67 protein-coding genes are annotated in these 57,037 nt (G+C 38.6%); 6 read left to right on the forward strand and 61 right to left on the reverse strand.

All coding sequences use genetic code 11. The annotated features are described in order from the left end of the window. Window positions 1-18: 18 nt before the first annotated feature. The 13 genes from ACYX4O_RS10905 to ACYX4O_RS10965 all read right to left on the reverse strand — a co-directional run bounded on the left by ACYX4O_RS10905 (window position 19) and on the right by ACYX4O_RS10965 (window position 11,736). Window positions 19-546, reverse strand: a complete 528-nt coding sequence (locus ACYX4O_RS10905) for a cell wall elongation regulator TseB-like domain-containing protein (RefSeq protein ID WP_476350816.1) — start codon at window positions 544-546, stop codon at window positions 19-21. Beyond that, window positions 506-679: a YpmA family protein gene (locus ACYX4O_RS10910; RefSeq protein ID WP_084599266.1), complete on the reverse strand. Its 174-nt coding sequence runs from the start codon at window positions 677-679 to the stop codon at window positions 506-508. Before ACYX4O_RS10910 ends, ACYX4O_RS10905 begins: the two co-directional genes overlap by 41 nt. A gap of 259 nt (window positions 680-938) precedes the next feature. Continuing rightward, the gene (locus ACYX4O_RS10915; RefSeq protein ID WP_476350819.1) at window positions 939-1,724 is read right to left on the reverse strand and encodes a ComEC/Rec2 family competence protein; all 786 of its coding nucleotides are present in this window, start codon (window positions 1,722-1,724) and stop codon (window positions 939-941) included. Window positions 1,725-1,782: 58 nt separating this feature from the next. Continuing rightward, a complete protein-coding gene (gene dinG / locus ACYX4O_RS10920) occupies window positions 1,783-4,683 on the reverse strand; it encodes an ATP-dependent DNA helicase DinG (RefSeq protein ID WP_476357089.1) in 2,901 nt (966 codons plus the stop codon). A gap of 63 nt (window positions 4,684-4,746) precedes the next feature. Continuing rightward, window positions 4,747-5,130 carry an aspartate 1-decarboxylase gene (panD, locus tag ACYX4O_RS10925; RefSeq protein ID WP_188650239.1) on the reverse strand — a complete coding sequence of 128 codons (384 nt, stop codon included), beginning with the start codon at window positions 5,128-5,130 and terminating at the stop codon, window positions 4,747-4,749. A gap of 22 nt (window positions 5,131-5,152) precedes the next feature. Next, on the reverse strand, window positions 5,153-6,001 hold the full coding sequence (gene panC / locus ACYX4O_RS10930; protein ID WP_476350821.1) for a pantoate--beta-alanine ligase: 849 nt from the start codon (window positions 5,999-6,001) through the stop codon (window positions 5,153-5,155). Next, window positions 5,998-6,837: a 3-methyl-2-oxobutanoate hydroxymethyltransferase gene (gene panB / locus ACYX4O_RS10935; RefSeq protein WP_476350823.1), complete on the reverse strand. Its 840-nt coding sequence runs from the start codon at window positions 6,835-6,837 to the stop codon at window positions 5,998-6,000. The genes panC and panB overlap by 4 nt, the downstream gene beginning before the upstream one ends. Beyond that, window positions 6,837-7,826, reverse strand: coding sequence for a biotin--[acetyl-CoA-carboxylase] ligase (locus tag ACYX4O_RS10940; RefSeq protein WP_476350825.1), 990 nt, complete (start codon window positions 7,824-7,826; stop codon window positions 6,837-6,839). Before ACYX4O_RS10940 ends, panB begins: the two co-directional genes overlap by 1 nt. After that, a complete protein-coding gene (locus ACYX4O_RS10945) occupies window positions 7,802-9,013 on the reverse strand; it encodes a CCA tRNA nucleotidyltransferase (RefSeq protein ID WP_476350827.1) in 1,212 nt (403 codons plus the stop codon). The genes ACYX4O_RS10940 and ACYX4O_RS10945 overlap by 25 nt, the downstream gene beginning before the upstream one ends. Further along, window positions 9,010-10,146 (reverse strand): N-acetyl-alpha-D-glucosaminyl L-malate synthase BshA, encoded by a 1,137-nt coding sequence (gene bshA / locus ACYX4O_RS10950; protein WP_476350829.1) that lies wholly within the window; start codon window positions 10,144-10,146, stop codon window positions 9,010-9,012. The genes ACYX4O_RS10945 and bshA overlap by 4 nt, the downstream gene beginning before the upstream one ends. 7 nt (window positions 10,147-10,153) lie before the next feature. Beyond that, window positions 10,154-10,567, reverse strand: coding sequence for a methylglyoxal synthase (mgsA, locus tag ACYX4O_RS10955; protein WP_476350831.1), 414 nt, complete (start codon window positions 10,565-10,567; stop codon window positions 10,154-10,156). Window positions 10,568-10,580: 13 nt separating this feature from the next. Then, window positions 10,581-11,381 carry a 4-hydroxy-tetrahydrodipicolinate reductase gene (gene dapB / locus ACYX4O_RS10960; protein WP_476350833.1) on the reverse strand — a complete coding sequence of 267 codons (801 nt, stop codon included), beginning with the start codon at window positions 11,379-11,381 and terminating at the stop codon, window positions 10,581-10,583. Beyond that, window positions 11,374-11,736, reverse strand: coding sequence for a nucleotide pyrophosphohydrolase (locus ACYX4O_RS10965; RefSeq protein WP_476350835.1), 363 nt, complete (start codon window positions 11,734-11,736; stop codon window positions 11,374-11,376). The genes dapB and ACYX4O_RS10965 overlap by 8 nt, the downstream gene beginning before the upstream one ends. A gap of 148 nt (window positions 11,737-11,884) precedes the next feature. Between ACYX4O_RS10965 and ACYX4O_RS10970 the strand changes: the two genes are divergently transcribed. Next, window positions 11,885-12,766, forward strand: a complete 882-nt coding sequence (locus ACYX4O_RS10970) for a YitT family protein (protein WP_476350837.1) — start codon at window positions 11,885-11,887, stop codon at window positions 12,764-12,766. A gap of 124 nt (window positions 12,767-12,890) precedes the next feature. Here ACYX4O_RS10970 and ACYX4O_RS10975 read toward each other — a convergent pair whose 3' ends face one another. From ACYX4O_RS10975 to ACYX4O_RS11130, 32 genes are all read right to left on the reverse strand, one after another. Beyond that, window positions 12,891-13,565 (reverse strand): zinc metallopeptidase, encoded by a 675-nt coding sequence (locus tag ACYX4O_RS10975; protein WP_476350839.1) that lies wholly within the window; start codon window positions 13,563-13,565, stop codon window positions 12,891-12,893. 82 nt (window positions 13,566-13,647) lie between these two features. Beyond that, window positions 13,648-14,409 (reverse strand): sporulation protein YpjB, encoded by a 762-nt coding sequence (locus ACYX4O_RS10980; protein WP_476350841.1) that lies wholly within the window; start codon window positions 14,407-14,409, stop codon window positions 13,648-13,650. Between the two features lie 66 nt (window positions 14,410-14,475). Then, a complete protein-coding gene (gene lhaT / locus ACYX4O_RS10985) occupies window positions 14,476-15,063 on the reverse strand; it encodes a lipoprotein heptaprenylglyceryl N-acetyltransferase LhaT (protein WP_476350843.1) in 588 nt (195 codons plus the stop codon). A 70-nt stretch (window positions 15,064-15,133) separates the two neighbouring features. Beyond that, a complete protein-coding gene (locus ACYX4O_RS10990) occupies window positions 15,134-15,904 on the reverse strand; it encodes a menaquinol-cytochrome c reductase cytochrome b/c subunit (RefSeq protein WP_188650265.1) in 771 nt (256 codons plus the stop codon). 29 nt (window positions 15,905-15,933) lie between these two features. Next, the gene (gene qcrB, locus ACYX4O_RS10995) at window positions 15,934-16,608 is read right to left on the reverse strand and encodes a menaquinol-cytochrome c reductase cytochrome b subunit (protein WP_036779379.1); all 675 of its coding nucleotides are present in this window, start codon (window positions 16,606-16,608) and stop codon (window positions 15,934-15,936) included. Between the two features lie 3 nt (window positions 16,609-16,611). Beyond that, the gene (locus ACYX4O_RS11000) at window positions 16,612-17,124 is read right to left on the reverse strand and encodes a Rieske (2Fe-2S) protein (RefSeq protein WP_476350846.1); all 513 of its coding nucleotides are present in this window, start codon (window positions 17,122-17,124) and stop codon (window positions 16,612-16,614) included. A gap of 127 nt (window positions 17,125-17,251) precedes the next feature. Beyond that, window positions 17,252-17,719, reverse strand: coding sequence for a DUF2487 family protein (locus tag ACYX4O_RS11005; protein WP_476350848.1), 468 nt, complete (start codon window positions 17,717-17,719; stop codon window positions 17,252-17,254). A 135-nt stretch (window positions 17,720-17,854) separates the two neighbouring features. Then, window positions 17,855-18,409, reverse strand: coding sequence for a ReoY family proteolytic degradation factor (locus ACYX4O_RS11010; protein ID WP_476350850.1), 555 nt, complete (start codon window positions 18,407-18,409; stop codon window positions 17,855-17,857). A 31-nt stretch (window positions 18,410-18,440) separates the two neighbouring features. Next, window positions 18,441-19,703, reverse strand: coding sequence for a tetratricopeptide repeat protein (locus tag ACYX4O_RS11015; RefSeq protein WP_476350852.1), 1,263 nt, complete (start codon window positions 19,701-19,703; stop codon window positions 18,441-18,443). A 15-nt stretch (window positions 19,704-19,718) separates the two neighbouring features. Further along, window positions 19,719-20,591 carry a hypothetical protein gene (locus tag ACYX4O_RS11020; protein ID WP_476350854.1) on the reverse strand — a complete coding sequence of 291 codons (873 nt, stop codon included), beginning with the start codon at window positions 20,589-20,591 and terminating at the stop codon, window positions 19,719-19,721. Window positions 20,592-20,685: 94 nt separating this feature from the next. Continuing rightward, entirely contained in the window at window positions 20,686-21,975 is a 1,290-nt protein-coding gene (aroA, locus tag ACYX4O_RS11025) for a 3-phosphoshikimate 1-carboxyvinyltransferase (RefSeq protein WP_476357091.1), read from the reverse strand. A 25-nt stretch (window positions 21,976-22,000) separates the two neighbouring features. Next, window positions 22,001-23,101, reverse strand: coding sequence for a prephenate dehydrogenase (locus ACYX4O_RS11030; RefSeq protein ID WP_476350856.1), 1,101 nt, complete (start codon window positions 23,099-23,101; stop codon window positions 22,001-22,003). A 3-nt stretch (window positions 23,102-23,104) separates the two neighbouring features. Next, complete coding sequence (hisC, locus tag ACYX4O_RS11035; protein ID WP_476350858.1) at window positions 23,105-24,202, reverse strand: histidinol-phosphate transaminase; 1,098 nt, start codon at window positions 24,200-24,202, stop codon at window positions 23,105-23,107. Next, the gene (gene aroH, locus ACYX4O_RS11040) at window positions 24,199-24,582 is read right to left on the reverse strand and encodes a chorismate mutase (RefSeq protein ID WP_476350860.1); all 384 of its coding nucleotides are present in this window, start codon (window positions 24,580-24,582) and stop codon (window positions 24,199-24,201) included. Before aroH ends, hisC begins: the two co-directional genes overlap by 4 nt. Before the next feature lie 2 nt (window positions 24,583-24,584). Beyond that, the gene (gene aroB / locus ACYX4O_RS11045) at window positions 24,585-25,664 is read right to left on the reverse strand and encodes a 3-dehydroquinate synthase (RefSeq protein ID WP_476350862.1); all 1,080 of its coding nucleotides are present in this window, start codon (window positions 25,662-25,664) and stop codon (window positions 24,585-24,587) included. Continuing rightward, a complete protein-coding gene (gene aroC, locus ACYX4O_RS11050; protein ID WP_476350864.1) occupies window positions 25,664-26,830 on the reverse strand; it encodes a chorismate synthase in 1,167 nt (388 codons plus the stop codon). Before aroC ends, aroB begins: the two co-directional genes overlap by 1 nt. A 155-nt stretch (window positions 26,831-26,985) precedes the next feature. After that, entirely contained in the window at window positions 26,986-27,762 is a 777-nt protein-coding gene (locus ACYX4O_RS11055) for a CheR family methyltransferase (protein WP_476350866.1), read from the reverse strand. A 265-nt stretch (window positions 27,763-28,027) separates the two neighbouring features. After that, complete coding sequence (gene ndk, locus ACYX4O_RS11060) at window positions 28,028-28,474, reverse strand: nucleoside-diphosphate kinase (RefSeq protein ID WP_476350868.1); 447 nt, start codon at window positions 28,472-28,474, stop codon at window positions 28,028-28,030. Between the two features lie 96 nt (window positions 28,475-28,570). Further along, complete coding sequence (gene hepT / locus ACYX4O_RS11065) at window positions 28,571-29,542, reverse strand: heptaprenyl diphosphate synthase component II (protein ID WP_476350870.1); 972 nt, start codon at window positions 29,540-29,542, stop codon at window positions 28,571-28,573. A 24-nt stretch (window positions 29,543-29,566) separates the two neighbouring features. Next, window positions 29,567-30,280 carry a demethylmenaquinone methyltransferase gene (gene menG / locus ACYX4O_RS11070; RefSeq protein WP_476350872.1) on the reverse strand — a complete coding sequence of 238 codons (714 nt, stop codon included), beginning with the start codon at window positions 30,278-30,280 and terminating at the stop codon, window positions 29,567-29,569. Window positions 30,281-30,283: 3 nt separating this feature from the next. Further along, window positions 30,284-31,087 carry a heptaprenyl diphosphate synthase component 1 gene (locus tag ACYX4O_RS11075; protein ID WP_476350874.1) on the reverse strand — a complete coding sequence of 268 codons (804 nt, stop codon included), beginning with the start codon at window positions 31,085-31,087 and terminating at the stop codon, window positions 30,284-30,286. 144 nt (window positions 31,088-31,231) lie between these two features. Then, entirely contained in the window at window positions 31,232-31,462 is a 231-nt protein-coding gene (gene mtrB, locus ACYX4O_RS11080) for a trp RNA-binding attenuation protein MtrB (RefSeq protein WP_036779413.1), read from the reverse strand. A gap of 147 nt (window positions 31,463-31,609) precedes the next feature. Further along, entirely contained in the window at window positions 31,610-31,882 is a 273-nt protein-coding gene (locus tag ACYX4O_RS11085) for an HU family DNA-binding protein (protein WP_231416656.1), read from the reverse strand. Between the two features lie 387 nt (window positions 31,883-32,269). After that, on the reverse strand, window positions 32,270-33,748 hold the full coding sequence (gene spoIVA, locus ACYX4O_RS11090; protein ID WP_476350877.1) for a stage IV sporulation protein A: 1,479 nt from the start codon (window positions 33,746-33,748) through the stop codon (window positions 32,270-32,272). 926 nt (window positions 33,749-34,674) lie between these two features. Continuing rightward, window positions 34,675-35,409, reverse strand: a complete 735-nt coding sequence (locus ACYX4O_RS11095) for a hypothetical protein (RefSeq protein ID WP_476350878.1) — start codon at window positions 35,407-35,409, stop codon at window positions 34,675-34,677. 18 nt (window positions 35,410-35,427) lie between these two features. After that, the gene (locus ACYX4O_RS11100; protein WP_476350880.1) at window positions 35,428-35,625 is read right to left on the reverse strand and encodes a DUF2768 domain-containing protein; all 198 of its coding nucleotides are present in this window, start codon (window positions 35,623-35,625) and stop codon (window positions 35,428-35,430) included. 247 nt (window positions 35,626-35,872) lie between these two features. Beyond that, window positions 35,873-36,127: a stage VI sporulation protein F gene (locus ACYX4O_RS11105; protein WP_036779430.1), complete on the reverse strand. Its 255-nt coding sequence runs from the start codon at window positions 36,125-36,127 to the stop codon at window positions 35,873-35,875. Window positions 36,128-36,202: 75 nt separating this feature from the next. Beyond that, entirely contained in the window at window positions 36,203-37,231 is a 1,029-nt protein-coding gene (locus tag ACYX4O_RS11110; protein ID WP_476350882.1) for an NAD(P)H-dependent glycerol-3-phosphate dehydrogenase, read from the reverse strand. A gap of 15 nt (window positions 37,232-37,246) precedes the next feature. Further along, window positions 37,247-38,557 carry a ribosome biogenesis GTPase Der gene (der, locus tag ACYX4O_RS11115; RefSeq protein ID WP_476350884.1) on the reverse strand — a complete coding sequence of 437 codons (1,311 nt, stop codon included), beginning with the start codon at window positions 38,555-38,557 and terminating at the stop codon, window positions 37,247-37,249. A gap of 215 nt (window positions 38,558-38,772) precedes the next feature. Then, window positions 38,773-38,958, reverse strand: a complete 186-nt coding sequence (locus ACYX4O_RS11120; protein WP_476350886.1) for a capping complex subunit for YIEGIA — start codon at window positions 38,956-38,958, stop codon at window positions 38,773-38,775. Continuing rightward, window positions 38,955-39,851, reverse strand: a complete 897-nt coding sequence (locus tag ACYX4O_RS11125) for a YIEGIA family protein (RefSeq protein WP_476350888.1) — start codon at window positions 39,849-39,851, stop codon at window positions 38,955-38,957. Before ACYX4O_RS11125 ends, ACYX4O_RS11120 begins: the two co-directional genes overlap by 4 nt. Next, the gene (locus ACYX4O_RS11130; RefSeq protein ID WP_476350890.1) at window positions 39,848-40,453 is read right to left on the reverse strand and encodes a YphA family membrane protein; all 606 of its coding nucleotides are present in this window, start codon (window positions 40,451-40,453) and stop codon (window positions 39,848-39,850) included. The genes ACYX4O_RS11125 and ACYX4O_RS11130 overlap by 4 nt, the downstream gene beginning before the upstream one ends. Window positions 40,454-40,555: 102 nt before the next feature. Here ACYX4O_RS11130 and ACYX4O_RS11135 point away from each other — a divergent pair, with 102 nt between their 5' ends. Then, the gene (locus tag ACYX4O_RS11135; RefSeq protein ID WP_084599270.1) at window positions 40,556-40,690 is read left to right on the forward strand and encodes a YpzI family protein; all 135 of its coding nucleotides are present in this window, start codon (window positions 40,556-40,558) and stop codon (window positions 40,688-40,690) included. A 42-nt stretch (window positions 40,691-40,732) separates the two neighbouring features. On the opposite strand, the gene fni is transcribed toward ACYX4O_RS11135, so the two are convergent. From fni to prsW, 9 genes are all read right to left on the reverse strand, one after another. Beyond that, entirely contained in the window at window positions 40,733-41,773 is a 1,041-nt protein-coding gene (fni, locus tag ACYX4O_RS11140) for a type 2 isopentenyl-diphosphate Delta-isomerase (RefSeq protein WP_476350893.1), read from the reverse strand. A gap of 13 nt (window positions 41,774-41,786) precedes the next feature. Beyond that, window positions 41,787-42,923, reverse strand: a complete 1,137-nt coding sequence (gene rpsA, locus ACYX4O_RS11145) for a 30S ribosomal protein S1 (protein ID WP_476350895.1) — start codon at window positions 42,921-42,923, stop codon at window positions 41,787-41,789. Window positions 42,924-43,015: 92 nt separating this feature from the next. After that, window positions 43,016-43,597, reverse strand: a complete 582-nt coding sequence (locus ACYX4O_RS11150; RefSeq protein ID WP_476350897.1) for a lysophospholipid acyltransferase family protein — start codon at window positions 43,595-43,597, stop codon at window positions 43,016-43,018. 2 nt (window positions 43,598-43,599) lie between these two features. Next, window positions 43,600-44,283 carry a (d)CMP kinase gene (gene cmk, locus ACYX4O_RS11155; protein WP_476350899.1) on the reverse strand — a complete coding sequence of 228 codons (684 nt, stop codon included), beginning with the start codon at window positions 44,281-44,283 and terminating at the stop codon, window positions 43,600-43,602. 119 nt (window positions 44,284-44,402) lie between these two features. Next, complete coding sequence (locus ACYX4O_RS11160; RefSeq protein ID WP_188650322.1) at window positions 44,403-44,603, reverse strand: DUF5359 family protein; 201 nt, start codon at window positions 44,601-44,603, stop codon at window positions 44,403-44,405. 54 nt (window positions 44,604-44,657) lie between these two features. Continuing rightward, window positions 44,658-45,308 (reverse strand): flagellar brake protein, encoded by a 651-nt coding sequence (locus ACYX4O_RS11165; protein ID WP_476350902.1) that lies wholly within the window; start codon window positions 45,306-45,308, stop codon window positions 44,658-44,660. Window positions 45,309-45,427: 119 nt separating this feature from the next. Next, window positions 45,428-46,759 carry a germination protein YpeB gene (ypeB, locus tag ACYX4O_RS11170; protein ID WP_476350904.1) on the reverse strand — a complete coding sequence of 444 codons (1,332 nt, stop codon included), beginning with the start codon at window positions 46,757-46,759 and terminating at the stop codon, window positions 45,428-45,430. Window positions 46,760-46,777: 18 nt separating this feature from the next. Next, on the reverse strand, window positions 46,778-47,602 hold the full coding sequence (gene sleB, locus ACYX4O_RS11175; RefSeq protein ID WP_476350906.1) for a spore cortex-lytic enzyme: 825 nt from the start codon (window positions 47,600-47,602) through the stop codon (window positions 46,778-46,780). A 447-nt stretch (window positions 47,603-48,049) separates the two neighbouring features. Beyond that, entirely contained in the window at window positions 48,050-48,736 is a 687-nt protein-coding gene (prsW, locus tag ACYX4O_RS11180; RefSeq protein ID WP_476350908.1) for a glutamic-type intramembrane protease PrsW, read from the reverse strand. Window positions 48,737-48,823: 87 nt separating this feature from the next. Between prsW and ACYX4O_RS11185 the strand changes: the two genes are divergently transcribed. Further along, entirely contained in the window at window positions 48,824-49,792 is a 969-nt protein-coding gene (locus ACYX4O_RS11185; protein ID WP_476350910.1) for an asparaginase, read from the forward strand. Window positions 49,793-49,873: 81 nt separating this feature from the next. Here ACYX4O_RS11185 and ACYX4O_RS11190 read toward each other — a convergent pair whose 3' ends face one another. The 7 genes from ACYX4O_RS11190 to ACYX4O_RS11220 form a co-directional block, all read right to left on the reverse strand. Further along, the gene (locus tag ACYX4O_RS11190) at window positions 49,874-50,851 is read right to left on the reverse strand and encodes a YpdA family putative bacillithiol disulfide reductase (RefSeq protein WP_476350912.1); all 978 of its coding nucleotides are present in this window, start codon (window positions 50,849-50,851) and stop codon (window positions 49,874-49,876) included. A 293-nt stretch (window positions 50,852-51,144) separates the two neighbouring features. Next, window positions 51,145-52,425: a Glu/Leu/Phe/Val family dehydrogenase gene (locus ACYX4O_RS11195; protein ID WP_188650337.1), complete on the reverse strand. Its 1,281-nt coding sequence runs from the start codon at window positions 52,423-52,425 to the stop codon at window positions 51,145-51,147. A gap of 347 nt (window positions 52,426-52,772) precedes the next feature. Next, window positions 52,773-53,351, reverse strand: coding sequence for a genetic competence negative regulator (locus ACYX4O_RS11200; RefSeq protein WP_476350915.1), 579 nt, complete (start codon window positions 53,349-53,351; stop codon window positions 52,773-52,775). Window positions 53,352-53,517: 166 nt separating this feature from the next. Continuing rightward, window positions 53,518-54,429 carry a MerR family transcriptional regulator gene (locus tag ACYX4O_RS11205; protein WP_476350917.1) on the reverse strand — a complete coding sequence of 304 codons (912 nt, stop codon included), beginning with the start codon at window positions 54,427-54,429 and terminating at the stop codon, window positions 53,518-53,520. 102 nt (window positions 54,430-54,531) lie between these two features. Continuing rightward, window positions 54,532-54,909, reverse strand: coding sequence for a hypothetical protein (locus ACYX4O_RS11210; protein ID WP_476350919.1), 378 nt, complete (start codon window positions 54,907-54,909; stop codon window positions 54,532-54,534). A 53-nt stretch (window positions 54,910-54,962) separates the two neighbouring features. Then, window positions 54,963-55,577, reverse strand: coding sequence for a CBS domain-containing protein (locus ACYX4O_RS11215; RefSeq protein ID WP_476350921.1), 615 nt, complete (start codon window positions 55,575-55,577; stop codon window positions 54,963-54,965). A gap of 110 nt (window positions 55,578-55,687) precedes the next feature. Continuing rightward, on the reverse strand, window positions 55,688-55,819 hold the full coding sequence (locus tag ACYX4O_RS11220; protein WP_476357222.1) for a hypothetical protein: 132 nt from the start codon (window positions 55,817-55,819) through the stop codon (window positions 55,688-55,690). Between ACYX4O_RS11220 and ACYX4O_RS11225 the strand changes: the two genes are divergently transcribed. The 3 genes from ACYX4O_RS11225 to ACYX4O_RS11235 are packed head-to-tail and all read left to right on the forward strand — an operon-like array spanning window position 55,775 to window position 56,837. Next, complete coding sequence (locus ACYX4O_RS11225) at window positions 55,775-55,993, forward strand: spore coat associated protein CotJA (RefSeq protein WP_345239083.1); 219 nt, start codon at window positions 55,775-55,777, stop codon at window positions 55,991-55,993. The genes ACYX4O_RS11220 and ACYX4O_RS11225 overlap by 45 nt on opposite strands. Beyond that, window positions 55,990-56,253: a spore coat protein CotJB gene (locus ACYX4O_RS11230; RefSeq protein ID WP_476350924.1), complete on the forward strand. Its 264-nt coding sequence runs from the start codon at window positions 55,990-55,992 to the stop codon at window positions 56,251-56,253. Before ACYX4O_RS11225 ends, ACYX4O_RS11230 begins: the two co-directional genes overlap by 4 nt. A 14-nt stretch (window positions 56,254-56,267) precedes the next feature. Next, window positions 56,268-56,837 carry a manganese catalase family protein gene (locus ACYX4O_RS11235; protein WP_476350926.1) on the forward strand — a complete coding sequence of 190 codons (570 nt, stop codon included), beginning with the start codon at window positions 56,268-56,270 and terminating at the stop codon, window positions 56,835-56,837. Window positions 56,838-57,037: the final 200 nt, after the last annotated feature.

The raw sequence follows: 57,037 nt of genomic DNA on the forward strand, positions 1-57,037 counted from the left end.
TGCCCTCCTCTTATACGTCTATTGTTGTAAACGAAAAACTTCAAATCGCTTTCCGTTCTCCATTTTATAATAGTCAAATACATAACGGTTGTTATCATCTTGATATGTGATCTCCCATAATGGCACACCCTGGTGTAGTGCAGGAGTAATCTCGATGAAAGTGCAATCAGCACATTGGTCTTCCCAAATACTAATCATTTCTTCTTCAACAACCATATCCGTATTCGCAACATATGTTACAGATTCTTCTTTTTCATCTGTGACAGGAATAAAGGCAAATCCTTTTACTCCATTGTCGTCCACGCCTGCTACTATATCATATTGATGCATTCCATGGTAGCGAGAAACTGAAATTGCGGACGTTAAGGGTGTTTCTTTTTGAGCTACTTGTGTAGATGATGTGTAAGTGTCTGTTTTATCATTCTGAACAGAATAATATAGATATCCCATATACCCAAACATCAAAACAACAGCAATAATAACGATTATAAAAATTTTACCCGACTTATGTTCTATAGATGGTAAATACGGCCGTATTCTCATCATTCTCATCCAATGCTAATCCAAACATTAAATTTTGATCTTTCAGTGTACGATTTAAAGAATCCACGATCTTGTATAGGTCATTGGATTTCTCAACCCGAGTTGTAGACATCACTTCAACCTTTTGTCCTTCCATAATAACCCTCCGTCTGTCTTGTCGATATTTGCATGTGCTTATCAAAATCTGGATCACATAAAACCCTCATGCAGTGCACATCATAAAAGTACACCAATGGAAAGCACCTTTTTATTATAACAATGATCCATTGACAATTTGATGATAAGCTACACTTTTTTCAAAAATTTCTTCCTAACCCATTCTTGCTGCACGAAGTTATATCGTGCAGTTTTTTTTATAGAAAAGGGAAAAAAGCCCACAAGAAGTGAGCGTTTTTTTAAGATAATACTTCATAATCCTCTAAATTACAAAGAATTGTAGTCGTTCCTGTCTTCTTGAGCTGGTATACTTCAATCCACGATTCATGCAAACGTTCCAAAAGTCCTTCATTAGGACGAGATCCTTGTAATGGAAATACCATTGCTACATGAGGATCAACTTCCTCTAAAAAATGAAGCGTAGGCGACTGTGTACGTGCATAATCGGCAATTTTAATGATTTCAGCTTTTAATGGATAACTGTCTGCTATTTTTTGCTCTAATTCTAACTCTCCGCTAGCTAAATACATAAGCGACGTCTTCCCATACATAAAGAATAAACTCATATCACTTTCTCCCATTGAAGGCAGAACTCGAACAGACAAACTAGGGTTTAACTCATGAAGTTCTCCTTCTTTCCAAATAACTTCCTTAGCATGATTGTTTGATTTAGAACAAATTTCTTCTAAGTTAGCTCCATGAATAACAGACTCGACGTGGTACCTTTCGACAATTCTTGAAGTATTTCCACAGGTTGATTTCTCTTGATTAGTAAGGATGATCGAATCTAATTGATCTACCCCTATATTTGTAAGCTGTGCTAACAGATCATCTTCACTTTCTTTAGAAGCTGTGTTCACAAGAAAATCTTTGCCTCTCCCAGTTTGAATGAGCATGGCTTCTCCATCTGGAAGTGAGAAAAAAACAAATATCGCTTCATTTTTATCTAATAACATTCTCTTTGCCTCTATTTGGTCACTAGGAAAAGAGGTAACGATGAGAAACATGATAAGCAATATTCTCATACCATTCACACCCTTACTTAAACTATGCCATTAGGATGTGCGTTTTCTAATCACTCTATTATAGCCACTCTTTCGCTTGCTTGATTAATTTAGTGGTGCTGTCAAAATGTACAGGCATATCAGGGATTGAATCCAAGAAATACTTTCCGTATTTAGCTCTCATAATCCTGTCGTCACAAACAAATACAATACCTCGATCAGAACTAGAACGTATTAATCGGCCAAACCCTTGTTTGAATCTAAGGACTGCGTTTGGCAATGAAAGTTCCATGAAAGCATTTTTCCCTGACTCTTTTAGGCTTTGAGACTTTGCCTCATAAACTGGATGATCTGGAGGCTGAAATGGAAGACGAACAATAACAAGAGAAGTAAGGTCTTCTCCTGGAATATCTACACCTTCCCAAAAAGAACTCGTACCAAAAAGTATAGCTTTATCAAATGCTTGGAAGTTCTTCTTAAGACGTGTGCGGCTTCCACTTGATATCCCTTGAGCAATCAGCATAAATTCTTCTTGATCCATAAAATCTTTCATGACATAATACGTTTTCTTTAACATATCGTAGGATGTGAATAACACAAGCATACGCCCTTCTGTTACATTTGCTAAAGAATATATCGCTTCACATGTCGCATGAACAAATGCTTCTTGTTCTCCATATTTCACACTTGGAAAATCATTAGGAATGAGCAACTGAACTTGTTCATCATACTGAAATGGTGAAGGGATTTTATATTGAATCGTGTCTTCATTTGGTAATCCTAAACGCTTTAACATAAACGAAAAAGAATCCTTCATGGTTAGAGTAGCACTTGTGAGTATGACACTTTCTTTTTTATCAAAAAAGTGCTCAGAAAGCATAGAAGCCACTTCAATGGGCTCGCTGTAAAGGAAAACTGCATTCTTTGCCCCATAAGCCTCTAGTTCAATCCATTTTACAAGATGTTTTTGATCTTCAATCAGCAGCTCTTGAAGGCCATTTATAATGGTTTCTAAGCGCTCCATGTACATCGTAATATCCTCTGTCCACCTTGTAGCTTCATTGCTTGTTTCCGCCATGGTAATATACTGCTTACATTGATGTAGAAACTGAATGGCGTCGCGTATATAGAACGATACACGATGAGTCATTTCTTCAATCGTATTCCAAGTTGTAACATCCTCTTGACCCTTTTGATAGCGATACTGAAAACGGCCTACATCATTTAAAGTGATTTCAGCATTATGTTTTTTTACAACGTAAGAAAAGATAAATCGAAACAATTCATCCGCTTCTTCCCTTATACGCTGCATATACTGATCCCACTTACGTATATCTAAACGCATGGATAGCTCAGGGTACGCTGATAAAACGTTATACATCCAATCACCGTTTTGATTTCCACCCATCTCATTAACTAAATATTGGATAGTTACGTAATCAAGTCTTAATCCAAAGTGTTTAGCAGCTGAAGATTCTAAGTGATGAGCTTCATCAACAATAATTTTCTTATAGGAAGCTATAAGACCATTCTGGCGAATAATATCTGTGCATAGTAAGGAATGATTCGTAATGATAATGTCCGCCTTCTGCGCGCGTTTCTTAGCCTGTTGATAAAAGGACATACGATACCAAAGCGACTTAGGATCTGCATACCCTTCAGCTTCAGCAGATACTTTTCTCCAAAAGATTTGACCACTTGAAGGCAACTGAATCTCATCTCGATCTCCGGTAGTCGTTTCAGTTAACCACACTAAAATCATCGCTTTCGTTAAAGCGACATCATAATTATCAGACGTAGGTGAAAAGAGTTCATGTTCGAACTTTTTCAAACTTAAATAATGTTGCTTCCCTTTCAATAATGCAGATGAAAAAGAAAAGGGTAAGGCTTTTTGTAAAAAAGGTAGTTCTTTTTCTATAAGTTGGGATTGCAATTGAGTAGTATGTGTACTCACCACCACTCTTTCCCCTGTTTCCATTGCTTCATATAGGGCAGGGATAAGATAACCAAGTGATTTCCCTGTTCCAGTTTCGGCTTCAATCATCGCATGTGTTTGTGACTGAAAAGCGTCATAGATTGTTGTAGCCATTTCCCTTTGCCCTTTTCGGTCCTCATACTTATCCATATGCTTGTGAAGGTAGCCGTCTTGTTGAAAGGTGTTCTCTAAGAAAGGAGCAAAACTTTCTTGAGATGTATGGGAAACCTCTTCATATTCCTCTTGTTTACGAACGGCAATGCCTCTGAATAGGTCCATTTCTGTATGATCTAAACTAAAGGCTTTTTCATTGACAATTCCTTGCAATAGCTCGCTTACATCACTTTTCAATTTTGCTTCAAGCTGAAGTAAGTGTGATAACGTTTCATAAGGAAGTCCTTTAGCTTTATGTAATAACTTCAAGAGGATTTCTCCCGTCACATAGGCATCCGCAAGCGCACGATGTGGATCTTTATGGGAAACGTTAAAAAACTCCGCTAGCTGCCCTAATTTGTATCCAGGAGCTTGTGGCATAAGAATACGCGCTAATTCTACAGTATCTATAACAGGCATAGATAGTTTATGACCTGTAACTTCTCTAATAGCATAATCTAGGAAACCAAGATCAAATTCTACGTGATGGGCCACAAAATAAGCGCCATCTAAACGAGATACGACATCTTCTACAATTTCATCAAATAACGGGGCACCTTGAACATCTGCATCTTGAATTCCTGTTAATTGACTAATAAAGGACGGAATGGGTTGTTCGGGGTGGACGAACGACTTATATTGATCAGTTATGACTCCATCTACAATCGTGACCATACCAATCTCTATAATCTTGTCACCTTTTTTCGGACTATGACCTGTTGTTTCCAGATCAACAACTACAAACTTCGCCATTTGTTCACCTTCTTTGCTGCATGCTAAATAGTATCTATATCCAAAAAATAAAGAGGCTGTACCACTCAAATGAAGATGCCCCCAATACTTTACCCACATAATCAAAAAACTTATGAATGGGCTACTTGTATAGGGGAGCGATCCTCTTGAAAGGGACACCCTCTACATGATCGTTAATGGTGTTTCTTGTTCGATCATTTCTTCGATTTGGTTCTGATCATTCATAATGGCTACTTTAGGTTGGAAGGTTTCTAATTCTTCTTCACTTAAAAGTCCATAGGATACAATTATGACTATATCACCAGGTTGCACGAGTCGAGCAGCAGCGCCATTCAAACAGATCACTCCACTATGCCTTTCACCTGGAATTACGTATGTTTCTAAACGTGCTCCATTATTATTATTCACAATTTGCACTTGTTCATGAGGCAATATACCAACTTTCTCTAGAATATGCTGGTCTATCGTAATGCTGCCCACATAATTTAAATTTGCCTCTGTCACGCGGGCACGATGAATTTTTGATTTCATCATGGTGCGTAGCATCTCTTCTCCCCCTATATTCCTGTTACAGGTTTACTCTAATATTATCGATCAACCTTGCCTTTTCAAAATGAACAGCCAAAGCGATAATCATATCTCCACCACAAACTTCTAATGACTCAAGTTGAGGATATGACAAGATATCAACATAGTCTATTTTACCATGGGTATGCGTTTTAATGAAGTGTGAAACAGCTTCAATAACAGCTTGTGGGGACTTCTCATCATTGTTTTCAATCAGTGATTTACCATGTAAGAGCGCTTGATATAAATAGGGAGCTTCTTCTCTCTCATGCACATTCAAGTATACATTTCTGCTACTTTTAGCTAAAAGATCCTCTTCTCTTACTGTGGGTACAGGAACTAACTTCACAGGAATATTATAATCTTCTATAAGTGCATCTACAACAGCTACTTGTTGGGCATCCTTCATTCCCATGTACACTTTGTCGGGCATCACGATGTTAAAGAGCTTCGCCAAGACGGTTACAACTCCATCAAAATGACCTATTCGAGACTTGCCACAAAGAGCGTTTACTCTTTTATGTACGGTCATTTTAACAGATTGTTCTAAAGGGTACATCTCGTCCACATGAGGGAAAAATAAAATATCATTTCCTTCCTGCTCTGCTATCTGTTTGTCATGAGTTTCATCTCGAGGATATTGATCGAAATCTTCATTCGGCCCAAATTGTAGCGGATTAACAAAGATACTCGTTACAACAAAATCACATTCTTTCCTCGCTTCTCTCATAAGTTGTTGATGCCCTTCATGCAAATAACCCATAGTAGGGATAAAACCAATTACTTTCCCTTCTTTAACCTTCCCTCTCATATAGGCTTGCATCTCTGAGATGCTTTTAATTACTCTCATTTATGTGTTCCTCCGTATAGAGAGGGAATAAGTTCATCTTTCATATTAAAGCTATGGTCATTCGTCGGAAACGACTTATCTTTCACATCTTGAACATAGGCTGATAAAGCATTTGTGATCGTTCCATTAAGGTCAGCATATGACTTAACAAACTTAGGCAACCGCTCCACACCAAACTCTACCACATCATGAAAGACAAGTACTTGACCATCTGCTCCATCACCTGCACCAATTCCTATAACAGGTATGGATAATTCTCCTTGTATCAAAGAAGCGAGCTGTTTTGGGACACATTCTAATACTAAAGCAATCGCTCCATTCTTTTCGACTTGTTTTGCATCTTCGATAAGCGATTCAGCTGCTTCTATGTCTTTTCCCTGAACTCGGTAACCACCTAATACATTCACCGATTGAGGGGTTAGCCCAAGGTGAGCTACAATCGGAACTCCAGCCATGGTGAGTTTATTTATAATAGGGAGCACATCTTTAGCTCCTTCAAGCTTAAGACTTTGGGCTCCTGTTTCTTGCATAATTCGTTTAGCGTTCTCCATTGTTTCAGATAAAGAAGCATGATAGGACATAAACGGCATATCCACGACCATATAAATGTCTTTAGCTCCTCTACGTACAGCTTTTCCATGATGAATCATATCATCAACTGTAACTGGTATCGTAGATTCGTAACCTAAAACCACCATACCTAATGAGTCACCAACCAAAATCATATCTACCCCTGATGATTCCGCTAGCTTAGCAGTTGGATAATCGTATGCTGTTAACATGACAATTGGGTCTTTAGCTTCTTTCATTTTTTTAAGCTTGGTATGGGTTAGCATTATTCTTCTCCCCTTCTCCACTTAATTTCTGCTGAATACAAAATATGCTCTTTCCCTTCTTCATCTCTAACTTTAAGAGCCCCATCGTGCTCAATCCCCATAATTAGTGCATTCCATTCTTGCTGATGAGTGGTAATGGCTACATGTTCACCAATCCGATAACCAAAGGCTTCCCAACGAAGTTTCACACTTCTAAACCCTTCTTCTATAAATTCCTCATAACGTTTTTCGAACGTGTTTAAAATCTGTTGAATAAGCGTGTGGATCTCCCAACTCTCACCTGTTTCAATTTTTAATGAAGTTGCTTGGTCCACAATTTCTTCAGGAAACTGTTTCACACTATGATTCACATTAATCCCCATTCCAAGTACGATATAATTTATTTGATCTTGCTCGGCTTGGAGTTCTGTTAAGATACCTGATAGTTTCTTTCCGTGTGTTAGTATGTCGTTTGGCCACTTAATCTGAGGTGAAATCCCACAATAGCTCTTAAACACCTCAGCTAAAACTGTAGCAGCCAGAAGAGTGATTTGAGGGGATTTATGAGGTTCAAACTTCGGTCTCAATATAATACTCATCCATACGCCGTCTCCTTTGTGCGAATGCCAGGAACGGTTTAGACGCCCTCTTCCTCTCGTTTGTTCGTCAGCTACGATAACCGTACCGTGTGTTGCTCCGTCTTGAGCTTCTTGATGCGCAATAACTTGTGTAGATGTTACGCTAGATTTATGGATCATCTCCTGACCTAACCACTTGGTCTTTAAACCCCAAGAAAGCGTATTTGTACTAACCTTGTCAGGAAAAGTAATAATTTTATAGCCTTTTCTTGGTACAGCCTCAATTCCGTAACCATCTTTTTCTAATTCTTTCATATGTTTCCAAACAGCTGGTCGGCTAATATTTAATTGCTGTGAGAGCTTTTGGCCTGAAAGGTATTCTTCAGGATGGTTAGATAGTATTTCAATCAGCTTTCCTCTTGTTGATTCCATTGCTTCACCCACATTTCAATTGCTTCCTTATTATTCTTAAGATCCTTCAACACAACAGCTCGTTCAATCTTGTCCATATATGCTTTTATCCAAGGACCAGGTTTTCGATCTGGAAACCATTTTTTCAAATCATTCCCAGTAATGGTGAGCACACTTATAGATGCGATTGGTAAAGCTAGTAAAGTTTCTTTTAACGTCTCAAGTGAGTACTCTTTGTTATCTAAAATGGATAATATTCTTTTAAAAGAGGATAAACGCTCTTCCCCCAGTTGATAGACAACCCATTCCAAAGGCTCAGTTCTTAACATTTTATAGGCTTTCACTAATACCTCGGCTTCTTTTTTAACTTTCTTTGAGCATTTCCATTGTTCACTAAAAGAGGAAGCAGATAGTTCTTGATTAGATATTACGAAAATCGCAAAAGCCTCTTCTATGCCTTTTAAAGGTTCCCAATTAAAGTCAATACTGTGTTCTACTAAAGTAGGATGGGCACTAAATATAGGCATGTATTTTGGGAGGTTGGACTTATTCAAATGTTTAAATGAAGACCGAACCCACTCTCCTGTTAAGAACTTTTCGAATTCTATTGCTATACGTTCTACTGCAATTTTGTCCAGTAGGTATGCATATTCCTGAACAGCTCCAAAGGTCTGGCTACTTATAGTAAATCCTAATTGACTTGTAAACCGAAGGGCTCTCATCATACGGAGAGGATCTTCTTGAAAACGCTCCTCTGCATCTCTTACTGTTTCGATCGAACGATTAAGTATAGAATCCTTGCCTCCATAAGGGTCAATGAATTCTCCCTTATAACTCATAGCAATTGCATTCATTGTAAAGTCTCTTCTAGATAAGTCCTCTTCAATTGTAGCTACATATTTTACTTCGTCAGGGTGACGAAAATCGTTATATTCTCCGTCTACTCTATAAGTGGTGACTTCATATGAAACTCCTTCATAATATACAACTACTGTTCCGTGATCAATTCCAATAGGGATTACTTTCTCAAACATAGCTTGTACTTGTTCTGGTCGAGCAGAGGTGGCGATATCAATATCGCCAATCTCCCTCCCCATTAGATGATCTCGTACAGATCCTCCAACGAAATAAGCTTCATGCCCTTGTTTCATTAAAGTAAATAACACAGGCAATGCTTCTACAAAAGGCTTGTCAAGTTGCTTGTTCATACGCTCTCCTCTAATAAATCTGCATAGACTTGTTCGTATTGTTTCACTATCGTTTCAGAAAGAAATTCACTCCGCACACGTACTAGGCCTTTGTGAGAAAATTCTTCCCACTTATCATGGTCTGAAAGTAGATGTAGCGCATGCGAAGCGATCTGTTCAGTGTCTCCTACCTCACATATATATCCAGTTTCTTCATGTACAATAACTTCTGGTATGCCCCCGATGTTTGTACCGATACAAGGTACACCACAAGCCATTGCTTCAAGTAAAACGAGACCAAAGCTCTCTTTCTCAGATAGGAGAAGTTTTAAGTCAGATATTGAAAGAAGTTCAGAGACATTTTCTTGTTTACCGAGGAACAATACGTCATCTCTCAAACCAAGTTCATTCACAAGCTGACACGTTTTATAATAATCTGGTCCATCCCCAACTAAAAGAAGTTTGGCTTTAGATTCTTCTCGGATTTTTTTAAAAGATTTTATGACATCAGGGACTCGCTTTACTTGGCGAAAGTTCGAAATATGTATAATAACTTTATCATCTTCTTCAATACCGTATTCTTCTTTCAAATGCGATTCATCACGTTCCCGATACTCTCGTTCATCCACGAAGTTATATATAACATCCATTTCCCTTTCAACATTAAGCATCTCTTTCGTCTGATTGACGAGACTTCTAGATACTGCTGTAACTCGGTTAGAGCGTTCAATTCCGAATCGAATCATATTTTGTAAACTTGGATCGACTCCAAGAACCGTAATGTCCGTTCCATGTAAGGTCGTTACAATCTTTACATCATGATGGACCATTTCTTTGGCCAATATGGCACAGATTGCATGAGGCATTGCATAATGAACATGCAAAATATCAATCTTCTCTCGATTAATGACTTCAGCCATTTTATTAGCTAAAGCCAAATCATACGGAGGATATTGAAAGACTGGATAATGCGTCATCTCTACCTCATGATAATAAATATTAGGATAAATCCTTTTTAACCGAAATGGGATATTAGAGGTAATAAAGTGTATTTCATACCCCTTTTCAGCCAACAATTTTGCAAGTTCGGTCGCGATAACCCCAGACCCTCCAACAGTTGGATAACAGGTTATACCGATTTTTGTTCTTTCCATACTCGTTTCACCCTTGCTGCTTATTCTTATGAATGATCTCTCTCCAATGGAAATCACCATGTTCAATGGCACGGACCATAATTTCTGCTGCTGCTAAATTCGTTGCAAGCGGTATTTGATAAACGTCGCATAAACGCATTAATGCACTAACATCTGGCTCATGTGGTTGCGCTGTTAAAGGATCCCGAAAGAATAAAATAACGTCCATATCATTTTGTGCAACATAAGCACCGATTTGTTGGTCGCCACCAAGAGGGCCTGATTGAAAGCGATGAAGAGATAATCCAGTGGCCTCGGTAATCTTCGTACCCGTCGTACCAGTAGCATATAGGTTATGCTTTTCTAAAATATGTTGGTAAGCTGTAGCAAATTGAACCATATCCTCTTTCTTCTGATCATGTGCAATTAATGCGATATTCATCACTACCTACTCCCTACTCTAATAAATTTTCTAACCCATATATAAATGCGTTCAATTCCATTACTTTCTCAACAGACAATTTAACACCTGTCATAAAGGACTCACGGTTGATGGAATCATGTTTAATCGTGAGCGTTTCTCCGCTAGACCCAAACATCACTTCCTGATGAGCAACCAGCCCTGGCAATCGGACACTATGTATATGCATACCATCTACATCAGCTCCGCGAGCACCTTCTAGTGTTTCTTTCTCATCTCTATGACCTTGTTTCTTAGCCTCTCGTACTTCTTGAATTAATTCTGCTGTTTTCACGGCAGTACCGCTAGGAGCATCTAATTTCTGATCATGATGACGCTCAATGATCTCTACATCAGGGAAGTATTTTGCTGCCCATTTTGAGAATTGCATCATTAATACTGCACCTAAAGCAAAGTTTGGTGCGATCACGACACCAAGCTCTTTCTCTTCTGTTAATTGCTCTAGTTCCTGGAGCTGTTCTTTCGTAAACCCGGTAGTCCCAACTACAGGACGAATCCCGTTAAGAAGTGCAAGTTTTGTGTGTTTATACCCAAATTCAGGTGTAGTCAAGTCTACTAAAACATCGGCTTCGATTTCGGAAAAACACTTGCTTATATCTTGATATATTGGAGCATTTGAATCAGGCAATCCTTCTATATCCTTCACTTTTAATCCATCGTTTTTATGATCCACACAAGCAACGAGTGTAAAGTGCTCAGTGTTGTGGATCATCTTTACAGCCTCTCTTCCCATTTTCCCCCTAGGTCCTGCAACTATGATTTTTGTATTAGTCATATTTAAGCTCCTCCTCTTGATCTTTCTTCGTCCATCGATCTTTATCTCTTGTTTCAAATTTATTCATTACAGTTTCAAAACTCTCTGTCATGTCAATATCTAGGGAATTCGCAAAGCATAGCATTACAAATAAAAGATCTCCAAGCTCTTCTTCCATAGAATTCTTATCTTCAGTAGATTTCTTTGGTTTCTCACCGTAATGATGATTGACCTCTCTAGCAAGTTCTCCTACCTCTTCTGTCATCCTAGCCATCATACTTAGAGGTGAAAAATACCCTTCTTTAAATTGTGATATATATGCATCAACGCGTTCTTGCATCTCCTTAGATGTTAGTGCGGTTGAATGTAATTTCATAAGAACCCTCATTTCTACAACTTTCATATGTAATCTCTTCTCATGTTAGCTAAAAGGCGGGCTTTTGACAAATTTTTTTCACTATTATTGCTCCAACATCTCAGTTTGACTATAATAGATGGAGTGTGACGAAAGGAGGCGCTTCTTTATGAAAATGGGGGTTAAAATTAAAAACATCCTATTGATTCTACTTGGTTCCGCTATTTTCAGCTTTGGTGTTCTTTATTTTAATATGGAAAACGATCTCGCTGAGGGTGGGTTCACGGGTATATTACTTATTCTTGACCATTTTGGTCTAAATATTGCAATTATGAACTTGGTCTTAAATATTCCGGTGTTCTTCTTAGGGTGGAAACTACTCGGAAAAACAACGTTGATCTATTCAATTATAGGTACCTTCGCCGTTTCATTCTTCTTGTGGGTATTTGAGTTGTCTATATTTATGGATCACGTAGAATTTGCCTTAAAAGATGAAATGATAATCGCATCTCTTATGGCCGGGGTCTTCATAGGGGTTGGCCTTGGTATCATTTTCAGAAGTGGTGGAACAACTGGAGGGGTGGACATTATAGCTCGGCTTGTCCATAAATATGCAGGCTGGAGTATGGGTCGAACCATGTTCTTATTCGATGCATGTGTCATATTAGCTTCCGTACTGATTTACTTAAACTATATACAAGGTATGTACACCCTTGTAGCGGTCTTTGTAGGTGCAAGAGTGATTGACTTTATTCAAGAAGGGGCATATGCCGCCAGGGGAGCCACTATTATATCTGAACGATCCAATGCTGTATCAGATAAAATTATGAAAGACATGGACCGCGGCGTTACAATTTTAGTTGGAAAAGGTAGTTATACAGGCGAAAGTCGCGACGTACTATACTGCGTGGTTGCTCGAAATGAAATTGTTCGGTTAAAAAACATTATTAACTCAATTGATCCACATGCATTTGTAGCTGTTACCTCTGTTCACGATGTCCTTGGGGAAGGTTTTACATTAGATGAAGACAAAAATCCAATTGAATATTAAGACTATCTCGATACAAAAAGAGCTCAATAAATTGAAGCTCTTTTTTTAGTCCAATTAATTGTTAACTGTACACAAAAAACGCTTAGAGCACAATAAGTAGCTCTAAGCGTTTTGAAATTATTTATTATTCTTCATTCATCCCAGTAAACATAAGCACAAGGCGTACTAGTTCAAGAAGAGCTACAAGAGCGCTTGCCACATACGTCCATGCTGCAGCATTTAAAACTTTCTTAGTCTGACGCTCCTCATTGTTCCGGATGATGCCAGTTGATACAAGCTGATTCATAGCTCGACTTGAGGCATTAAATTCAACGGGAAGCGTAACAAATTGGAACAAGACAGCGAAAGCAAAGAATGCTATACCGAGTCCAAGTAGAACTTGACTAAAGAAAGCACCAGCGATAATTAAGAATATAGACGCGTTTGAACCAAAACTCGCAACAGGTACAAGCGCATGCCTAAATCTTAAAAAGGCATAGGCTTCAGCATCCTGAATTGCGTGTCCAACTTCGTGGGCTGCGACTGCCTGCGCAGCTGCAGATGGTTCATGGTAGTTCCCTGAAGATAATCGAATAACTTTACTACGAGGATCATAGTGATCGGATAACATGCCTTTCACTTCTTCTACTCGTACATTAAAAAGTCCATTGTCATCTAATATTTTACGGGCTACCTCTGCCCCGGTCATATTTGATTCGTTTCGGACTTTCGAATATTTTTTATACGTATTTTTCACTCTCATTTGCGCCCAAATTGGGATGATAATGATTAAAGCCAAATAAATTAGATATTGACCCATCTATTCATTCCTCCACTAATGTTATAGACCTTTTATATAAAGATCTTATTAAGGTCAATTTTAGTCAATAAACATGGGAAAGTCAACTATCCCGCTCTCTCTTTTTTTCGGTATCCCCTGATTTTTCACCCTTATATTTTCTCCAACCTACATACATTAATGTGAAGGAAATTAAACTACCAACAGAACCCATTAACCAGATAAAACCTGGCTCTTCCGTTAAACTTTTTTTACGCTTTAGTTCAACTTCTTTCACTTCTTGGGCGAATACACTGATTTGATCTTTCTGTAAGTCATCGTCATTAAATGCCTGCATTTCCTCCAACTTTTTCATGTGACTTTCTAAAATATAAACACTTTCTTTCGTTCCTGAGACTTTAACAGCTGGAAGAAGTCGTTCATATAAAGAATATACATTTTGAAGTTTAACCTTATTTTCTAAAGATTGATTCGTCATTTCCGATAATAGATGGTCCTTCCAAGATAACCATAGTGGATCTACTTTATTCCAAGTGGCTTCATATAGTAACACAAGAGTCAAACTTTTATGGTACTTATCTTCTGGAACCACCTGTCGATCATTAAGGGCTTGTTGCGTATCATTTAAAACATCCTGGAATATTACACTATTTTCTTTATCGTCGATACTATAATCTCTTCTCAACTTCGTTAATACTGCATCTGCTGCTTCATATCTACCTTCTTCAACATATTGTAAGAAGCGATAGGTTGTTTCTTTCATCTCGTCTGAAAAAGACGTTGCACCACTATACCCGATGTGAAACAAGCTAAGTCCAAAGCAGACCAGCAATCCCCATAATATTTTCTTTTGTATCTTTTTCATAACGCTCCCCTCTCAAACCACTCTTGCTTCAATGTATGAGAGGATAAGTAGAATTAGTACAAGTAGTTATAGGCGATTTGGTTGTTTCCGTTGATGATGAACCGTTAGCAAATAGGCAATTCCAATCGAAAGTATACTTAGCCAGAAGGTGAAATAACCAATTTCTTGACTAAAGGCACTTAATTTTGAATAAATTGGCATCATACCAAACACATAATCGATAACGTCATTGTGCAATGTCCAAATACCAGCAATAACAATATGAATCATTTTAATTTTATAATAAGGGGCATATAGTAGCCCTTGAATAGCCATAGCTCCATGAGAAGCAATTAACATGTATCCCTGCCAAGGAAGATACCCTGTCACAATTAGCGTCAATATATTCATCACAACTGCCCAAATTCCATACTTAAATAAAGTAATAATGGCAAGTGCTTCTATTAGTGGAACACTTTTCTTTATTAAGAAGAAAAATAAGAATATACAAAAAAACAAACTGGCTGTCGGACTATCAGGTACAAATGGTAAAAAGATTGTCGGAGTGATTTCAAGTTGACTTTTATACCACCAGTACCCATAAATAGTCCCCAGTATATTCACAACAAGTATTAGTATAACAAATGGTTTAAACGTTAACAGATAACGGAGCACGTCATCCCTCCTTTTCTATAACCAGAAAAAGAAGCTGACCACAAAGCCAGCTCCCTTTCATATACCTTATTTATTCGCTTTCTTCACTTCCAACACCTGTAATGAAGTTCGCGAGTTTGTCTAATTCTTCATCAGAACCTTGGAAAATGTTAGCAGGCATGCCACCAATTCCATTCTGTGCAATATCTTTAATCTCATCTGCAGAATACTCAACACCAATTAGTGCCGGACCATTTCCACCTTCAAGATTGTCACCGTGACAAGAAGCACAGTTTTGCGAGTAGATTTTGTATCCATCAGATGACTTATCAATTTCAACATCTTCTACAATTTGACCTGACTTTGCACGTTGTTCCCAATCAACATGATCTGCTGCTTCCCATGTTAGGAAAACTGTAGCAGCTAAACCAATTAACATCATAGCGTTCGCAATAGGACGTTCAAATGGCCGACGTCCCTTTCCTGTGTCTAAGAATGGAGCTAATAATAGCGCACCAAACGCAAGACCAGGAATTATAAATGCACCTAATACAATATAGGGTCCACTTGCAAACTCGTATTTTAAGAACTGGTAAAGGAATAAAAAGTACCAGTCTGGTAACGGAATGTAACCAGCATCTGTTGGATCAGCTAGTTTTTCAAGCGGTGATGGAGCCACAACCGTTAGTGTTAAAAATCCAATTAGGAAAACAGCACCAACCAGCCATTCTTTTAACAAGAAATTTGGCCAGAATGCCTCTGTTTTACCAGGGTATTCCGAATAGTCTTTTGGTATATTAGGTTTCTTCTCAGCCGGGACACGCGAGTCACCGACAAACTTCATACCTTTTCCCCTATGCACAGCGATCCCTCCTTTACATCAATGGAGTCCTATAGTGGACCAGAAATTCCTTGTTTACGAATCATAACAAAGTGCGCTGCCATTAATCCGAATAATGCAGCTGGCAGGAAGAATACGTGGATAGCAAAGAAACGAGTTAACGTTTGTGCCCCAACGATATCCGGGTCACCAGCTAGTAGTGTCTTCACTTCCGTACCAATAAGCGGCGTTTGTTCGGCGATTTGAAGACCTACTTGTGTAGCGAAGAATGCTTTATTATCCCAAGGAAGTAAATAGCCTGTGAAACCTAGACCGAGCATAACAAAGAAAATTAGTACCCCTACTACCCAGTTTAATTCACGAGGTTTCTTATAAGCCCCTTGGAAGAATACGCGTAATGTATGTAAGAACATCATCACGATTACGAGACTTGCACCCCAGTGGTGCATACCACGTACAATTTGACCGTAAGCTACCTCTTTTTGAAGGTAGTAAACAGACTCCCATGCGTTTTCAATGTCTGGTACATAATACATCGTCAAGAACATACCAGATAATACTTGAATAACCGTTACGAAGAACGTCAGTCCTCCGAAACAATAAACGAATGCTGAAAAATGATGAGCAGGGTTCACGTGTTCAGGAACTTCGTGATCCGCAATATCACGCCATAAAGGTGTAATATCGACACGCTCGTCCACCCAATCGTAAAGTTTTTGAAGCATGAATTACACCACCTTATTTGGAATGACTTCTCCTAAGTACAGCATGCCATCTTGAATTTTGACTTTGTATTGATCTAAAGGAGCTAATGGAGGTGTACCTGGTACGTTCTCTCCATTCTTCTCATAAAGACCCCCGTGGCAAGGACAGTAATATTGGTTATCGTTTCCTTGACCACCTTCCCATTTCACAATACAACCTAAGTGTTTACAAATTGGTGAAAATGCAATTACATCTCCACTTTCGTTTTTGTAAACCCATGCTGTTTTCGACACTTCAGATACATACCAAGCATCTTGTTGTTCGTAAGAGAAATCTACACGAGTTGGTTCTTCTGTAATGTTTTTAACTTCGGTACCCGTAGCGTGATATTCTCCACCTTCTTTTGGCTGAAGCACTGGATCCACTGCCATTCGAACCATCGGTGAAAGCATAGCCGCTGCCATAAACCCTCCTACACCTGTAAGCGTGTAGTTCAGAAACTGACGGCGGGATACTGGTTGTTTTTTATCGCTCATTGTTTTCCCCCCTCTATCCAATATGATCCAACATTCATGGTAAATATTCACACAGTTTACTAGGACATTATAATGATAGCGCAAACTAATAAGACGGTCAATATTGGAATTGAAATCGCTTTAGAAATTATTCTTGCCAATATGCTGTAATTAATTCGGTTACTTGTTCGATTTGAGATCTTAGTACTTTTTTAGCTTCTTCATTATGTATATCATGAACTTGAGGGATAGGCATCCAAATTAAAGAAGGATTAATCTTTCTTTCGACTTTTTTCCACTGGTGATCAAACGTAAAGAAAAGAAGATGCTTAAACCCTTCTACTTCCATTCGTTCTGCCCATTCATTGATACGCTCCATTTCTTTATCAATAGAACTCTCTTTTAGGTACGTAAAAGAAGGAGCCAAGAAAATCCTTCCCCTATATTCTTCTTCTACTTCTTTCATAAATAACGTTAACAGCTCAGACTGATTAGCCAACTGTGTAAGCTCTTTTTCTGAACCTGATAGTGAATACGGGATTAGTGGTACAATTCCTGTATCCACAAATTCTTTAGATTGTGAATATAAAGATACATCTTGTCCGTTCCATTTCATTGTCTTCCCCCCCTTCCAAACAATTCTTCCCTTTCATTATAGCCTCTCGGTCGTGAAATCGAAAGGTATAATCATCAAATCTGACATTGTTTTCTGAATATACCCTCTGTTAAAAAAATTAACCCCCTAATCAAATTAGGGAGTTACGTTTCTTTTCAATTCATTCAACTGCTCACTTAATCTCTCGAACGTTTCTCTATCACCGCTATCTAAAGCTCGGTCAATCTTTCTTCTAAGCTTTTGAGTTTGATAGTTCGAAATGGACGTCTGCAAAACCAATTCAGCTAATTCTTGATCCTTCTGGGTGATAAAGTAATCTTGAGGCATAAAAGGATTTTCCTCCAAAACGGCTGCATAAGAGGCGCTCTGGTGAGAATTTTTGAAGTTGAGTTGGATATAAACAGGTTCATTTCGATTCAAACGGATATCATGAAATGACTTTTCTGCGTCTGTTGTCATGATTTGATCCTTATAGAAACGGAAAGGTACTTCATCCACACAGTGAGTTGAAATAACAATACCTCTTGGACAGAACCGTGCTTCTTCCACAAAGTGTACGTTCTCCATAATCGAATCATGATTGATTAAATAGTTTAAGATCCATACACTTTCCCTGCGCTTTAATTGAAAATGATTCAAAAACCAACGAACAAATTCCTTCTTATCCTCTACCGAGACCGGCATTTTCACTTTTATGCCCTCCTTTTTTAACAGAGAAAAACTATTCCTCGTCTCCAGACTGTATACGGGCCATAAATGTCTCCACTTCTTCATCACTCGGTTCTATAGTGAGATATCGCTCAAATACGCTGTGAGCTTCCTTCACTCTTCCTTCTTCAACAAGGAAATACCCATATTCTTTAAGGAAGTCACTATCATCTTTAAAGGTATTATATGCTTCTTGATAGTTATTTAATGCCTCTTTAAAGTGTTCTAATTCATTATTTGCTTGAGCTAAATACCATTTGTACATAGGTTCTTCTTCATTCATTTCAGAGAGATGCTCTAATATGTCTTTGATGGCTTCATAATCCCCATCTTCTTTCAAGCGCTCTACTAAGAATAAGGCTGCTTCTTTAAAACCAGGATCGATTGATATAGACTGTCTTATATGCTGATATCCTTCTTGCTTCTTGGTTAGTCGAAAGGCGAGCATACCTGCTAAATAGAACAGATCCTTATTGAACTCATCTTTTTTTAGCCCCTTGTTCGCTGTATCATAGGCTTCTTCAATCATTCCTTCTCCTTCATACGCCTCTGCAAGTAAAGGATAAGCAGATTGGTAGAATGGGTCTTCCTCGATAAGTTTGGTCCACACTCGGATGGCGATATCTACCCGGTTAGCTTGATAAGCAGTGAAGCCGTAACGGAATAGAATATCCGGAGTCATGTCATCTGCGGCTTGGAAGTAATCTAAAGCCTGATCAAAGTCTCCTTCAATAGCAAATGCCTCCGCAAGACGTAAGGTAATGTCCGTTTCACCCATCTTTTGGTCACGACGTAACGCTTTCTCATAATAAGGGATACTCTTTTGATACTCACCCGTAGAGAAAGCAAGTTCGCCTAAAGCGAAATCGATAACAGGTTCATTAGGAGAAATATTTTTCGCTAACAATAGTTTCTGTTCAGAAACTTCAAAAAGACCTTGAGTTTGATAAAGATCTGCTAGTTGTACTAAGGCTCCTAAATATTGTTCATCCTCTTCAGGAATTTGGTTTAAAAGATCAATTGCCTTTTCATCGTCTTCTTGATCTACATAAATTTCAGCAAGTAAAAGCGTTAATTCATGTTCACCTGGATAACGTTGTTTAAGCTCCTCTAAAACGTCTTTAGCTTCTTCAACCATTCCCCACTGCATAAACATCTCTGCTATTGTATATTTCTCTTCATCACCTGCACGGGATAACTCTGTACGTAGTGTTTCTACAGCTTGCTCTGTTTTTCCTGCATTCATATATTGAATGGCTTGTTCTATGCCTTGCATGTCTACACCCTTTCATCAACTCATAAAATGGTTTGGGATGGAAGCTTTTCTATAACAACCAAGCCCTTCCATATCGTTTACCTCTACATGAGAACGAATAATTTGACCACGTAACACTGTAACACATGGAATAGCTTTATGATAAAACATTTGATCAGGTGTATCAATTTGTGTATGAGTTTGTGTCCGAAAAATATTAAAATCCGCATCACCTGAATACATAAATTCTCCCTTATATGGATAAATTCCTGTCGCTCTTAAATTTTCTTTTGCTATGGGACATTCATCCAAAACCTTAGGTAGCGTTCGAACATTGTGATATTTTGCTAAAGTTACCCACTCTTCATAAGAAACAGAGTTTTCCTTCGTTACTACTGGTGCGATTGGCAAAAAAGAAGGGTCTTGCGCTTGGGCAATCCACCCCCATAACTTACTATTTAACTCTTTCTTTGATTGAACTTGAAATAGTAGGAAAGGCACACGTTCGATCCCGAAGTAACGTACCATTTCAGGGGTCAACTTTGTAAGAGCTACGCGGGGGACAATCATATAATCAAGCCCAAGACCTTCTAACATATATTTCATCTGTTGGAATTCTTCTATCATATATCTTGTTGAAGTAATGGGACACTGAACAACCAACAGTGTTGTGCCCCTGAACATATAACGCCTTACAAGAGCGGACTGGTATTCCGTTTGATAAAGGGGAAACTGTAAGTCAATATGAACTTTACCAGGTGCAATCCAAAAAGGATCGATGACTGTGCTAAAGGTGGTTCGGTTTAATTTATAAGGCTGTATCCATTTCCCATCCTTTATCCCAAGCGTTATCGGTTTCCATTCTTTATTCACTAAAGCTTGCTCTGCTTGTATACAATAAGCCTTCATATAACTTGTCCCCTTTACTAGCTTTTGGTACAAGGTATGAAGGCTTTGTCTTTGTTATGCTTTTATTCTTAATACTATACTCTCAACAACTTACTCATTTATGGTTCGTTAAAGCATCTAAATGATCAAAGAAGTTTGGATAAGAAATCGAAATGCAAGATGGGTTATCTAACATGATTTTTTCTTCGCATGCAACAGATGCAACAGCTACCATCATTCCAATTCTGTGATCGTGATATGAAGAGTAAGTGCCACCACTCAATGGATTTGTAGACCCTTCAATGATCATTCCATCTTCAGTAGCTTCCACCTTAGCGCCCATTTGCTTAAGTGTATCTACAACAGCCTGGATACGGTCAGTTTCTTTGAACCTTAGTTCTTCTGCATCTTTAATAACAGTCTTCCCTTCAGCTCTCGAAGCCACAAGGGCAATAATTGGAAGCTCATCAATTAAACGAGGAATTAAATCACCTGATAATGTAGTCCCATGCATAGGTCCACCCTTTACAGTAATGTCACCTACTGGTTCATCTCCAATATGACGAGTAGTGTTTATTGTTATAGATACACCCATGTTCTTAAGAACATCTATGATTCCTGTACGGGTAGGGTTTAACCCCACATCTTTCAATGTAATTTCACTATTTTCTTTCAAAGCTGCTGCACACATAAAGAATGCGGCTGAAGATATATCACCAGGAACTTCGATATCCACCCCTGTCAACGTTTGACCTCCTGAAATATGAATGAGATCATCTTCTCTCTTTACTTCCACCCCAAACGCTTCTAACATACGTTCTGTATGATCTCTAGTCTTAACAGGCTCCATTATAGTCGTAGTACCATTAGCAAATAGACCAGCAAGTAAGATAGCTGATTTCACCTGAGCACTATTAACAGGCAAGCGATAATGAATAGGCTTTAACTCCTGACCTCTAATACCTAAAGGCAAAAGGTTCCCATGTTCCCTACCATCAATTAAAGCTCCCATTTCGCGTAATGGATCAACAACACGATTCATAGGACGCTTAGAGAGAGAAGGGTCCCCGAATAAAGTATAATGATTAGGTGTACCTGCTAGTATTCCAAGAAGTAAGCGAGTCGTTGTACCTGAATTACCTAAATTCAAAGGTGTTACCGATTCCAAAAGGCCATGTAGGCCCTTCCCCTCAATCTTTACCTCGTCACCATTCTGTTCAATAGGAATTCCCATTGATTGAAACACTTTTATTGTTGTTAAACAATCTTCACCTGTTAAAAAACGCTTTACTGTAGTCCTACCTTCTGCTAGAGAACCAAGCATAATAGCCCTGTGTGAGATTGACTTATCCCCCGGTACATGTATTGTTCCATTAAGGGTATGCGGTCTTGGTTTTATTTCCATTTGGTCCATATATTCACTACCTTTATTATTCAATAGTCACTTCATATCCGTTCGATTGTAGAAGGTTTTTGGCACGTTTTTGATCTTTCTCAGTTTGGAAACTTAGACGCAAAGCTCCTGTAATTCCTTCCCTGATTTCTAGTATCTGAATATTTACAATGCTGATGGTTTCCTGTGCCACAATGTGTGTAACTTCAGATAGCGCACCAGGTTGGTCATGAATATCTACATAAACATCATAAAAAGATGGGATTGCCCCTTTTTGCTTAACAGGAAGACCATCTCGATATTGTTTAGCTTGTTCTAAATACGTATGTAATTCATCATGTTCCAACGTCTCTACCAGTGATTTAAGGTGGTTCATCTCATGAATCCAATCAGTAAGGAGCGAAATCATCGTCTCTCGATTTTGGAAAAATATATCATTCCACATTTTAGGGTGACTAGAAGCAATTCTTGTAATATCCCTAAATCCACCCGCAGCAAGTTCATGTAAAAATGGATGTGTGCTATGCCACGACCGAGCTTGATGAACAAGTGCTGAGGCAATTAAATGAGGAAAATGAGATATAACCCCAGTCATCTGATCATGCGCTTCAACATCGACTGTAACGAAATAACTCTTTGTCGAGTGCAGTAGTTGCTCAAGCAAAGAGATGTGTTCTTCGTTGGCGTGTATACCAGGAATGAATAAATAATAAGCGTTTTCGAATAAATGAGCCTTAGCTGCTTCTATCCCATTCTTATGCGACCCTGCCATAGGATGACCGCCCACAAAGACAATTTGTTGATTGGTTAGTGACTGAGCCATGTCCATGACAGGCTTCTTAACAGAACACACGTCTGTTACAAGAACTTCTTTGTTTAATTGCATATCATTTAGCTTATGGATATAAGATCTAGTAATCGAAGTAGGAGTAGAAAGAAAAACAATATCCGCTTGCAATACCCCTTCTTCAAAGGAATGAACCTTTTGATCAATTATGTTATTTTCTAGTGAGTAATCAATTGCCTTTTCATTTCCGTCAAAACCTATTAGGGTTACATTCGTATTATTTTGCAGATTTAGGGCAATCGAACCGCCGATTAACCCTAAACCTACAACAAAAATTGTCGTGTTCTCCATCGCTTAGCTATTTTTTACCTTTGTCAATTTCTGTTCCATTGCAATCATTACTTCTTCCATGTGTTCTTTCTTTCCTATTGTTAAACGAATGGATTGCGGAATACCAAGGGCTTCACCAGAGCGAACAATGAATCCATTTTGTAAAAGGTGTTCGGTCATTTCATCACCTGTAATTGGTAAATGGATAAGTAAAAAGTTCGTTTCAGAAGGGTAGTAGCTTAGACCAAGACGGTGACAAAAAGCTTCTAACTCTTGTTTTGTTTCAACGTTTTGTTCAAATGTTTTCTCGATAAATGCTTTATCTTCCAATGCTAAAACAGCAGCGTGTTGTGCAATAACAGAAGTATTAAATGGTTCACGTGCAGGCTCAAGTTTAGTAATAATAGATTCTTGTGCTATTCCATATCCTATACGTAAAGCAGCAAGTCCATAGGCTTTTGAGAAGGTTCGAGTAACAATTAAATTCTCGTACTCTTTTAATGAATGAAGAGCATTTGGGAAATCTTCTGTGCCAACATACTCCATATAAGCCTCATCTAGAACAACAAGTACATCCTTAGGGCACTTATTCATAAACTGGTCAAACTCAGCTTGAGTAAATATGTTACCTGTAGGATTATTAGGGTTACATAACCAAATAACACGTGTTTGTTCATCAATTATTGATAACATTTCATCTAAATCATGATAGCCATTTACTAATGGTACTTCGCGAACTTCTGCGCCTTCAATTAGAGCATTGTGTCGGTATTGCGGAAAAGTTGGGGTTGCCATAATTGTATTGGTTCCTGGTTCTAAATAAGTGCGGCAAATGATTTGCATGATTTCATCAGACCCATTACCAAAGATCAATTTTGTCTCATCTACTTGAAGCTCCGCAGCTAGTTTCGTTCTTAACTTTCTAGCGTAGCCATCAGGATAGATTTCAAGATTCGTTACTGCATCTTGAAGGTGTTTCTGCACATGACTTGAAAAGCCGAACGGATTCTCATTAGAAGCTAACTTTATAATTCTCTCTAATCCATATGCTTCTTTTACCTCATCGATTGTTTTGCCTGGAACATATGGCTTTAATTGATTAAAAATTGGTTTTGTTCTCATGATAAACCCTTCCCTTCTTCTCGAATAAGATCCGGACGTAATTGCTTTGCTTCATACTGATAGATATGACGGATATCCTTTTGGTTAACTTCTGTATTCACGTGCATCATAACTCGAATACAACGTTCAAGAGATTGGGGAACCGGGATTTCTCTCATACACATCACCGGCACAAATGTCCAACCCTCTATTTTCCGAACCGCTTTTGCTGGAAATGTTGCATTTAAATCTTCTGTAGTTGAGATTTGAATTGATGCAACATCCTCTGGATCAATCTCATTCTCATCAATCATTTCTTCTAGCAATGCATGAGTATTTGTCACAATTTCCTCTGCTCTATTCTCCTTGACTGTCGTAGCTCCTCTAACTCCTCTAATCATACCTAACTCACCTCTTTGTGATACTCTTTTAATTCTTCTCTAATCTGATCTACTGTGAAGGAAACAACTTCCGGCTTACCCCGTTCGGATAATAACACCAATCTTATTTCTGATTGAATATTCTTCTTATCCCTTGTCATCCTATGTAGCAATTCATGTATGTTTAACTGATCTAATAAAGCAATAGGATAATTATGCTTACTAATCCATTCTCTAAACTTTTGGCGATTAAGGTCGGCATTATAGTAAGACTCACTAACTTTAAGAGCGAAGTCCATCCCTACAGCAACGGCCTCCCCGTGCGTGACCTTCCCATACCCTAGCTCGGCTTCAATGGCATGGCCTAGCGTATGACCAAAATTCAGAAAACGCCGAATACCTTGCTCCCTTTCATCATCAGATACAATCCTTGCTTTAACAGCGATCCCTTGGTATAGAATAGAATTAACTAAATCACTTTCCATATCTGAAAAACTATTCAATTTATAACATTGTTCTAAAAAAGCATGGTCTTTAGCAATCCAAGCATGTTTAATCACTTCAGCCATACCTGATCGCCATTCAATGTTACTTAGTGTACGTAAGGTTTCCGTATCGTAGATGACAGCAACTGGTTGATAGAAGTGTCCAATCAAATTCTTGCCAAGTTCATGATTAATAGCAACTTTTCCCCCTACGCTACTATCATGTGCGAGTAAAGTAGTTGGAACCTGAACATAATCTATGCCTCGCATATAACTAGCTGCTACATAACCAGCAAGATCACCTACTACTCCGCCACCAAGGGCAACAATTAAAGACTCCCGGTCTATACCATTTTCAATAGCTTTAGTATGACAATCATAGAAAACAGATAGACTTTTAGATTGTTCCCCAGCAGGGACAACGTAGCTTGATACGATCGTCTCCTTAGAAAAAGCATTCTTAACATCTTGTAGATATAAAGGGGCGACATGGCTGTCTGTTATCACGAAAACTTGCCTATACGAAGTAGGCAAGTAATCTGTAATTGAATGTCGTAAACCTTCTCCAATTGATATGGAGTATAGGCCAGAGTCATGTTCGACTTGTAGCTGCTTCATTAGAAGCACCTAATTTCTTCTCTGTATTGATCTATGCTTTCTTTTAATTTAGGGAACTGGTCATGCGGGAATTGTTCTGTTAGAGCACGCGCTAATTCCCATGCGACAACATGTTCCATTACCACTGCGGCAGCTGGGACTGCACACGAATCTGATCGTTCAATGCTTGCTTTAAATGGCTCTTTTGTTTCAATATCTACACTTTGTAATGGTTTATAAAGTGTAGGGATTGGTTTCATCACACCTTTTACAATTAAAGGCATGCCTGTAGTCATACCGCCCTCAAAACCACCTAAGCGATTGGTCTTACGGTAATAACCTCTACTTTCTGACCAAGCGATTTCATCATGAACTTCGCTACCATTGAGATGACCTGCTTCAAAGCCTACTCCGAACTCAACACCTTTAAAGGCATTAATGCTGACTACACTTCCAGCAATACGAGAATCAATTTTACGGTCGTACTGTACATAGGAGCCAATACCTGCTGGCATGCCCTCAACCATTACTTCTACAATACCTCCAATTGAATCCCCTTCTTGCTTTGCTGTATCAATTGCCTGCATCATTTTCTCTTCTGCCTCTTTATCGAGAGTTCTAACAGGTGAAGCTTCAGACATATCCTGACGTTCCTGTAGAGACATCGTTTCATCATAAGAAGCTGTGATACCACCAATTGTGTTCACATAGCCTGTAATCTTAATATCAAGTTCTGCAAGGAGTTTTTTCGCGATTGCCCCCGCTGCTACGCGTGCAGCAGTCTCTCTTGCAGAAGAACGCTCTAATACATTTCGCATATCTCTGTGACCATATTTTAATGCTCCGTTCAAATCAGCATGCCCAGGACGTGGGCGACTAATTGTGCGACGCACTTCTTCATCATCACCTATAGGGTCTTCTCCCATTATATTTCTCCAATGAGTAAAGTCATCGTTCGTTAGAACCAACGATATTGGAGAACCAAGTGTGTATCCATGTCGAACGCCACCTGTAATATTAATTAAGTCTTTCTCGATCTGCATACGGCGTCCTCGTCCATATCCACCCTGCCTGCGGATTAGTGATTCATTTATGTCCTCAGTTAGTAGTGGCATCAGGGAAGGAATCCCTTCTACGATTGTGGTAAGTTGTTTGCCGTGTGATTCGCCTGCAGTTAAATATCTCATCTAAACTCTCCTTTTCTCAGCTATACTTTATGAATTTTGTATTACTATATCATATCCTTTGGGACCTGTGTTCATCAAATATGAAAAATTGCACGATCTATCTAAATATCCAAAAAAGTCAGAATATTCACAGCAACATTAATAGTCAATCTTTTTCACCCTTTCTTCTTGTAGAAGAATGTATCAGCAATGTCAAATTGATAGTTATGGGAGTTAAAAATTTGTTCTGTACTTCCAACAAACAATAAACCATCTTTATTTAAGGATTCGCTAAAATGCTTATAGACCTCATTTTTTGCTGGTTCTGTGAAGTAAATTAAAACATTTCTACAAATAATCAGATCAAAATTAGATTCGTAAGGGTCAGAAAGTAGATTATGTTTCTTGAATGTTACAGTTTTCTTTATATCATCTGTTACTTCATACAAGTTACCAATCTGCTTAAAATATTTGGCCCTTATATCATAAGGGACTTCTTTTAAAGAACGCTCTGGGTAGACACCTGCTTTTGCGCGCTGCATCACGTTCTCATCGATATCTGTAGCAAGTATATGGATATCTTTCAAGGGAAAATAACGACTAAGGACCATCGCAATTGTATATGGCTCCTCGCCAGTTGAACAAGCTGCACTCCAAACCTTCAAAGACTTCTTCCCTCTCATTAAATCAGGCAACAGTTTAGTTTCTAGTATTTCCCAACGTTTTTGGTTCCTATAAAATTCAGAAACATTTATGGTCATTCGATCTAGAAATTCAAAAAATAAATCTTCATCTTTTGAAATAGCTTGAAAGTATCGCTCAAAGCTAGCAAATCCTCTTTTATCTCGTAAGGTTGTCAACCTACGTTTCATTTGCCCCTCTTTATACAAAGAGAGATCTACTCCAGTTTTACGCCTTACTTGTTTTATAAATCCATAGTAGTCATCTGCCATTTATCTCTTTCTCCTCCACTCTAATGCCTCATCTCTCAATCCCTATATTAATAAAAAGAACACACATTGTAAGTATACTCGAAGAATGCTATGTTAAAAAGCTTAATACACATTTCACATTCATACCTTCAATTTCATCTTAAGAAGAAATTGAAGGTAAAAAAGCAAGAGGCCGCAATCTAAAATCGATTACGGCCTCTTGCTTATATCCTTTGTTTTCTCTAACTTACTATTCAGGCCAAGATCACGTTGCTGAATGATAAGTCTAGTAAAGCCAGTTTTGATCGTTTTTCTCATAGTTGAGTATTTCTTCACCATTGAAAAACAGACCTATTTCTCGTTGTGCGCTTTCTGGAGAATCGGAACCGTGAATAACATTCTTACCTACCGTTAATCCAAAGTCCCCTCTCACAGTACCCAGCATTGCTTCTGAAGGGTTGGTTTTCCCCATCATTTGACGAGCTGTAGCAATAACATTTTCACCTTCCCATACCATAGCAAAAACAGGGCCAGATGTGATGAAATCAACAAGTTCACCAAAGAAAGGCTTTTCTTTGTGTTCGCCATAATGTTCTTCAGCCAGGCTTGATGGAATTTGCATTAACTTCCCACCAGCTAATTTAAATCCCTTCTTCTCAAACCTGTTTACAATATCCCCGATTAAATTTCGTTGTACTCCGTCTGGTTTGACCATAATGAACGTTTTTTCCATTTTCTCCACCTCTTAGTTATGTAGAATTATGAAAGCGTTTAAATGTTTAACCAGATGAAATTCTATCAAATTTTCGGAAAAGTAGCAAACGTTTTCTTAAGATTTTCGTTTGCCTATATATTTAGCAATTTTCATAAAGGTTTGTTTTTCCTTTTGATCAGGCAGAGCATCCAGAGCTTCATATGCTTTTTCTAAATATTGTTCGCTTAAGTCGAGGGATTGCTCAATAGCACCTGAACCTTTAATTTTAGCAATCACCCAAGACATGTCGTCTTTAGTAACATCATGTTTTTGAAACAAATCTTTCAGTTCTTGCTTAAAAGTCTCGTCTTGATGAATAGCATACAGTACAGGAATGGTAATATTCCCTTGCATCAGATCGCTTCCAGCGGGCTTGCCGAGCTCCTTTTCTGTTGCAGTGAAATCTAAAACATCATCAATCACCTGGTAAGACATACCTACATAATATCCGTACTTAAATAGAGCCATTTCAACCCTTTCGTTTGCTCCGGCAGCAACAGCTCCAAGACGACAGCTTACAGCAATTAAGAGGGCCGTTTTACGTTTGATTCTACGGAGATATGTACGTAAATTTTGTTCCCAATTAAATTTGTCCTTAATTTGCTCTATTTCACCAACACAAACCTCAACGATTGTTTTAGAAAGAATCTGGTGAGCCTTTACGTTTTCTAAATTAGACAAACTCTCAATGGCTCTGGCAAATATGTAATCCCCTGAATACATTGCCACTCGATTATCCCACTTAGCTTTAATCGTTTGCTCTCCTCTTCTAAGCTCAGCATCATCTATTACATCATCATGCACAAGAGAAGCCATATGAATAAGTTCTAAAGCCACAGCCACATGTTGGATTCTTTCAATGTCATAGTTGCCAAACTTAGCCGCTAATAAAACAAAAACAGGACGGATTCGCTTTCCTCCTGCCTGTAACAATTGGGTAGAAGCTTCTCTTAAAATACTATGATCAGCCTGAATAGTCGTATTAAGAGTATTTTCTATTTTATCAATATCTTGTTTTAAGTATGGATAGATCATCGCTAATTTCATTGGAGTCACCTTTATATCATTTTCTTACTTCAACGGCTTAGTTCCGAGATGCATCGCAGCAACTCCACCCGTGTAACCTTTTACTTCAACATCTTTTAATCCAGCTTCTTCAAACATCTTTTTTAATTCCAGTCTACCAGGAAAATCTTTCGCAGACTCCTGAAGCCATGAATATTCTTCATAACTCTTTGCAAACAGACGACCTAAGAAAGGCATAATATGCTGAAAGTAAAAATAATAGGCCTGCCTAAACCCTATAGCAGTGGGCTGTGATGTCTCTAGACACACAACTAAACCTCCTGGCTTGACTACCCGAGTCATTTCCTTCAGGACTTGCAAATAGTCTGGGACATTTCTAAGCCCAAAACCGATCGTAGCATAATCAAAACTATTCTCTTCATAAGGAAGTTCCATTGCATTCCCATGTTTGAAATCGACGTAATCTAGGCCCTGGTTGTTTTTCTTCTCGACACCTACACTTAGCATATTTTCACTAAAATCAAGACCCACGACCTTACCTTTAGCTCCAACTTTCTCTGCAAGTGCTAATGTCCAATCGCCTGTCCCACAGCAAACATCGATTGCACATTCTCCTTTTTGAACGTTCATCCGATTCATTACGTCTTTACGCCACGCTTTATGACGTTGAAAGGAGATAATTGAGTTCATAACATCATAGCGATTATAAATTTTCTCAAAAACATGATGAACACGTTGTGATTTCGTTTGTTGATCCATTGTTTATCCTTCCTCCACAGCTTGATGTTTCAAATAAAATGAATGGTATATATGATGCTGGAGGTACGTTTTTAAAGTACTAAAGCTACCTGGCAAATGAGTCAGAGATTGCTCAACAGAAACCATTTGGTTCTTCATATACTTCTCTATTGTTCGCAGTGCTTGTGCTCCATTTTGATGAACAAGTGTACTTTTAATAAGTAATTCAATCAAAGGGGAATTTTCACGTTTTCGGAAACGACGATCTTCATATTGCAACCTTTTGGCTAAAAGCCAATCTCCTGCTACTTTATTCATCATTGGTTGGTTTACGAATTCAGCTACACGTTGAATTAATAACGACTCCACTTGTTTTAAAGCATCCATTACTTGAGCAATAGAAGGAAAATCCTGATTGTATATTTTCATTTTCAATTCATTGATCTCTTTAATGGCAGAAGCTAGTGTATGAATCATTGGTAAATCCTCTATTTTAGACAAAAGGTAATAATATAACCCACTGTAATAGTCACCAGCTAATACGGTAAGCTGACGACTCTTTGTTACATGGTCCTCTTCGTTCAATGTTGAAGAATTCACAAGTTCATGAGTATCTAAAGCTATTTGTACTAGCATCGTTGAAATTATATAATGCTTCTGCTTGTCTTCACTTAGATCTGTATCTTGCAATAAAGACGTTAGAAACATGAGTTTATCTTCACAGATTACGGGATCAGATATATATTTGGCTAAATAAGGATGTTGGATTTGATGTTCAATACTAGTTCTTAAGTGTTCAATATTCACATTTGTATGATTCACTGACATCACCCAAAACCTTTCGTGCCGTATCTCGGCTAACTCTCGTCTATTATAGCATATCTAACAGTCTCAACACATTTATAAGTACCTATAGTGTGCCCATTAATTCTAAATCATTATATGTATAAAAGAAAAAGCAGAGCGTTCAGGTCACTCTGCCTCGGTGTTCATCTCGCCGTGACTTGTCTGAATTACTGCTTTACCTCTAACTTTAACTGCTGAGGTGTGTTCTGTGAACTGGGCAATCATAACCTCACCAGTATCGAGTTTCTCGGAATGATGGAATCGTGTATCCGTCCCCCTAGTGAGGCCAATTACATTGACTCCATCCTCAAGCGCTTTAATCACAAAAAAATCTCCGCTAGACTTTTGGTTGCTCATCTCAATCCTCCTAGAGCTAATCTTTATTTACTATCTCTCAAAATAACATGCGTGTCAATTCATATACATCAAGTTAAGTGTCTAAATGTGAAAATAAGGCTGACCCCTAAAATTGAGTCAGCCTTACTCATTACGCCCTATATGTAATTACTTTACGGAATCCTTAAGGGCTTTACCTGGTTTAAATGCTGGTACTTTGCTAGCAGAAATCTCGATTTCTTTGCCAGTCTGTGGGTTACGACCTTTACGAGCCGCACGCTCACGTACTTCAAAGTTACCAAAACCAATAAGTTGTACTTTATCACCGTCTTTAAGCGTTTCAGTGATTGAATCAAAAACTGCATCTACAGCTTTTGTAGCATCTTTTTTAGAAAGATCACTTTTCTCTGCAACTGCATTGATAAGATCTGTCTTGTTCATGCTATTCACCTCCTCCCAGGAAATGGTTACGCATTCATTAGTGCCAAGTTGGAAACATGTTGTTACCTACATTTGTGCACATTTTTGTAACGTCTTATACGTATTTTCACCAAGAAAACTTGATGACAAGCCTTATATTAAACGATGAAGAAGATGATTTCAATAAAAACAGTAAACTTTCTTTAACAAAAAGACTGATATACCAAGACTTCAAGCCCTTTTAAGCATATAATACAATTATTTTCATAATAATCGCACAAAAGCTACATCCCTTGATATGAAAGGCTTTTAGCCATATGGATAAGTTTTCTATTTTACATCTATTAGGGAATTACCCTCTCTTTAAAATTTCTTTTAAAAAAAATAAAAAAAGCGGTGGTTAACCGCTTATAAAATAATCGCGATTAACCCTCCGCTGCCTTCATTAATGATTCTTTCGAGCGTTTCTTTTAATTTATATCGAGCATTTTCAGGCATTAATGCAAGTTTAGCACCAATCCCCTCACGTACAATAGAACTTAATGAACGACCAAATATATCTGAATTCCAGATTGATAATGGATCTTCTTCAAAGTCCTGCATTAGATATCGAACCAATTCTTCACTTTGTTTTTCAGTTCCTATAATCGGTGCAAATTCAGATTCAACATCGACTTTCACCATATGAATGGATGGGGCTACAGCCTTCAATCGAACTCCAAACCTTGAGCCCTGACGGATAATCTCCGGCTCATCTAAAAACATATCTTCAAGAGCTGGGGCTGCAATACCATAACCTGTCTGTTTCACCATTTGAAGAGCTTCTGACACTTGGTCATACTCTCGTTTGGCATGAGCAAAGTCTTGCATAAGTTGGAGCAAGTGATCTTTACCCCTTATTTCTTCCCCTACAATTTCTTTTAGTACTTGGTCATAAAGATAATCTGGTGCTTGAAGGTCAATCTCAGCTACCCCTTCACCCATCTCCATTCCAGCTAACTGAGCCTTGTCAATATAATCGTAATCCGAGAATTGCCCGACCACTCGGTCTACATCTCTCAATCTCTTAATGTCTTTCACGGTATCTTGAATAGCATCCTGATAGTTTTTACGTAACCAATGCCCTTCATTCAGTACCATTACCCAACTAGGTAAGTTAACATTAACTTCTAGAACAGGAAATTCGTATAATGCTTCACGTAGAACATTGTAGACATCACTTTCCCTCATCCCTTCTACACTCATAGAAATGACAGGTATATCATATTTTTCCTGTAATTGTTTTCTTAACAATTCAGTGTCCTGGTGATGAGGGCGAACGGAGTTTATAATCATAATATACGGCTTTCCAACCTCTTTTAATTCTTCAACTACTCTTTCCTCAGCTTCTACATAATCTACTCTCGGAATTTCTCCTATTGTGCCATCAGTAGTTACAACTACCCCAATTGTAGAGTGCTCTGTGATTACTTTTCTTGTTCCGATTTCTGCCGCATCATGAAATGGTATAGGTTCCTCATACCATGGAGTATTAATCATCCGAGGGCCGTTTTCATCTTCGTAACCTTTGGCTCCTTCAACTGTATATCCAACACAATCTACAACTCTGAAATTCACATCCAAGCCTTCGTCCACATGAACTTGAACGGCTTGATTTGGTACAAACTTCGGCTCAGTAGTCATGATTGTCTTACCAGCTGCAGATTGAGGAAGTTCATCCTGGGCTCGTGCACGTTCACCTTCATCTTGGATATTTGGAAGGACAACAAGCTCCATAAACTTTTTAATAAAGGTTGATTTGCCTGTTCGCACCGCTCCTACAACACCTAAATAAATATCTCCATCAGTCCGTTTAGAAATGTCTTTAAAAACATCAACTCTTTCCAAGTGATCCCCTCCCGATCCATTTACTTCCCTTGGACAAACAAATGATGAGTGCTAACGAATCTTTGCATTACAAGTCTATGATGTTGTCCTACTGTTTTATGACTTGTTTTTAAAACCTCGCTAATAGAATCTAGTCCAGTCAAAGGTTGATTCCTTTTGACCTACTACTATTGTTACTATATAAAAATCACAGACTGATTATGCTATAGTTTTGCAGGTTGACGTAAATTTTCTATACCTTGTTCAAGAATAGGGCAGGATTGTTGAAGACTGAGACACTTAGTCAGGATAGGTCCTTTGCGATAAAAGAGGTTGGGCAGGCTTGGGGACAACTCGCTTTCCTGCGGGGAGCTGGGAAGCCTCCTCAATCGCTTCGCGCTTTCCGGGGTCTCCCCTTGTTTAAAAGTGCAGGCGTGGTGCCTAGGACCGTACGGACAAGACAGCTTTTTGGAAAAGGCGATCAGCCTTTGTAAAAAAGATGACTTGTCTCGCTAGGTCCTCCGCGCCGGAACTCGATAGGCTCCTTACCCCGCGGGAGTCTCGCAGTCCCCAAGCCAGCCCTGACGCTAATTAGGTGGTCGGACCCACTTATTATAGTTGCTCTTAAGCTCCCTGCCTCACAAATCTGGCTCGTTTCCGTCTCTCCCCATTCGGCAAAGGTGGGCCTGGAAATCGCGAGACTCCTGTGGGAGAAAGGGGTCGACGAGACCCCGCAGGGTGGTGTTCCCGAGGAGGCTCGACAGCTCGCCCACGGAAAGCGAGTGATTTCCAGGCCCACCTTACGCTCCATTAATACTGACGAAAACCTCTCCCCATCTACCGCAAAACAACTTTATCTCTGTTACGAATTTTCCATATAAGGGGGCTTAAATAGAAAATATAATATAAAAAACCTTTCAACTAAGTTGAAAGGTTTTTTAGGAGCGTTATGAAGGGTTGTCTGCGTCAACACCCCTAAAGACAGGTTCGCCGTCTTTTATTGTATATGGAAGAGAATGAGAAGGCACAATAGGAGAATCTTGCACAAGTATGTACCGAATGTCATCTCCATTTCTATACGAATGCTGCTTCTCTTGCAAGGCTTTGTAGAGTTCTTGGCGATAATCCAAGTATATTTTCCCTTTAGCATCCATAACCACTGGAAGTTGAGTATCTGAGAAAGGGCTTTTTATAGTAGGACTCTTTTCTAAACCGATCTTCTCATGGTCAATTTTGTAAACATCTTTCGCGATTCTTTCTCCATAAGGGGCGTATTGATGCTCATTTCGATATGCTGTAATGCGATTATTAATTTTTTGTAGTTCTTGAGTGGCCCTTAAATCCATGACTTTTACAGTTGGATCGTCTTCTACATCGATTAACACATATTGGTACACGCCACCACGTTCGAATGAATTACCAGGTGCCTCAGATATTAGATTCTCTTCTCTTAATCGTTTATACTCAATCGGATACTTCTGGAATATATTCGTATCTTGATCTCTTGTCTTAATTGGCAGTGAATAAGGATTACTTTTTTTATATTCATCTACAGCAGATTGAAGTGATTCCAATTGGACTTGATTAGGAGTTTGATTCTTGGATAAACGCTCGTCCGGGTACAAACACCCAGTTAAAATGAACGTCGCTACTATGAGCACCGTCATTTTCTTAATATACATGAGTCATACCTCCACTTCTTAAGATGTCGGTCCACTAAAGACGATATAAAAAATGATAAGACCTGCTAGTATCATAAATATGTACGCTAAGAAGGCAGTGATTCCACTAAAAATCCCTTTCAACTTATGACGGCTAAGCATAATTAAACCAATCGAAAGGAACATAAATATAATACCCGCAAAAGAAATATACATATTTAGCATCGATTTAGACAACGTGTTCAGCTCCTTTTGCATATGTCAACTTTTCACGGCATTTATTATACCACAATTTTTAACCTTACCAAATGCTAGCAAGAAACCCAATTCATTCTTTCACATACCAAAAAACCGAGGCGAATGGGGCGATTCTACCTCGGTTTGACTAAATATTACCCTTTACATACAACTCTAGTTGATATCCTGCTGCGTTTTATAGTATGCAATCGTTCATGTATTGGTATACTCATGTGCCTATTTATAGTTATTTTTTAAACATTTGATTTAATTGGTTCATATCCATATTATTATTCGTTATGGCTTTAACAATTTTATCTTCTTTCTCCTTAGACACAGGTTTACCTGCCATTTTGGATAACTGCTTCACAAGATTGCGAACTGTTTTCTCGTCTTTAAAGTTCGCATTCTTAACAGAGTCAGCAACTTTCATAATTTCATCAGGAGAGATATTGGCTTTATTTTGAAGGTGCTCAAATGCTTTCTTTTGGAATCCGCTCACATAACTTCCTCCTTATAATAGTCTTTCAACACATTATATGCAGAGGAAGTATAAGCGTGAGGTGTTCAAAGAAATTTAGTCACTTAATACGTTCGTTAAATCTTCCATTTCATGTCGACGACCTCTTGTCATTAACTGATCGACAACGTCTTTTGCTTCAGCATCCTGGAATAGAATTTGCTCAATTCCAGCAGTAATAGGCATTTCAACGCCTTGTTCTTTTGACAGTTTGTAAGCGGCGTTTGTAGTTCTAACACCTTCTACAACCATTCCCATATGCTCTAAAACGTCTTCAAGGTCATGACCTTGACCTAACATGTAGCCAGCTCTGTAGTTACGGCTGTGTTGGCTTGTACAAGTAACAATGAGGTCCCCGACACCAGTTAATCCGGCAAATGTTAGAGGACTCGATCCCATGGAGGTACCTAAACGCGCAATTTCTGCAAGCCCACGAGTAATAAGAGCAGCCTTCGCATTATCTCCATAACCTAAACCATCTGAAATACCAGCCCCTAATGCAATAATATTCTTCAGAGCACCGCCTAGTTCCACTCCAACAATATCGGGGTTTGTGTAGACACGGAAATGCTCGTTAATAAAGAGATCCTGTGCTAATTCAGCTGTTTTCATGGTTTCAGATGAAACGGTAACAGTGGTTGGTTGTCTTAGCCCCACTTCTTCTGCGTGTGAAGGGCCACTCAGTACAACAACATCATCATAAAAATCACCAGGCATTTCTTCAGTAATCATTTCAGAGACACGCTTTAAAGATTCAGGGTCAATGCCTTTAGTAGCATGAATAAGCGTCACTTTGTGATCTAACACCTTTTGCAACTGTCCGCATACGTCTCTAATTGCTTTGGTTGGAACAACTAGCACAACAGCAGTAACACCATGTACCGCTTGCTTTAAGTCTGTGTAGGCTACAATTGATTCTGGCAAAGACACTTCTTTCAAGTATTTTTTATTCATGTGTGATTCGTTTATTTCATTAGCTTGTTCTTCTCGGTGTGTCCATAAACGAACATCATGGTGGTTATCGGCTAACACAATGGATAGAGCTGTTCCCCAGCTTCCTGCCCCTAGTACGGCTACATTTGCCATGCCTTCACTCTCCCCTTATTTTCGTCTACGTGCATAAATCTTAATTGGAGTTCCCTCAAAACCAAATGCGTCACGAATTCGGTTTTCTAAGAAGCGTTCGTATGAAAAGTGTAATAAATCTGGGTCATTTACAAACACCACAAAGGTCGGTGGTGATACTGCAACTTGAGACATATAGAAGACTTTAAGCTTCTGCCCCTTCAATGATGGCGCCGGGTTCATCGCTAAAGCATCCATAATGACTTCATTTAGTACATTGGTTTGAACACGTTTCGTATGATTTTCACTTGCTTGTAAAATGCTAGGCAATAAAGTGTGAACGCGTTTTTTAGTTTTAGCTGATAAGAAGACGATCGGAGCATAATCAAGGAACTGAAATTCTTGACGTACTTTATCTTCAAATTTTTTCATTGTTTTATCATCGCGGTCAACTGCATCCCATTTGTTTACCACAATGACAACCGCTTTCCCAGCTTCATGAGCATATCCAGCAATACGTTTATCCTGTTCAATAATCCCTGATTCACCATCGAGTACAACTAACACTACATCCGAGCGTTCAATAGCTTTAAGCGCTCTCATAACACTGTATTTCTCTGTTGTTTCATACACTTTACCCCGCTTACGCATTCCAGCGGTATCAATAATAATGTAATCTCGATTATCCTTAGTGAAAGAGGTATCAATGGCATCTCGTGTAGTGCCTTCGATATCACTGACAATGACACGCTCTTCTCCTAACATCGTATTCACAAGAGAAGACTTGCCTACATTAGGTCGTCCAATTAAACTAAAGCGAATCGTATCATCATCTACATCAACTTCCTCACGCTCTGGGAAGTGATTAACAACTTCGTCAAGCATGTCGCCTAGTCCAAGACCGTGCGTTCCAGAGATCGGAAATGGCTCTCCGAACCCTAGTGAATAGAATTCATAAATCTTTTCTCGCATTTCTGGGTTATCAATCTTATTAACAGCAAGAACAACAGGCTTATTTGACTTATAAAGGAGCTTTGCAACTTCTTCGTCAGCCCCTGTAATTCCGTCACGACCATTTACCATGAAAACAATGACATCCGCTTCATCAATAGCGACCTCTGCTTGTCCTCTCATTTTTACAAGTAAAGGCTCGTCTCCTTGCTCTATTCCACCTGTATCAATTATATTAAACGTGGTATTTAACCATTCTGCTTCTGCATAAATACGGTCTCTTGTTACACCTGGCGTATCCTCTACAATGGAAATACGCTCTCCTACTAACCGGTTAAATATAGTGGATTTCCCCACATTCGGTCTACCGACTACGGCTACTACAGATTTTCGCATGAAAGGTTCACCCTTTCTTTATCATATTCTTATTTTTACAACATCACATAGGAGAATACTCACACATTAAGCGTTCTTATTATGTGTCATTGTAAATGAATAAGCAAACCCTTCTTGTCAAGTAAGAAGGGTTTACTCTTAACTTTTTCATTTTAGCAGAAGGAATTCAAACTAACAATCCTTTTCTTAAATAGGTCTTCACAGCTTTCTAGAGGTTAATGTTTAACTATTATATATAACTCATCACTTATGGCATGAGAAATACCATCCAAAATTGCTTCTAGATTCGCAGCTACTTTATCCATTTCTTCTTTCGTATCACATATAAAAATCGGGGACCCACCATCTACATTATCTCGCTTCATAGTAATAGAAGCCAGTATCATCTTTTCTACTTTCATTTGAGGTCCTCCTCATCTTTATTTGCTTTAGATTCAGATGGCATACGAATCGCATTCTCAAGTACCGGAACTGCACCAATAATCTTAATAGCCTTTTCTCTATCCCTCTCTTGAGGCAATACAAACACACCAATCCGTCCATCATCAAGATCCCTTTTGATTAATGGAACTAATGCAGGTGTACCACTATCACGGAATACTCCCATAGAGATCGATATATCGTGCAGGATAGCTTGTCGCTGACCCAGATTCGCTATGGTTGAACGTACGTTGAAATTTTTTGGAGTTAGCACAAACCCCATCCCATACTCACCAATCTCTTCTTGCCTTTGAGGTAAACCAATATTCATGATATATATATTGTCGACATATAACCCCGCTCCTTCAAAATGAGGTTGAACATATTCAATTTCTACGATGTCCTTAAGCGTCTTCCCGCTCATAAACTTACGAACAATGAAGAAACAAACTAGGGAAACAACCAACCCAACCCATATGTTCCATACCAGAAAGCTAAGGGTAGCCAATAAGGAAGTAAAGATTACAAGGTAATTCCGAGCTTCAAATGCTATAGCAATTCCTTCTATATATGTATTCCCTCTCGGCACTAGTTCATAGGCATCTAATTCTGTTAATGTATTTCTTTCCATATTCCTCACTTCCCTAAACTGCGAAGCTGCAATCGTAAGAAAGGTAACAGCAGTAAATTCAAGTTCCATAATAGCTGGTACAGCAATTGTTCCAAGGGAAGCCGCTATAAAGCCCAGGGATATATGAATTACTTTACCATGCAGATATGTAGGGTATTGGCGATAATCAGCTCTCAACATTACCAAGCGTATCCCAACACCTATAATCACTCCAAATAAAATAGGATAAGTATATTCATTCATGACCGAAACCCCACCTTTCTCTTGATCCGATTCGTCACTGCTTGCTCGAAGATTTCACTTACTTTAACTAACCCACCATTTAAAATAACTAAACTACAAACTAAACTATACACGTCAAGGTAAGCCCAGTCCCCAACATCATCAGCATAACCATATCCACTTGAAATCATTGCGTACACCCATTCACCTACACCTGAAGCAAATCCCCACACCGCAATTCTTAAGTAAGTGGATTCTATTAACACGCTCACAACTACAAAGGAAAGAACCCCTACAATAACGATCCTTGGCATCATCACCCAAACCGGTACTACTTTCTCAAAGAAAAGCATTCCAGTGTACCCTATACTAACGAACAGAGCTACTAATGTTGGATACATAACCTTTTGATAATACAAAATAAGTAACATTGAATAAGCTATAATAACTCCTACAGCGCAGCTTCCGGAATGTCGAAGAAACTCCCAAGAAAAGCCTGAGCTAATTAGAAGCATCAATAAATACAGAGCTGTAACTAAACGCATTCGAGTTTTTGGCATTAGAAAAGTCACGATCACCCATAAACCCCAGCAAAAAAAGAAAAAAATTAACCCCTGGTTCATTCTATCCACCTTCTCTTTTTTAATTATGAACAATTGTGAGATTTCTAATCATGAATAACGTTTTGAATCAGGAAAATACTATCTTAAGGAGGAGGTGTTTTTATGGGAAAAGACCGTCAGCAAAAGAAGTTAAAAAAAGAAAATCGTGTAGAAAGTGATCGCGACACACAAAATCATCCAAAAGGAAGTACGTACTTAGACACTCCTGAACAAGCAAGAAAAGATCAAAAATTATAAAAAAAGCCCACTGCTTATTTATAAGCAATGGGCTTCCATTCTCTATAACGTTGTTATTCTTTGCTCTAACCAAGATTTTGTAGAACCAGTATAAATATGAGGCTTTCCATCAAGTTGGTATGTTTCTTTAGCACCTAAGAGCATCATCGCAATCTTAAATTCCTCATGAACATGATCTATCTTTTTAATTAACGTTTCAAGATCATCTTTCATTAACGTTCTAAGAAGCTGACCAGCCATACCAAATGCATTAGCACCTAGCACGAATGATTTCGCTCCATCTAAGCCATCACGCATTCCACCAGAAGCAATTACATTACATTCCGGGAAGACGCTTTTCACTTCCTTAATAGATGTTACTGTTGGAATTCCCCATCCATTGTAAGATTCAAGAGGTTGTCGTCTGCGTTTATTCTCAACATTAGAGAAGTTTGTTCCTCCCTTACCTCCAACATCAATATAGGAAACTCCTATTTCTTTCAACTGACGTGTAGTTTCCTGAGATATTCCAAAACCAACTTCTTTTAATATAACCGGAACCTCTACGGATTTGACAATCTCTTCGATTTGCTCAAGTCGAGTTGTAAAATCTCTATCTCCTTCTGGCATAATCAATTCCTGTAGCACATTTAAATGAATCTGCAACGCATTGGCTTCTAACATATCAATAGCACGTTTAGCCTGATCAAGTGTTGCTTCACTTCCTACGTTAGCAAAAACAATGCCTTCAGGGTTTTCTTGTCTCACTACTTGATAACTCTTCATTTCTTTATCATCTTTGAGAGCAGACATTTGTGATCCAACAGCAAGGGCAATTCCTGTTTCCTTTGCAGCTATAGCAAGGTCACGGTTAATGGCTTCTGTCTTCTCACCGCCTCCTCCAGTCATTGCATTTACAAAAAGAGGCGAACTTAAGGTAAGTTCGCCTAATTGAGTCTGCAATGAAATATCATCCCAATGAATATCCGTTAAACTCTGATGGATGATTTCCATCTCATCAAAGCTATTAATGCCAAGATCCTCACGGGATAATGCGTGTCTAATATGCTCTAGTTTTCTTTTAGAACGACTCAATAATATCACCGAATTTTGTAGTTTATTTTAGTTTGTTTAGCTTGTCACCGATAAAGTCACCTAATTGAAAGCCACCATCGTCATCTCTAGTATATTGTTCTACTTGTTGACGATTTTGATCAGCCTCAATTTCTTTAATACTGAGTGAAATCCGCTTTTCATCTTCATTCACATCCAGTACTTTCACTTTAATGTCTTGACCTTCCTCAAGAACCTCTTGAGGTGTTCCAATGTGCTGCTTAGAAATCTGCGAAATGTGGACAAGACCTTCTACTCCAGGCAGAAGTTCTACAAAAGCACCAAAGTTAACCAAGCGGCGTACTTTACCTTCTAGAATATCTCCTGGGCGAATCTTTTCTCCCACCTGATCCCAAGGGCCTGGAAGTGTATCTTTAAGAGAAAGTGAAATCCGCTCATTATCACGATCTACTGATAGGACACGTACTTGAATTTTCTGTCCTTCCTCTACCACATCGGAAGCTTTATCGACATGCTCATGAGCTAGTTGGGAGATGTGTACAAGACCATCTACTCCACCAATATCGACGAAAGCACCAAAATCAGTTAAGCGTTGAACAGTACCGTCTAATACTTGGTCTGCTTCAAGTTCCTGAAGTAAAGCAGCTTTGCGCGCGTCTTTTTCATCTTCAACAACGGCACTATGAGAAAGGATTACTCGATTTTGTTCTCGGTCTAGCTCAATAACTTTGAGCGTAAGAGTTCTACCTTTGTAATCATTAAAGTCTTCAACATAATATGTTTCGACAAGAGAAGCCGGAATAAATCCACGAAGACCTACATCAACTACAAGACCACCTTTTACAATGTCTTTAACTTCAGCTTCGAATACTTCTCCACTTTCTAATTTTGCTTCAAGGTCTTCCCAAGCTGATTCAGCATCTACCGCACGCTTAGATAAGACAATTTCTTCATCATCCATTTTCTTTACTTTTAGCGTTAACTCGTCACCTTCTGATACCACATCAGCTGCTTTTTCTACATGTAAACTAGAAAGTTCACTGATTGGAACGATGCCTTCAACTTTGTAACCGATATCGACAAGTACCTGCTTGTCTTCAACTTTTACAACCTTACCCGTAAGTACATCGCCGACTGAAACGTTCGGCATTTCTGACATTTCTTGGTTCATTTCATCCATTAAAAAGACCTCCTTCAGTTCCGCCACAACCATAAATATCCTTGGTTCTAACTTCTAATATTTGAAGCTTTTTGTCAAGCAAAAGACGCCTACTAGCGTTTTTTGTCTAAAAGCTTTTGAATATCTCCCATTATAACATCTGTGACCTCTTGAGATGAAGCCTTACGCTCTCTTAATTCTGCCATGGGAACAGGTTTGCCATAGATTACCCGTAATGGCTCTTTCCCTTTATAAGAGCCTACAATTGCACAGGGGATAACAGTTGCTTCAGACCGAAGTGCAAAGAAACCAGCTCCAGCTAGCCCTTTCTTTAATTCTCCGGTTTTACTTCTAGTCCCCTCTGGGAATAATCCTAAAACCTCATTCTCTTCTAATACGCCCATTGCTTTACGAAGAGCCTGACGATCTTTCATCCCTCGCTTCACAGGAAAAGCATGGATACGTTCTAATAGTCCACCAATTATTTTATTTTTAAACAATTCCTCTTTAGCCATAAAATAAATGTCCCTTGGGGCTGTGATCCCAACTACAATTGGATCAAAATTTGAAATATGGTTGGAACATATTACAACAGGACCTTTTTCAGGTATGTTTTCCTTTCCCTCCACCTTGATTCGGTAACGAGGGTAAAAGATGGTAGCACAAATTGATCTGGCTATCTTATATAACGCCATGATTATTCACCTCTATCTAATTTATCGTGAACAACACGTAATATTTTTTCAGCCACTTCTGTAATGGATAAAGCCGTAGTATCAATTTCAATTGCATCTTCTGCTTTCAAGAGAGGAGAAACCTCACGCTCTGAATCTAATTGGTCACGCCTTCTGATCTCATCTTTTAATTTCTCCAAATCTGAAGAAAAACCTTTTTCGAGATTTTCTTTATGACGACGTTCTGCACGTTCTTGAACTGAAGCAATCAAAAAGATTTTCACCTCAGCATCTGGTATAACGTGTGTGCCTATGTCACGACCATCCATAACCACACCTCTCTTCAAAGCTAATTCTCGCTGTCGTTTAACCATCTCGTGCCTAACTTCTCCATGCTTAGCTACAATGGATACTTGGTTAGTTACTTCTTCAGTACGAATATCAAGCGTTACTTCCTTACCATCTAAAATAACTTTTTGGCCATCTGCTGATTGCTGTAGGTCAATAGTCGTATCTGTTAGCAAATTCATTAGCGGTGTTTCTTCCTCTAAAGACACACCTTTTTTAATCGCTTTATACGTAAGTGCGCGGTACATAGCACCAGTATCTATATAAACGTAGGTTAACTTCTCTGCTATAATTTTGGCTACTGTACTCTTACCAGCAGCTGCTGGTCCATCAATAGCTACTGCAATATTTTGTTTCATCCTAATCCCTCTTTCACTTGCAAAAATACAATATGACTAACCAAAGGTTAGTTCAAACAGTTTGGTTCAACTCAAGGTCAAATACATTTCCTTGCGTTATGTATCAGTATCTTTATACTTCAAAAGGATAACACATCACCAAAGATGCGGTCTATTGTTTCTACTATATTGGTTTCAAGCCTTTTCCCCACACCAAAGTATTCGTAGACCGGTTGTACATATAAAGAAAAATCGGTATAAAGCATTAATGCCTGAAAAACGACTAACAATATCGCATGTACCAATACTAGTGTACAAAGCCATTGTTCAAAACGTTTCATAGTATACAACCTCTTTTTAGCTAATAGCGTATCCTCTCTATTTAGGTTTATACGTTATCTTACTCTACTTCTTCTCCAAAGCAACTGACGTTCAAAGCAGAAACGAATCAACAGCTCTCTATCACGGTGATCAATTTGTATGAATTCAAGAGATATTTGGTCTCGTTTCGTAGATTTGTTCTGAAAAATTCGAACAATCCTTGAGGTAGTTTGAATATAATGGGTTTCTCCTGAAGTTAATGGAATCACAAACCATACCTCTACCTGGTCCTCCTCATGCAATTGATGATGGTCCGGCGGTATAATAGCTGCTCCTCCCCCACTAATATCAAGAGTTATGGTCGTGAAAGGATCCTGACGTCCTTGCAGACCTTGTACACTTACATCAACTGCCGTTTCTACTCTGACATATTGACGCCGTTGTATCCGTATCATTTTTTCCTTGCCTGGATTATGTATAGCTAAAACAGGAATTTGAAGCTTCTTACGTTCCTTTACTTCAGTGGTAAACATATATATAGATTGATCTTCTCCGACAAATGTTACTTTAAATTGTGTACCCTCAAAGAAAAAGCCAATCCTACCCGTTTTTTCATTTACAGGATAATCAATGTAAAGCATTTGATTATCTTGTTCCACGAGCTTGCAATAAAACTTTTCTGGCTCTTCATCAGTGTCTTGATTTGGTTCAAGTGTTAATGGCATCCCAATTTTTATCACTGTACGTTCCTCTCTCCCCACAAAATGGTCCTATGGTCTCATATTTATTATGGCAAAAAAACACAAAAAGGGAAAGATAGATCTCTACCTTTCCCAAAAATAACCTATTCAAATTTCATTTCTGCTTGCTTTAATTTCTCAACTTTCTCTTCTATACCATCGTTAGCATTTATAAAAATACGATAGGTACTTTCCCCTAAAGTGCCAAGGAATTCATAACACAAAACCTCTTCGTTGAGATCATTTTCAATAATAGCCATATGCTGTTCTTGTATGTTCACGTTTGGATTTACATTGCTTCTGGCTTCCTCTTCAGATATTTTTGGATCTTTTATGGACCGCTTATGATGGTTCATAAGAAAATCCCGAGCTGAAAGACCGAGGATATCACCATTATCCAGAGCTACTTTTACTTGTAAGGAATCTGGGTAAATACGGACACCATCTTGGACGTATAAGAAATTGTATACCCCAACTTCATCATATTGTGTGCTTTGGAAGTTCTCCATCTGATTATATTTATATTTCTCAAGAAAGTCTTTAGCTTTTTCAGAACCTTCATATAACCCTAATTTAGCTTCTTTAAGGTCCCTTTCAACTAAAATACTTATTGGATGTCCACCTTTTACAGACAAGTCCATATACCCATTCTTCTTATCACTTCTATAGGATAAGCTATAGGTTGGAACTTCAGCACCCTTCCCACTTTTAGTCATTGTTACTTTGGCATCTTGCGGAATTTCGAAAATCTTTTTTGTTTTTTCTCTAGCTTTTTCTTCTGTGAGGTTTTCACCATTTAGGAATTGATATTCATGATTCTGTTGTGAGGCACCAGTAAAAGTAGGACCTAAGTCCCCTTCAGCATACCCTTCCATATTCTTTTCAACCGTTTTAAAACCATCAATAATGGTATTATCAGTTTTGTCATCACTGGCCAAAGCTAGCTGTACGTCCATCCATCGTAAGTTATCATTTAAAACCATATATTGAACTTTGCGTAACTCTTTCTCAATCTTTCCTGACTCTTTGTACAAGTTTTCTAACAACTTAACTTCATCATCTGTTAAAGGATTTTTGTTTAAATCCCGAATTGCTGTCCGATAAGTAAACTCCCCTATATCTGAGAGGAACTCTTCAGTCTTATTAAAAGGGAGGAGGGCAAGTGGTAACTGGCCTACATCATTATGTGCTTCAGATGTAATCCTCCAAATATCGGCTAATTGAGGCGATAATTGTTTTTGTGAATTCATTGCTAAAACCGTTCCAATTTTATCATGTAACAAATTTGTATGGTAAGACAAATCATGAAAAGCTCGTTGGTAGGAGTTTTCTGCCTGAACAAGTATGGCATTCTTCTCCTGGTGTTCCTGATACCCCCATACAGCAGTACCTGTAACGCCAACAGCTAACACACCAATAAGGAGCCAACGTATCATAACAGTTCCACCCTTTCTCTATTTAGCAAATATATGTTTACCTATTTTTTTTATCTGTGGTCGACTCCAAATCCAACCTGATGTAGCGGTATTTGGATTAAAATAATAAAGAGCATTTTGGGAAGGGTCCCAACCGTTCATCGCATCCATAACCGCTTTCTTGGATGTTTCATCTGGCTCAAGCCATATTTGACCATCACTCACCGCTGTAAAAGCCCTCGGCTCAAAGATGACTCCAGAAACACTATTTGGAAAAGTAGAACTTTCCACCCTATTCAATATAACAGCAGCAACCGCTACCTGACCCACATAAGGTTCTCCCCTGGCTTCTCCATGAACCGCATTCGCCATGAGTTGAATATCATTTTGAGAATAACCGGTGGGAACGTTTACTGATGTAGGTTCTGATTGTCCATCATCTTTCTTTTCGTCTCCACCCTTAGGAGAAGACTCAGTTTGCTGTTCTTTAGGCGTTCCCCCATAGTAGGTGAAATCTTTTCCGGAATTAATCTGCTTTTTTACGTATTGCTTATCATAATTACTAGCATCTATTAATTTTTGTTTCGCTTCCTGTCCAGCCAATCCATCAACTTCTAACCCAAATTCTTTCTGAAAGTTCCGAAGCGCCCAATACGTGCCCCAGCCAAAAACCCCATCAATATTCCCTTCATAGAATCCGATATACTGAAGCCTTGCCTGTAATTCAATTACATCATCACCAGTAGAACCTTTCTGTAAAATCCTTGCACTAAACGCATGAGATGTTTGATCAACACTAGATGATATGGAGATCGATAACATACAAACAATTAATAAAATCGACAACACTCGCAACCATTTCATATCCCGTATATCCTCCTGAACTATAGTCTTATGAACTGTAGTTTCTGAATCTAATGGGATTTTATACATGAAAGAAAAGCGCAGGCGGGGTGGTTAGGGGCGTATGGATAAGCAAACTAACGGAAGTGGCGTTAAGCCACTGGAGTTAATTTGCTTATCTCACTAGCCCCTCCCCGCCGGAGCTAGACAATAAGAAAAGCGCATGGGGCAAATGGAAGTTCAGTTAAAACCGGCACATCCTGCGCCAACACTGAACTGACCCACGTCCTGTGGGCCCGCTTACGGATAAGACAACCCATGGAAGTGAGCTTGCTCACTGTAATGGGTTGTCTTATCTCGCTAGCCTCTAAGCCCCAGGAGCTAGACATTAGAAAAGCGCAGGCGGGGTGGTTAGGGGCGTATGGAGCTAGACCATAATAAAGAACCGCTCCTAAAAAGGAGCGGTTCTCAAGCTTTCCATTTATTTTGTTCTATTGGAATTACATTTGCAGGTGCCATGTTGGCTTGCTTCACTTTTCTTAAAGCAATAAGCCACAATACGATCATAAATGGTGTCAATGTGAACTGCCATGTGGATTGCCAGACTTCTAAGATATAATCATATAATCCGTGAAGTAAAATAGGCGTTGCTAGCGCAAGCCAAACTACATAAATTGAACTTCTTTTCCGATCCGTTTTACCTTTACCTAAATAATACCCCATAATTACTCCAAATAAGGCATGAGATGAAACCGGGAAAAGAGCTCTTAAAAAGGCGACTTCTACGCCATTGGCTAATAAATACAATATGTTTTCAACAGTAGCAAATCCTAGGCTAATAGAAACCCCATAAACAATCCCATCATAGCGTCCTTCAAAGTGATCTTGTTTATAAACCGCATACATAAAAATAAACCATTTAAAGAATTCCTCTAAACCACCGGCTAGGAGGAACGATTTTGTAACCGGATATTGTAAAACGCCTTCTGTTTCGAAAGCGTACTGGATAAACATAATCGGAAACACTAATAACGAGCCCATCACAAAGGTCCTAAAAACAATTGAGAATGGCTTAGAGTCAAAACGGTCTTTCAAATAAAAAAACGACATGAGCGCAAAGCCCGGTGCCACTGCTGCTGAGAGTATTGTAAACACGACCGTTCCTCCTCTTTCAATTCAATCTATTTCATCGTATCATGAACATAATGGAAAGAAAATACTTGAAATAAGAAGGTGTTTATAGTGAAAAAGATTATAGTATTACATACAGGCGGAACCATTTCCATGAAAGAAGATAAACATACAGGGGCAGTTGCACCAGATTTAGACCATCCTCTTTATGAAATGTTACCATCCTTGGCTACCTACGCAGATATTGAAGATGAAGTCGTCTTCCATTTACCCTCTCCTCATATAACTCCTTCCCATATGTTAACGTTGGGTCAAAGAATACACGAAAGATTCGCCAGCGAGGAAATAGATGGTATCGTTATTACCCATGGAACAGACACTCTAGAAGAGACGGCTTACTTTTTAGATTTGTACTTACAAACAAGGAAACCAATCATCGTTACAGGGGCTATGCGTTCATCTAATGAAATTGGTTCAGATGGTCTTTACAATTTATTGACGTCTGTTCGAGTTGCCTGCTCTGATGAAGCACAAGATAAAGGTGTTTTAGTCGTAATGAATGATGAAATTCATAGTGCAAAGAACGTTACAAAGACATCCACTAGTAATGTAGCAACGTTTCAAAGTCCTCAATACGGCCCTATAGGTATAGTCACTAAAACGGGGATCATGTTTCACCACACTTTAACATCACATGAGTCCTATCCGATTCAACATATAGAAAAGCGCGTTACCCTTATGAAAACATACGCTGGAATGGACTCTGAAACAGTAGAAGCTATACGACACACTAAACCAGACGGACTAGTCATTGAAGCCCTTGGGCAAGGAAATGTCCCACCACAAATCGTTGAACCACTAAAAAAATTGATCGAAGACCGGATTCCTGTAGTCCTAGTGTCCCGATGCTACCAGGGTATAGCTCAAGATGTATACAGTTATGAAGGAGGGGGGCGCAAGCTGAAAGAAATGGGAGTGGTATTTTCTAACGGTCTCACCGGCCCTAAAGCTCGTATTAAACTTATGATTGCTTTAGAAATGACACAGAACCCTTCTGAACTTGTTCATATCTTTGCATAATTAAATTTAGTATCTAAAGTAAATTACCTTTTTACATAAAAAGGTTCTACGCAATCCTATGCGTAGAACCTTTTCTACTATTTATTTCTCACTACAGATCGCTTCAGCAATAAACTCACCATGATGACGACCGTTTTCAATGAAAATTTCATTATTATTATATCCTGCAGCAATAACTCCAGCTATATATATACCTTCAATGTTGGTTTCCATTGTATCTTTGTTAAATGTAGGACGTCCAGTATCCTCATCAATCTCAATACCCATTTTTCGTAGGAAACTATGGTCTGGGTGATATCCGGTCATAGCAAAAACAAAATCATTATCAACTTCCTTTTTCTCACCATGAACCTCATAATAAACTTTATCATAAGTAATTTCAGTAACAGTAGCATTAAATTCCATTTTAATGACTTCTTTGTTAACGAGGGCTTCAAACTCAGGAAGAATCCAGGGTTTTACACTTTTAGAATAGTCAGCCTGACGATAAAGAACCGTAACATTCGCACCCGCTTTTACCAGTTCTAAAGTAGCATCCACAGCAGAGTTTTTTCCCCCTATCACCACGACATCTTTATCGAAATAAGGGTGAGACTCCTTGAAGTAGTGACTTACTTTATCTAACGCTTCACCAGGTATCCCCATACGATTCGGATGATCATAGTATCCTGTGGCAATAATGATCTGATTAGCTTGATAGGTTACTTCCTCACCATCGTTTCGCTCCGAACATACGGTAAAGTTTTCATTTTCCTTTGTTACACTTGTTACTTTTTCATAAGCATTTACTCGAAGATTCTTTCGCTTAGCAACCGCACGATAGTAAGCAAGAGCTTGATTACGTACTGGCTTTTTCATTTCTGTAATAAAAGGCATTCGACCAATTTCTAACTTCTCACTTGAGCTGAAAAAAGTTTGGTGAGTCGGATAGTTATAGATTGCATTAACTACATTTCCTTTTTCAATGATAAGAGGGTTTAGACCTCTTTCCTGAAGTTCAATCGCAGCCGATAAACCACAAGGCCCTGCTCCTACAATAATTACATCTTCTTTCTGCAAATTACCTTCACTCCTCTATCAACAACACATATCACTATTCATAAGTATCATTTGTCTTTATTTTGATGTATATCATGTTCTTTAAAATAGGCTCCGAGCTTAGTGGGTACTTCCATTAGCTTTATCATGAGTCTATGCTTGGAAAAAAATAGTTGGCCCGCTCGCTAAAAGCTCCTCACTGTTGAGTGCTCCGTATTAGGGAGTTACATGAATTTACTAAACATAATCAGAGCCCAAAACAAAAAACATCTCCTACCCACATAATGATAGGAGATGCTTGCAAAAGATTCAACCTATATCCATCCACGGAAGCGTGAAGCCTCCGCCATTTTACGTACGCCAACCATATAAGAAGCTAATCGCATATCAATACGACGAGTTTCCGCTGTATTATATACGGCATTAAAGCCCTTAACAATTACTTTATGAAGCTTTTCCTCAACTTCTTCTTCAGTCCAATAGTAACCTTGATTATTCTGCACCCATTCGAAGTATGATACCGTTACTCCTCCGGAAGAGGCTAATACGTCTGGAACTAGTAAAATTCCACGCTCTGATAAAATGCGCGTTCCATCTAGTGTAGTTGGTCCATTCGCAGCTTCTACAACGATGCTTGCTTTAATATTGGCTGCATTCTCTTCCGTAATTTGATTCTCTATTGCTGCAGGAACTAAAATATCACAATCTAGCTCTAATAGTTGCTGATTGGTAATTGTATTCTTAAATAAGTTTGTAACAGTTCCAAAGCTATCTCGACGGTCGAGAAGATAATCAATATCTAGTCCCTCTGGATCATGAAGAGCGCCTTGTGCATCAGAAATTCCAATCACTTTGGCCCCTTTATCGTGCATAAACTTAGCTAAGAAGCTTCCTGCGTTACCAAATCCTTGAATGACAACACGAGCTCCTTTGATATCAATATCTTTCTTTTTAGCAGCTTCTTCTATACATATTGTAACACCTTTAGCCGTTGCAGACTCACGACCATGAGATCCGCCTAATACAAGGGGTTTTCCAGTAATAAAACCTGGGTTATTGAATTCATCAATACGACTATATTCATCCATCATCCAAGCCATAATCTGTGAATTCGTAAACACATCAGGAGCTGGAATATCCTTTGTGGGACCTACAATTTGACTTATAGCTCGTACATAACCGCGACTAAGTCCTTCTAGCTCACGGAAAGACATTTCACGAGGATCGCATACAATTCCGCCTTTTCCCCCACCGTACGGAAGATCAACAATCCCAGCCTTTAAACTCATCCATATGGATAATGCTTTTACTTCCTTTTCAGTAACGCTTGGGTGGAATCTTACGCCACCTTTTGTAGGCCCCACTGCATCATTGTGTTGAGCCCGATAACCTGTAAAGATCTTAATTGACCCATCATCCATTCGAACTGGAATTCGGACAGTCATCATTCTTACAGGTTCTTTAAGCAATTCAAACACTTCGGATGGGTACCCTAATTTATCAAGTGCCTTATTAACCACAGTTTGAGTTGATTTTAATACGTCTAATTTGTCATGATTTTCATTCGCAGAATCTGCTGCTTTGTCGGCTACCATGAACTTACCTCCCATGAAAATTCGGTTCAGTCAATGTACATTCCATTTCTTCAGAAATTAGTATACAACTTCTTAAGCTTTATGGAAACACGAAAATACATATTTTGATGAAAACTAAACCTTTTATAATGTAAGCGATTTCATTATAAAGGGGTATTCGAATTTCCGCAATTCTTTTCCCCTATATTTTTTATTCTGTTTTATCGTAACATGTTCATAGAAATCCTTCTAATATTTACATAAATATTTTTCTTGTTCTATATAAAAAATGTTTTCAAGAGCTATGATATGTATAGAACTAATTCACAAAAAAAAGATCGTCCGCTTTTAATGGACCGATCTCTTCTTTACTGAAAGTAAGTTGTGATCTCCTGAATTGCATTGCCATTTAAAATCGTTTTCCCATACTCGTTTAAACGGTAACTAGTAACTGTACTTGGTGAGCCAAATTCAGAAAGAATAGCAATTAGGTCTTCTCGGTTCAACTCAGCCATGTCCTCATCAGAAAGCTGCATATAGTAGTGATCCATATAATAAACGGTTCCACCTTTAATGCCTAACTGAAGTAAGTGATGAGCCACTTGAATAATATCTTCAAATGCCTGGAAGTTGAACATCATTTCTTTACTCTCATCAAGTGTTACTTTCATTTCAATATAGTCTTCATCATAATTTTCATTCGTTTGATCACTTTGCGTAACCACAATGAGCATGCCTTGAGCCTGCATTAGGTATACCTGAACTTGGAGCATGCCTTCTAGTTCCATTCCTAGTTCGTCTGTAGCCTCGTACATCATATCATGGAATAATGCGTGTACAGCAGGTAGGTCATGCCACAGATCCTCTCGTGATATGCCACGATCAAGCAAGTCATCAAACGTTAGAAATATTTTGAATTTATTACTAGATAACCTTTCAAGACGCATTCACTCGTCCCCCTTTGAATGCATGTGCGATGCCTTACCTTAGTATATGTTTTTTTTGTAAGTTTGGTACTATTTTTAAAGTATAAATTGGAATAGGCATAGCTACAAGAATTTTATTGTATTTACGCTATTTAGGAAGCAAAAGACTCGCGTCTAAACGCGAGTCTTAAGAATGATTGGACAGCCACTCTGACCAATCCGAACTATTGCTACCTATAATGTATGGTTGTATGGGTTCTTTATCCTTAGGTGGCAAGGTATCTAACGCGTAGCCCCCTAGCCCAATCGCTAAATCTGGGTAACGTTCTTTTAAAGCATCAGCTATGTGAACTGTTGCAGGTATATTCTTCTTCATTGTGCAAGACATAAACAGATATTTTGGCTTAAGTTCATTCACAATTACTTCAACATCGCCTGGAGCGATACTTTGACCTAAGTAAACAACATCGTATCCTTGCCTTTTTAAATAAAGACTAAATATCAATATACCTAATTCATGCTTCTCATTAGGACCACATACACACACAGCTTTCGGTTGCATATGATTGACGGGCATTGAGATCAGCATCATACCTAATCTAGAGCGCAGAAAATTACTTGCAAAATGTTCATGAACACTAGAAATTTCATTCGCTTCCCACAAGTTCCCAATCTTAACTAATACGGGACCCACTACATCAATGGCTACTTTTTCAGGTGAGAATAAGCTAAATGCATGATCTAGTTTCATCTGTGCATCACGTTCATTAAACTGTAACAACGCATCTAATAGTTCCTCAGACATAGCTTCAATATGACTTTCTTTTGAAGAACTATTATCTTCCTCAACGTTTGATTGAGTATTCTGATTGTTCTCAAGCAAAGAAACTGCTTGAGATATAGTAAAACCTTTATTCACTTTATCTATTAACCATTTCAATACTTTAATATGCTCATCTGTATACAAACGATGACCAGCCTCATTACGTGTCGGGCGTATCATTTTATACCTACGTTCCCATGCTCGAAGAGTTCCTGATTGAATTCCAAGCATTGTAGAAACGGCTTTGATGTTGTATTTACCTTGAGTGCTGGACATACCTTATCCCCCATAAATCTATTTGCTTTTATTATAAAAAAGAAAGCGCTTTGTGTAAACTATGTATGGGTTTTGGATATGCTTTGCACAAATTACTGTTGATTATTGAGAAAGATTTTTTCTCCCTTTTTGTTGTTCTTTCCCCTTCATAGAAAGGATACCATAGATGAAAGACATACAGAAAACCAGGGCCACAACTTTTATAGAAAAAACCACCAGCACAGCAGGACTTAACCAGCCTAACAAGGATATTACTTTCACTTCTGTTTGAACGTTTGTTTGTACTATAGCCCGAAACAACAAGCCATGGTTGATCCAAGCCAAAAGCAAACACAAGCTTCCGAGTAAGAAATCAACCGGAGCTAATATGGCCAGTAAAAAAAAATCTGACGAGAGCGGTACTCTAGCAAACGGAAGCCAATATATAGAGAAAAAGGTTGCAAACCAGGCTACACCACTAATGATTAAAGCACTAAACAATAAAAACCCCTCCCCCACCCATTATATGGATGTGAGGCTGGGTCTAGTCCTGTTTAATCTTCTTTAATATCAAGGATTCTGAAGCCAGAACGTTCTAATTTCTTAGCAAATTTATCTATATTATCTTTCTTTTCAATTTTCAATACGATTCTCCTTGTGAGTTTAGCTGTTTCATCAAAAGTGGCCAGAGAAATAATGTTTTCATGATATTGCTTAACAATTTCAGCTAAACGAGCAATGCGGCCTTCAGATTCCTCTGAAGTAAACGCAATTCGCACCCCTTTCTTCTTCATGCCAAATGCACTCTCAAACTGCTCTAAAACATCGTAACGTGTTACGATACCTAAAAACTTACGATGCTCCCCAATGACTGCAACTACAGAAAAACCTTTGAATGTCGTTAATGTTTGTTCAAACACATCGCTTTCTGTAATGAAAAGATCCTCATAGGCCATTACATCCCCAACTTTTCGTTCAGCCAAAAAGGAATCCTTAGTCATTCCGCTTTCAAAAAAATTCTTATAGATCAGTTCCTTTGATACCATCCCTTTAAAGATTCCTTCTACTACCACCGGCATCCCTTGAATATCATTTTGATTAAGCCTATTAATCACTTCTTTTAACGGTGTGTCTACAGTAGTCGTCCAGCATTCATGAGCATCTTTCATAATTCCCTTTACAAACATAGCCTTCACCTCAATTTATGTAATGATATAATAGTACCCTTCATATAAAATAATTCGATTAAAAAAACAAAATCCCTTCTTTAAGGAAAGGATTAAACTTGTAATAGGATAAGGTTTAACAAAATATCCATAAATAGTAGTGGTATGAATGTAAGTTCAACAGAAAGGAGTAAATAGTGATGTTCACTCAAGTGAAGTACTACCAGCCCTATAATAGCCCACATGACCCCTGCCCACCCGTTCGGGTAAAAAGTTATCAGACACCACCTCAACTTTATATAGGGTTCCAACCCCAAAATTTACAGCAGTTTAGTCCTAAACAAGCCCTTTATTGCGGCACCCTTTGGCCAGCTTTTTACAGCCCTTATCCAAATCCTGACGGGAGTGATGACAAATGAACCAGCCTCTCCCACCTTCATACTACGAATTGCTAGAGGAAATTCAAGCTGTAGACTTTGTTTTAGTTGAACTTACTTTATATTTAGACACTCACCCTGATGACTATGGAGCAATAGAACAATTTAATCAGTATGCTCAACAAAGCAAGAAGCTTAAGAAGCAATATGAACAACAATATGGACCGCTTCGCCAATACGGGGAAAGTTATTCAGGATATCCTTGGAATTGGAACAGTGCCCCTTGGCCCTGGCAAGTGTAAGAAGGAGGTAGGGTATGTGGTATTATGAGAAAAAATTACAGTATCCTGTTAAGGTAAGTTCCTGTAACCCGCAACTTGCCAAATATTTAATTGAACAATACGGCGGAGCTGATGGGGAGCTTTCTGCAGCTCTAAGATATCTAAATCAGCGGTACACCATCCCTGATAAAGTGGTAGGCCTCTTAACTGATATTGGGACAGAAGAATTCGCCCATTTAGAAATGATTGCAACGATGGTTTATAAACTTACAAAAGATGCAACACCAGACCAAATGAAAGCTGCTGGTTTAGGTGCCCATTACGCTAATCATGAGCATGCTCTTTATTATGAGAACGCTGCTGGTTCGGCGTGGACTGCCACGTACATTGCCGCTAAAGGGGATCCTATTGCGGACTTATATGAGGATATTGCTGCAGAGGAGAAAGCTCGTGCTACTTACCAATGGATCATAAACCTGTCTGACGATCCAGACTTAAATGATGGGTTAAAATATTTAAGGGAGAGAGAGATCATACATTCTCAACGGTTCCGGGAAGCTGTTGAAATCTTAAAAGAAGAACGAGATCGTAAAATCTTTTTCTAACAAGTATCGATAATGGATGTGAACTCCATAAATAAAGAGGTTTAGAGTCAATAAACTCTGAACCTCTATTTTTTATCAACCATTTTAAACTAACCTACTTAAATGCTGCCTTAACTGTTATTCAGAAAGGCAGTTTAGCTTTTGTTTAGTTTGAATTCACAAAAAATATAGAGGGAGAAGAAGTATTAAAACTACAAAAA

Source organism: Pontibacillus sp. ABV4_188 (assembly GCF_056311905.1).

Coding starts and splice junctions, on each gene's coding strand:
- ACYX4O_RS10905 (WP_476350816.1), bottom strand. CDS start 546: ATGATGAGAATACGGCCGTATTTACCATCTATAGAACATAAGTCGGGT.
- ACYX4O_RS10910 (WP_084599266.1), bottom strand. CDS start 679: ATGGAAGGACAAAAGGTTGAAGTGATGTCTACAACTCGGGTTGAGAAA.
- ACYX4O_RS10915 (WP_476350819.1), bottom strand. CDS start 1,724: ATGAGAATATTGCTTATCATGTTTCTCATCGTTACCTCTTTTCCTAGT.
- dinG (WP_476357089.1), bottom strand. CDS start 4,683: ATGTGGGTAAAGTATTGGGGGCATCTTCATTTGAGTGGTACAGCCTCT.
- panD (WP_188650239.1), bottom strand. CDS start 5,130: ATGCTACGCACCATGATGAAATCAAAAATTCATCGTGCCCGCGTGACA.
- panC (WP_476350821.1), bottom strand. CDS start 6,001: ATGAGAGTAATTAAAAGCATCTCAGAGATGCAAGCCTATATGAGAGGG.
- panB (WP_476350823.1), bottom strand. CDS start 6,837: ATGCTAACCCATACCAAGCTTAAAAAAATGAAAGAAGCTAAAGACCCA.
- ACYX4O_RS10940 (WP_476350825.1), bottom strand. CDS start 7,826: ATGGAATCAACAAGAGGAAAGCTGATTGAAATACTATCTAACCATCCT.
- ACYX4O_RS10945 (WP_476350827.1), bottom strand. CDS start 9,013: ATGAACAAGCAACTTGACAAGCCTTTTGTAGAAGCATTGCCTGTGTTA.
- bshA (WP_476350829.1), bottom strand. CDS start 10,146: ATGGAAAGAACAAAAATCGGTATAACCTGTTATCCAACTGTTGGAGGG.
- mgsA (WP_476350831.1), bottom strand. CDS start 10,567: ATGAATATCGCATTAATTGCACATGATCAGAAGAAAGAGGATATGGTT.
- dapB (WP_476350833.1), bottom strand. CDS start 11,381: ATGACTAATACAAAAATCATAGTTGCAGGACCTAGGGGGAAAATGGGA.
- ACYX4O_RS10965 (WP_476350835.1), bottom strand. CDS start 11,736: ATGAAATTACATTCAACCGCACTAACATCTAAGGAGATGCAAGAACGC.
- ACYX4O_RS10970 (WP_476350837.1), top strand. CDS start 11,885: ATGAAAATGGGGGTTAAAATTAAAAACATCCTATTGATTCTACTTGGT.
- ACYX4O_RS10975 (WP_476350839.1), bottom strand. CDS start 13,565: ATGGGTCAATATCTAATTTATTTGGCTTTAATCATTATCATCCCAATT.
- ACYX4O_RS10980 (WP_476350841.1), bottom strand. CDS start 14,409: ATGAAAAAGATACAAAAGAAAATATTATGGGGATTGCTGGTCTGCTTT.
- qcrB (WP_036779379.1), bottom strand. CDS start 16,608: ATGCTTCAAAAACTTTACGATTGGGTGGACGAGCGTGTCGATATTACA.
- ACYX4O_RS11000 (WP_476350846.1), bottom strand. CDS start 17,124: ATGAGCGATAAAAAACAACCAGTATCCCGCCGTCAGTTTCTGAACTAC.
- ACYX4O_RS11005 (WP_476350848.1), bottom strand. CDS start 17,719: ATGAAATGGAACGGACAAGATGTATCTTTATATTCACAATCTAAAGAA.
- ACYX4O_RS11015 (WP_476350852.1), bottom strand. CDS start 19,703: ATGCAAGGCATAGAACAAGCCATTCAATATATGAATGCAGGAAAAACA.
- ACYX4O_RS11020 (WP_476350854.1), bottom strand. CDS start 20,591: ATGAAGGCTTATTGTATACAAGCAGAGCAAGCTTTAGTGAATAAAGAA.
- aroA (WP_476357091.1), bottom strand. CDS start 21,975: ATGGAAATAAAACCAAGACCGCATACCCTTAATGGAACAATACATGTA.
- ACYX4O_RS11030 (WP_476350856.1), bottom strand. CDS start 23,101: ATGGAGAACACGACAATTTTTGTTGTAGGTTTAGGGTTAATCGGCGGT.
- hisC (WP_476350858.1), bottom strand. CDS start 24,202: ATGAGAACAAAACCAATTTTTAATCAATTAAAGCCATATGTTCCAGGC.
- aroH (WP_476350860.1), bottom strand. CDS start 24,582: ATGATTAGAGGAGTTAGAGGAGCTACGACAGTCAAGGAGAATAGAGCA.
- aroB (WP_476350862.1), bottom strand. CDS start 25,664: ATGAAGCAGCTACAAGTCGAACATGACTCTGGCCTATACTCCATATCA.
- aroC (WP_476350864.1), bottom strand. CDS start 26,830: ATGAGATATTTAACTGCAGGCGAATCACACGGCAAACAACTTACCACA.
- ACYX4O_RS11055 (WP_476350866.1), bottom strand. CDS start 27,762: ATGGCAGATGACTACTATGGATTTATAAAACAAGTAAGGCGTAAAACT.
- ndk (WP_476350868.1), bottom strand. CDS start 28,474: ATGGAAAAAACGTTCATTATGGTCAAACCAGACGGAGTACAACGAAAT.
- hepT (WP_476350870.1), bottom strand. CDS start 29,542: ATGAAATTAGCGATGATCTATCCATACTTAAAACAAGATATTGATAAA.
- menG (WP_476350872.1), bottom strand. CDS start 30,280: ATGGATCAACAAACGAAATCACAACGTGTTCATCATGTTTTTGAGAAA.
- ACYX4O_RS11075 (WP_476350874.1), bottom strand. CDS start 31,087: ATGTCAGTGAATCATACAAATGTGAATATTGAACACTTAAGAACTAGT.
- mtrB (WP_036779413.1), bottom strand. CDS start 31,462: ATGAGCAACCAAAAGTCTAGCGGAGATTTTTTTGTGATTAAAGCGCTT.
- ACYX4O_RS11085 (WP_231416656.1), bottom strand. CDS start 31,882: ATGAACAAGACAGATCTTATCAATGCAGTTGCAGAGAAAAGTGATCTT.
- ACYX4O_RS11095 (WP_476350878.1), bottom strand. CDS start 35,409: ATGTATATTAAGAAAATGACGGTGCTCATAGTAGCGACGTTCATTTTA.
- ACYX4O_RS11110 (WP_476350882.1), bottom strand. CDS start 37,231: ATGGCAAATGTAGCCGTACTAGGGGCAGGAAGCTGGGGAACAGCTCTA.
- der (WP_476350884.1), bottom strand. CDS start 38,557: ATGCGAAAATCTGTAGTAGCCGTAGTCGGTAGACCGAATGTGGGGAAA.
- ACYX4O_RS11120 (WP_476350886.1), bottom strand. CDS start 38,958: ATGAAAGTAGAAAAGATGATACTGGCTTCTATTACTATGAAGCGAGAT.
- ACYX4O_RS11125 (WP_476350888.1), bottom strand. CDS start 39,851: ATGAATGAATATACTTATCCTATTTTATTTGGAGTGATTATAGGTGTT.
- ACYX4O_RS11130 (WP_476350890.1), bottom strand. CDS start 40,453: ATGAACCAGGGGTTAATTTTTTTCTTTTTTTGCTGGGGTTTATGGGTG.
- ACYX4O_RS11135 (WP_084599270.1), top strand. CDS start 40,556: ATGGGAAAAGACCGTCAGCAAAAGAAGTTAAAAAAAGAAAATCGTGTA.
- rpsA (WP_476350895.1), bottom strand. CDS start 42,923: ATGGATGAAATGAACCAAGAAATGTCAGAAATGCCGAACGTTTCAGTC.
- ACYX4O_RS11150 (WP_476350897.1), bottom strand. CDS start 43,597: ATGGCGTTATATAAGATAGCCAGATCAATTTGTGCTACCATCTTTTAC.
- cmk (WP_476350899.1), bottom strand. CDS start 44,283: ATGAAACAAAATATTGCAGTAGCTATTGATGGACCAGCAGCTGCTGGT.
- ACYX4O_RS11160 (WP_188650322.1), bottom strand. CDS start 44,603: ATGAAACGTTTTGAACAATGGCTTTGTACACTAGTATTGGTACATGCG.
- ACYX4O_RS11165 (WP_476350902.1), bottom strand. CDS start 45,308: ATGCCATTAACACTTGAACCAAATCAAGACACTGATGAAGAGCCAGAA.
- ypeB (WP_476350904.1), bottom strand. CDS start 46,759: ATGATACGTTGGCTCCTTATTGGTGTGTTAGCTGTTGGCGTTACAGGT.
- sleB (WP_476350906.1), bottom strand. CDS start 47,602: ATGAAATGGTTGCGAGTGTTGTCGATTTTATTAATTGTTTGTATGTTA.
- ACYX4O_RS11195 (WP_188650337.1), bottom strand. CDS start 52,425: ATGGTAGCCGACAAAGCAGCAGATTCTGCGAATGAAAATCATGACAAA.
- ACYX4O_RS11200 (WP_476350915.1), bottom strand. CDS start 53,351: ATGCGTCTTGAAAGGTTATCTAGTAATAAATTCAAAATATTTCTAACG.
- ACYX4O_RS11205 (WP_476350917.1), bottom strand. CDS start 54,429: ATGTCCAGCACTCAAGGTAAATACAACATCAAAGCCGTTTCTACAATG.
- ACYX4O_RS11215 (WP_476350921.1), bottom strand. CDS start 55,577: ATGAAAGATGCTCATGAATGCTGGACGACTACTGTAGACACACCGTTA.
- ACYX4O_RS11225 (WP_345239083.1), top strand. CDS start 55,775: ATGTTCACTCAAGTGAAGTACTACCAGCCCTATAATAGCCCACATGAC.
- ACYX4O_RS11220 (WP_476357222.1), bottom strand. CDS start 55,819: ATGTGGGCTATTATAGGGCTGGTAGTACTTCACTTGAGTGAACATCAC.
- ACYX4O_RS11230 (WP_476350924.1), top strand. CDS start 55,990: ATGAACCAGCCTCTCCCACCTTCATACTACGAATTGCTAGAGGAAATT.
- ACYX4O_RS11235 (WP_476350926.1), top strand. CDS start 56,268: ATGTGGTATTATGAGAAAAAATTACAGTATCCTGTTAAGGTAAGTTCC.